Genomic DNA, 57,671 nt, shown 5'->3' with positions numbered 1-57,671 from the left:
CGTCGTCACCTTCGCTGTTCCGTCATTGGAACAAGTCGGGCGGGAAAGCTCTGTATCGCTGGTCCCCAAGGATGCGCCGTCGTTTCAGGCGATGCAGCGCATGGGGCAGGTGTTCGGCGAATCCGATTCCGACAGCGTGGCGATGATCGTCCTGGAGGGTGACAAACCCCTCGGCGAGGACGCGCACCGCTATTACGACGATCTGGTTCGTCAGCTGCGAGCCGATACGAAACACGTGCAGCACGTTCAGGATTACTGGGGGGACTCACTCACCGCATCGGGTGTTGAGAGTGCCGATGATCTGAGTGTCTATGTGCAGCTGAATCTCGCGGGCAACCAGGGACAGGCCCTCGCGAACGAATCGGTAGAAGCGGTCCGGGGCATCGTGGCGGGGACACCACCGCCGCCCGGGGTGAAGGCCTACGTCACGGGTCCCTCCCCGCTGATCACCGACATGAACCACGCCGGTGATACGTCGATCATGAAGATCACCCTGGTGACCCTGGTGGTGATCTGCACGGTGCTGCTTTTCGTGTACCGCTCGGTCATCACCGTCGTTCTCCTGCTGGCCATGGTCGGAATACAGGTACAGGCGGCGCGGGGAGTGGTCGCATTCCTCGGCGATCACCAGATTCTGGGCCTGTCGACATTTGCGGTGAATCTGCTGGTATCGCTCGGAATCGCGGTCGGTACCGATTACGGAATCTTCTTCATCGGGCGATATCACGAGGCACGTCAGGCCGGCGAAGACCGCGAAACCGCGTTCTACACCACCTATCGCAGCGTTGCCAAAGTGGTTGTGGCCTCAGGTTTGACGATTGCCGGAGCCATCTACTGTCTGAGCTTCACGCGGCTGCCGTACTTCGAGACGATGGGGATTCCTTCCGCTATCGGCATGGCGGTGGCCGTCGCGGTGGCCGTCACGCTGGTTCCGGCCGTCATCGCCGTCGGCGGCCGGTTCGGGCTGTTCGAACCGAAGCGGAAGCTCATGGTCCGCCGGTGGCGGGGGGTCGGGACGGCGGTGGTCCGATGGCCGGTGCCGATTCTTGCCGGGGCGTGTGCGGTTGCTTTCGTCGGACTGTTGGCCCTGCCCGGATATCAGACCAGCTACGACGACCGGCTGTATGTACCCCAGGACATCCCGGCCAATGTCGGGTACGCGGCCGCCGAGCGCCACTTCCCCGAGTCGCGGATGACGCCCGACATCCTGATGCTCGAAGCCGACCACGATATGCGCAATCCGACAGATTTTCTGGTCCTGCACAAGCTGGCCAAGAATATCTTCGCGGTTCCCGGAATCGCCACGGTGCAGAGTATTACCCGGCCTGAGGGCAGCCCGATCGAGCGCACGTCGATACCGTTTCAAATCAGCCTGCAGAGCGCCGGCCTCCGACAGATCGTGCCGTTCGCGAAAGACCGCATGAACGGCATGTTGAAGCAGGCGGATGACATGCAGAGAATGATCACCCAGATGGAGGGCACTCACAATCTGATGAAGTTGATCGGCTCGATCACCCACAACACGGTCGAAGTGACCGGGGAGACAGCCGAACTCACTGATGATCTGATGGCCACCGTTTCAAATTTCGACGACTTCTTCCGGCCGATTCGCAATTACTTGTACTGGGAAGGCCACTGCTACGACATTCCCATTTGCTTCGCCATTCGATCAGTGTTCGACGCGCTTGACAGCACCGACCAGCTCAGCCTTCAGATGCACAAACTTCTCAACAACTTGGTGAAAGTCGACGGGTTACAGGCGCAGCTTGTCACTCAATTGCCTCCGATGATCGAGATCATGAAGTCAATGCGGGCCATGATGCTGACAATGCACAGCACCATGTCCGGAATGATCGCCATCATGGATGAGACGACGTCGAACGCCAGCGCGATGGGCAAGATCTACGACGGCGCCCAGAACGACGACTCTTTCTATCTGCCCCCGGAAGTGTTCGAGAACAAGGACTTCCAACGGGCGATGAGCCTGTTCTTTTCGCCCGACGGGAAGGCCGTCCGGCTGATCCTCACGCACCGGGGTGATCCCGGAACTCCCGAGGGCATCTCACGGGTTGATGCTGTGCGGACGGCAGCCGAGGAAGCGATCAAGGTGACGCCGCTGCAGAACGCTTCCATCCACCTCGCCGGAACCGCTGCGACATACAAGGATCTGCGAGACGGTTCAAAATTCGACCTCTTGATCGCGGGTGTAGCGGCGCTCTGCCTGATCTTCGGGATCATGTTGGTGGTGACGCGGAGTTTTGTCGCCGCACTGGTCATCGTCGGTACGGTGGCGCTCTCGCTCGGAGCGGCGTTCGGGCTCTCCGTGCTGGTCTGGCAGCACATACTGGGCATCGAATTGCACTGGCTCGTCTTGGCGATGTCGGTGATCGTCCTGTTGGCGGTGGGTTCTGATTACAACCTGCTGTTGGTGTCGCGGATGAAGGAAGAGGTCGGCGCCGGGATCAACACGGGCATCATCCGGGCCATGGGCGGCACGGGCAAGGTGGTCACGACCGCAGGCCTGGTGTTCGCGTTCACGATGTTGTCGATGGTGGTCAGTGATCTGCGCATCATCGGGCAGGTGGGTTCCACCATCGGTTTGGGTTTGTTGTTCGACACCCTGGTGGTACGTGCATTCATGACACCGGCGATCGCCGCCCTGCTCGGGCGGTGGTTCTGGTGGCCGCTGCGGGTCCGTCAGCGGCCCTCCAGTGCGGTTCTGGGCCCGGTGACGGTGCCCGCTGCTCCACTGGTCAAGCAGGAAGCCTGATTTCGCGCTGTGGTCGAGCTGGAACAAAGTATGGGTGAGATCGGCCCAAGCCGATTACAGTCGGAATGGTCGGGAGCAATGGTAGGGAGGAAGTTTGAATATGTTCCGTCTGTCGTTGACCAGACTGGCCGTCGGACTCGGAGGGCTGGCACTGTCCGTGACCGCCGGAGCCGGTGTCGCATCGGCAGGGCCCAATTTGGACTCCGCGATCAACACGACATGCAGTTACCCGCAGTTGGTATCGGCACTCGATGCGCAGGATCCCCAAGTCCGTCAGGCATTCGACCAATCGCCGATTCTGCAGCGCGGCTTGCGTCAATTCATCGCCGACCCACCGGACAAGCGGGCGAGGACGGCCCAGGATGTGGCCAATGCTCCGATGTTTCAGCCATATCTCGGCACCATCGAGCAAGCTTTCAATACCTGCAACAACTTCTGATCCTGAGATGGGCGCCACCGTCTCGGGTTCCAGTTTGGGGTAGGCCCGCGGGGCCTAGCAGTTCGCTGTGCGTGTCTGGCACTCGGGTCTCGCCATATGAGAGCCTGGGGCAGCCAGGAGTTTGTGCGGCATATGGCAATTCGCTACGGGGCCACCGCATCTCCGAATATTCTGCCGTCATGAGTCAGAGCCGACGCAGCGCCGCGAAGCGCCACCAATTCGACGCAGCCACAGTCCTCACCGGATCATCGTCGAACGTTGCGCCGGCACATCGCGCTCCTGAGCTGTTGTCGGCGCCGCTCGCGGAGTTGTTCTCGTGAACCCCGCCGGACGCGTTGGGTCTGGGGCCCGCCCGGTCGCCTTGTTCGTACTGGGCGTGCCTCGATCCGGAACGTCGGCGGTCACACGGGTGCTGTCCCTGTGCGGTGCCACGCTCCCGACCGGGTTGTCGGGCGCCGACCCGCGCAACCCGCGTGGCTACTGGGAGCCGCGGGCGTCCCTTCATCTCAACAACACGATTCTGCGCAGCCATGGCAGCGCCGTGTTCGACGCGTCATTCCGCTTGCAGGAGGAGGGCGGATTCGATGAAGACCAGAAGGCCGCCTGCATCAACAAGATCGGACAGTTTCTTTCTACGCTGCCGTCCGCACCGCTCGTACTCATCAAGGATCTGCAGATAACACTGCTGTCCGGTTTGTGGTTCGAGGCCGCGCGGCAGGCCGGTTTCGACATCGCGGTCGTGAACATGGTGCGCCCCCCGCAGGAAGTCATCGCATCCGGTGCGGCCGACTTCCTGACGTTGCCCGAGCTCGGGAGCGCGCTGTGGTTGAAATTCAACTTGTTGGCCGAGAGAGACACCCGTGACGTACCGCGCGTGTTCGTCGAGTACGCCAACCTCCTCGATGACTGGCGTCGGGAGGTGAAACGGATTTCGCTGGCATTGGGGATCGATCTGGAGACGCGGGATGAGGCCGCCATCGAGGAGTTCCTCACACCGGACCTTCACCGCCAGCGGCACACCGGCCCGGTGAACGAAACCTTCGGCACCGACTGGATTTCTACCGTCTACGAGGCGTTGCACGCGGCGGCGCGCGACGAACCCTTGGATCAGTCTGCGCTGGACCGCGTCTACGCCGAATATCGAGCGAGCGAACAGGGTTTCCGGAAGGTGTTCGAGAACTCCGAGCGCCTTCACAAGCTCAACCGATACATCCGGCCGTCCATCCTGAAGTTTCGCTACGAGGTCGTTGCGATGGCTCACCGGCGCCGGGGAACTTGGGCCTGATGGGACCGCTCCGAAACTCCAAACGCTCTGTACGACCGGATAATCGGCTCGCATTGGCAGACGAAGCGCTGTTGGCAGAGCATCACGCTGCCGGCATGAACGTGGTCATTCAGGTCACGTGGCTCTATGACCGTGCTGTCGATCTCGACGGGTTACGTCGTTTCCATCATTTTCTCGGTCAGGGATTGTTGGGTCGTCGCATCGAACGCCCGGCGCTGTCGGTTGCCCGGCATCGGTGGGTCGCAGATGACGGACCGTCAGAGGTCGACATCGCTGAGTCCACCCGCCCGCGCACCGAATTCAGTGACTGGGTCGATGAACGTTCGCAGCTTCCGGTCAACGCGGAATCGGGTCCGGGCTGGCACATCGGTGTCCTTCCCCTCGATGACGGCTCGACCGCGATCAGCCTGGTACTTTCGCACAACCTGATCGACGGCCTCGGGCTCGCGCTCGTCATAGTCGAAGGGGCGGTGGGTAAGACCCGTGATCTCGGGTACCCCCCGCCACTGTCACGAACACGAATGCGTGCGTTGGGGCAAGATGCCCGACAGACGGCTCGGGACGTGCCGAATGCGGCGCGGGCGCTGGTCAGTGCGGTGAGATCGGCGCGAAAGCAGACTCGCGCCGCGGCTGAGGAACACCGTTCCTCGGTACCACGGCCCGTGCCGGCCAAGGCGGTCGGCGCCGATGAGGTTGTCCTCGTGCCCGCCCTCACGATCTACGTCGACCTGGATGACTGGGATGCGCGAGCGGAGGCTCTCGGCGGAGCGAGTCATACCCTGGCCGCGGCCTTCGCTGCCAAGTTCGGGGAACGCATCGGGCGCGTACGCGCAACGGATGGTGCCGTCACACTTCAGATTCCGATCAGCGACCGCACCGGTGAGGACGACACACGCGCGATGGCACTCTCATACGCCCGCGTCACCGTCGACCCGACACAGTCCGCGACCGATCTGCGTGAAATCCGGGCTGCCATCAAGCAGACGCTGCGGACGTTGAAGGAGACACCGGACGAGTCGAAGCAACTCCTGTGGCTGCCGTCATTTGTGCCGAAGCGAATGCTGAAACAGATGGTGGCCAAGGCACCGGCCGATCCCGACCAACCGGTGTTTGCTTCTCACCTAGGCGATTTGAGCTCTTTGATCAGTCAGGCCGACGGCACGGTAGCTGCCTTCGCCAACGCACGCACCACTGGGCAACATGAGTCGCGGCAGTTGCTCGAGCGAACAGGGGGCCGCACTGTCATCCTCTCCGGACGCATCAGCGGCAAGATCTTCATCAGCATCGGCGCTTATCAGCCCGGCGCGGAGAACACCACGTGCGCTTTACGTGAACTGGCCGCGAAAACACTGACTGATTTCGGCCTCACTGGCGAAATTCACTGACGTAGGCGTTAAACCGTGGGTACCCTTTGTATTTCGCCCCCGAACACCCGGTGCTGCAGCGTTGTTCGCAACAGGTCGGCCGAAGGTCTCATGTCGAAAGAAGCGCTATGAAGTTGGTGCTGGCGAGCTATGGAACTCGCGGCGATGTGGAGCCTTGCGTCGCGGTCGGGTGCGAGTTGCGGCGCCGCGGCCACGATGTCCGTTTGGCGGTCTCACCGGACCTGGTCGGCTTCGCTGAGGCGGCCGGCCTTCCGACGGTCCCATATGGGCCGGACACCGCGGTCTGGTCGGATGCGCATCGAGACTTCTGGATCCGATTCTTCGGCAATTTCTGGAAGGTCCGCGAACTGGCCAACCTGATGCGCGAGATGCGCGAGATCGGGGAGTCCGTCGTCCAATTCTGGGAGGAAATCTCTGGCACGCTGAAGTCGCTGGCCGACGGGGCCGACCTGCTCATCACGTTCCTGAATTTCGAGCCGCCGGCCGTGAATGTCGCAGAGTATTACGGTATTCCGTTGGCTACGGTGCACGTCTCACCGGTGCGCCCAAACGGCCGGATGCTCGGATTCCTGCCGCCGGCGTTGGGACGCTACGCACTGATGGTGTACGAGTGGGCGAACTGGCGCGGGGTGAAGAAGTTCGACGATGCACAGCGCCGTCAACTGGGGTTACGCAAGGCGACAGTCTCCTCGCCGCGGCGTATCACCGAACGCGGATCACTGGAAATTCAAGCCTACGACCAGGTTTGCTTTCCCGGACTGGCCACAGAATGGGCGAAGTGGAATGGCCAAAGACCCTTTGTCGGGGCACTGACGATGCAGCTGACGACGGCCGGCGATGACGAAGTCGCCGCATGGATCGCCGCGGGAACACCGCCGATTTTCTTCAGCTTCGGCAGTACCCCGGTCAAGTCTCCCTCCGACACGCTCGCCATGATCGAGAACGCTTGCGTGGAACTGGGTGAGCGGGCACTGGTGTGCGCCGGCTCGAGCGACTTCAGCCAGGCCCCTGATTCCGACCGAGTCAAGGTCGTGGACACGATGAACTTCGCGGCCGTGTTTCCAGCCTGTCGCGCGCTCGTGCACCACGGTGGCATGGGCACCATGTCCGCGGGGCTGCGTGCAGGAGTCCCCATGCTGGTGTACTGGACGGCCCTCGATCAGGCGATCTGGTCCTCTCGTGTCAAACAGCTGAAAGTTGGCCTAGGCCGGCGTATCTCGGCCGTCACCAGCGAATCACTTGTCGCCGACCTGCGCACGATTCTCGATCCCGAGTATGTCGCGCGGGCCCGTGGGGTCGCGACTCAGATGACCACACCGGACGAAAGTGTTGTCAACACGGCAGATCTCCTGGAACGTTTCGCCATTCAAGGCTTCCTGACCGACGTCGGCTAGCTCTTGTGCGGCCGGGTGAGCATCGGGGCTGAACTCAGACGATGCCCAAGCCCTTTACCACCTGCAGTAACCCGATCATGACGAAGATGCCGATCATTACCTGGCGGCGATTTGCCAGCGCCCAGTCGTGTACCGGTTGCAGCACCGCCTGGGTGCGCACCGGTGCGATCAGATGGCTGACAACGGCGACTTCGAAAACCGCGAACATCGCGACAACGAACAGGATGACGGCGATGATCTGTGTGGCCGTCGACGCCCCGGAGGACACGACGGTGGTCGTGACGAACAGGACCAACGGAAATCCGGGCAGGAATCCCATGCCGCAGACCAGCGCGACCCACAAAGCGCCACTGTCCCAAGCTCTTTGAAGACGTCCGAACAGCCGCCGGATTGCTGACTTACCCTCCGTCGCCTCCTCCATACCGGCAAAAGGCGACGAGATCGGGGCCGGCTTCTCGGACTCCAGCAGTTGGCCGGAGGCGTTGCCGCTCGGTGCCGGCACCTGCGCTCGCCGACGGACCCAGAAACGTACTGCGATGAGCGCGGCGACCGACAGCACGAGCACACCCATGCCGAGTTGTATGTGCCGGGTCGCGGCGTTGGCAGCAGGGGCCTGAGGGCTGAACATCGGCGCGCGGTGCAGCAACATCACCGGTATCACCAGGGCCGGAATATTCGTCGTGAGGGTGCCGATCCAGCACACCAGCAGGTTCTGCACAGGACGCGGACGGGAGATCACAAGGAGGATGAGGGCCAGCAGGGCGGGATTGAACGCCATCACAATCGCCATACCGAACAGTGAGCCCCACACGGCCCGGGACACTACCTGTTGTTTGTTTGTATTTTGTAGCTTTGGCGACCCTGGCGATCTTGATTGTTGTTTGCCCAGCGTAGGTGAGGGTCGGAGCACGGGCGGCGGACGCTTGCAGCGGGGGCCGAGAGTACTTGCCGTGGTGCCGGTTTGATCGCCGGACGGGTGCGTCCGACGGTGAGACCGATGGGCCGGCAACTGACTCGCCCTTCGGCAGTCCGGGAGCGGCCAGGCGTCCGGCCCGGGAATAGTGTGTCGATACCCATCGGCTGATGGATCCATCTGATCTCGGTCGAACCCTTGCGCAGGTTCGTCTCGAGCACCTGCTCAGTTTTGGACCCGAACCGACAAGCGATCGGGATAATGACCGATGTCTCTGGCACCCCACGGGTGCGACAAGTGAAAGGTTCGAGGTCTCCGCGATGAAATTTGTACTGGCTTTCTACGGGACTCGAGGTGACGTCGAGCCCGGTGTCGCGGTAGGCCGTGAGTTGTTGCGTCGCGGACACGACGTACGCATGGCGGTCTCGCCCGATCTTGTTGACTTCGTCGAGACGGCTGGTCCGACAGCCATAGCGTGCGGGCCCGATGTGCGTGTATGGCAGGACCTGAACCGCGACTTCTGGGCACGCTTCTTGCGCAAGTTCTGGAAGAACTTCTGGAGGGTTCGGGACCTGGCCGGGTTGTTGCGCGAGGAATGGCATCTCTTCGACCAGTACTGGCAGGAGGTCAGCAAGACGCTGACGTCGTTGGCGGATGGGGCGGATCTGCTGTTCACCGGTGTGATCGGCGAGGAGGCCGCGGGCAACGTCGCGGAGGCATGCGACATTCCGTTCGCCATGCTGCATGTGTTCCCGCTGCGGCCCAACGGCCAGCTTGTTCCCGCTCTACCGGCGCGGTTCGCCCGCACCATGATGAGGGCGTCGGAGTGGCTGAGTTGGCCCATGATGAAGCGTCTCGAAGATCCGCAGCGGAGGGAACTGGGGCTACCGAAGGCCACCGGCCCTTCCGCGTGGAGGGTGGCCGAGCGCGGTTCGCTGGAGATCCAGGCCTACGACGAGATCTACTTTCCCGGGCTGGCCGCCGAATGGGCCAAATGGGAGGGCCAAAGGCCCTTTGTCGGTGCACTGACAATGGAGTTGCCGACCGATACCGATGACGAGATCGCCACCTGGATCGCCGCGGGGACACCGCCGATCTGCTTCGGTTTCGGCAGCATGCCGGTCGATTCGGGCGCTGACACGCTGACGATGATCGGCGCCGCTTGTGCGGAGTTGGGCGAGCGGGCGGTGGTGTGCGCCGGCGCGAGTGACTTCAGCAACGTCCCGCATCCCGACCACGTCAAAGTGGTGGACACCATGAACTACGCGGCCGCCTTTCCCTCCTGCCGCGCGGTCGTGCACCACGGCGGCGCGGGCACCACCGCCGCAGGTCTACGCGCCGGCGTCCCCACGTTGGTCCTGTCGACCGACCTGGATCAGACGCTGTGGGGAGCCCGGATCAAGCGGTTGAAAGTGGGTACGGCCCGGCGACTTTCGGCCACGACGCAAAAGTCGTTGGTCGCAGACCTGCGTACGATCCTCGAGCCGCAATATGCGACTCGCGCCCGAGAAGTCGCAACCCAGATGACCAAACCCGCCGAGAGCGTTGCCGCCACCGCCGACCTGCTGGAGAAGTTCGCCCACCTCAGGAGGGTGGGCTGATCGTCTCGGTACGAGTCAGCGGCATCGACGTGGCAGCCTCTGCCCCCAAAGCTCTTGGATCTGTGGGTGATCGAGCGTTGGCCGCGACTCGAGGCGACCGCTACACCCATCACATTTTGCGACTTCTGATCGGATCATGACCGCGATGATCCATGATGGTCTACGTGGATAGCAGAACCCGCGACATTGCGAACATGCCCCGGGGCGGACCAGACGCTTCCTGGCTGGACCGGCGATTGCAGACCGATCGGCTGGAGTACCTGGATCGCGACGACGTCGACGATCTGAAGCGCAAGGTCATGGATTCACTCGACCGCGCCGGACGACGGCGGGGGATCGGCATTCACGAGAAGTGCGCCCGAATGGTCCTTCGCGAGGTGGCCGAGGTGCCGTCTCCGAAGATCCTCGAACTCGGTGCAGGCCTCGGCGGGCTGTCGCGCAAGCTACTGGACAGGCATCCCACTGCTCAGGTGACGGTCACTGACATCGAACCCGCGTTTGTCGCGGGTATGGCCGAAGGCGACCTCGGCAGTCACCCACGCGCCACGGTGCGGGAGATGGATGCCACCGAAATCGACGCGCCGGAAGGCTATTACGACCTGGCGGTGTTCGCTCTGTCTTTGCACCACCTGCCCCCTGAGCTCGCCACCCGAGTTTTCGCGGCAGGTACCCGGGCAGCAAAGAAGCTCCTGATAGTCGACCTTCCCAGGCCGCCGGCACCCGTGCACATCGCTTTGCTGGCGGTGGTGCTACCGCTCACCAGAATCTCTCCGTTGCAACACGACGGATTCATCAGCTCGCTCCGCGCCTACAGCCCGTCGGCTCTGCGTGCGCTGGGCCGTCACGCCGACCCGTCCATCACGGTCGAGTTCCGGACTCGGCGTGGACTCGGCCCGACGGTGGCGGTCGCCAGTCGCTCCTGACTCGGTGACAACCAGGGGAATCGGCTCTCACCTGCAGGTCAGATGCTGTTCAAACCCTTGGCGATGAGCATCGTGCCGGCCAGTACGCACATGGCCACCAGGATCTTTCGATGATGAGCCCACGCCCAATCGTGCAGTCGTTGCACGATGGCTTCAGTTTTCGCAGGTGCGGCCAGATAGCTGACGAGGACGACCTCGACAACGGCGAGCATCCCGACGACGAATGCGATGGTGGCGGTGATCTGCGTTCCGACCGCGGCTCCTGAGACCACGACGATCGCAAGCAGGAACAGGGCTACGTCGGGTGGCGCGCCGGCAAATGAGAAGCCGATCACGAACGAGACCCATAACGATCCGTCTTCCCACGCGTCGTGGCCGCGCCGCAACAACCGGCGGAATACCGAGCCGCCCTCCGCCGGGGCATCCTGGGCCCGGGCCAGGAGGCGCGAGACCGGTGTCGACGTGTTCGCGTCCGACACCAGGGTCGACGTGCCGCCCTCCGAGACCGGCACCGTCGCCCGCTGGCGCACCCAGAAGTGCACGGTGAGCACAGTGGCAGTAATCAGCGCGACCGACCCCATGCCGATTTGAATGTAACCGCCGGTGGAGCTCTTGGCCCAGGACTCCGCGGTGGACTTGAACATCGGCGTGAGGTGCAGCAGCGTCAGCGGAATCACCAACGTGGGAATGGTCGCTGTCACGCAGCCGGCGCCGAACATCAGCAGGTTCTGCACGGGCCGCGGCCGCGAGATCACGAGAAGGGTGATGCCCAGCCGCATGGGATCGAGCCCAACCAGAACACCTAGCGCCAGCACCGAACCCCACACCGCCGAAACACTACTAGGTTGCTCCGGGCTGTCGGCTCTTTTGAAGCCATCGTTGTGTGCAGCGATCACGGCGCACCAAAGTCGGCTTGCCAGAGCTAACTTCGCCCGCGCGCCGACCCCGGTGGCATCACGGTTCCGGCACGGGCAGCCCCCGCAAACGCTATGCTGCGCCGGTGGCGTCGAGTTCTCTGAGGTTGGACGGGTGAAAGTGGTTACCAGAGATTGCCGGCTGTGCGGATCGACCGGTCCCCATCAGGCAATTGAAGTTCGCGAGATGATGTTCGGCACTCGGGAACTGTTCGAATACTTCAGCTGCGCTACGTGCGACACGTTGCAGATTCACGACGCGCTCGAGGGCGAAGAGCTCATGCGCCACTACCCGCCAAACTACTACTCCCACAATGCGTCGGCTCAACCCAGCGCGTTCCGATGGCTGGTCACCCAACACGATGCGCACAAGCTGCGTGGCGGCGGAAACCGGATGCTCGGTGCCCTGATCTCGGCTCGGATATCCGAAGGAATCTTCCGCGTGCTTCTCGGAGGAGACGTCGTCAGGATGCTGGCTCAACTTGAAGTTGAGCGTGACGCTCGAATTCTGGACGTAGGTTGCGGTACCGGTGAACTGCTCGACCGGTTGAGCCGAATTGGATTCAACAATTTGCTCGGTGCGGATCCGTTCATCGCCGCCGATGGCGAGTCCGCTGAAGGCGTGCCACTGATGAAACGCGACTTGAGCACCGTCGACGGCAAATTCGATCTCCTGATGTTCAACCATTCCCTAGAGCACGTTCCCGACCCGGTCGCGACACTCAAAGTTGCGTACGAGAAGCTCGCTGTGGGCGGAATGTGCCTGGCTCGTGTGCCCACGACCTCGTCAGAAGCCTGGACCACCTACCAAGCGGACTGGGTGCAGGCTGATGCACCCCGGCACATGGTCATACCGTCGCGGCAGGGAATGGCGATGGCGGCGGAGAAGGCCGGACTGCGAGTGGTCAGGACGTTCGACGATTCGAATTTGGGCCAGTTCCTCGGCAGCGAAGCCTATCGACGTGACGTTGCGGTGACCGACCCCAAGATTCTCCGAATGTTCGGACCCAAGCAGCTGTGGGAGTGGGAGAAACGCGCGTTATCGCTCAACCTGCAGCAGCGCGGCGACCAAACCGGGTTTGTGCTGCAAGCGATGTGAGGCGCCGGACAGCTGGAAATCCGCTCTGCCGCAATCGAATCTAGCTGTCTGCGTTAGGTGACCCTTAATTGGTCTCGGTGCATCGACCGAGCGGAACCCGCCGAGTCAACGAATGAATCCGAATCACCCAAACCGCGCCGAGTCCATGCCCGTTCGAAGCTAGAGTCATCGAAACCATCTGGACATACAAGCTGGGGGCCCTTTTCACGTGACCGATCTCGACGTTCGATCTCTGTACCTCGACCTGATCCGAGGCAACCTCACCAGGTACGGGATGCACGAGCGAATGCCCGCGCAGTGGACACTGCGGCGACGTCTTTACTTCAAGACCCTCAATCGCATGATGGTTCGGGGCGGGGCGTATCGACTCGCCCGCGCCACTCCGAACGAGAACCGCAGCACGCTCGTTCAGCACAAGCGTGACCTGGGCATCGACTGGCCGGCCGAGGCCGAGACGATGATCGGAATGCAGCGGCTCACCAGTCTTCAGCATTGCGTCGAGACTGTGCTGGCGGAGGACATCCCGGGCGACCTGATCGAATGCGGAGTGTGGCGCGGCGGGGCCTGCATCCTGATGCGGGCCGTACTGGCTGCCTATGGTGATGAGACGCGAAGTGTCTGGGTGGCGGATTCGTTCGAGGGCCTGCCACCGGCAGATCCTGAGAACTACAAGGCGGACAAAGGTCTCAGGACACAGAGCCTTGCCGGGATCCTCGGTGTGTCCGAAACCGAGGTCAAGGCAAACTTCCAGCGCTACGGACTGCTGGACGACCAGGTCCGCTTTCTTCCCGGTTGGTTCAAGGACACGCTGCACGATGCGCCGATCGATCGCATCGCTGTGTTGCGGGTCGACGGTGACCTGTATGAATCCACGATCCAAGCGCTCGAGGCGCTCTACCCGCGGCTGTCCCCAGGGGGCTTCTGCGTCATCGACGACTACCACGATCTCAAGCCGTGCCGCGAAGCCGTCACCGACTACCGGGCGGAGCACGGGATCACCGCCGAGATCGTCGACATAGACGGGACCGCCGTGCTGTGGCGCAAGTAGTGCCGACACGGCTGTCGCGGCCATTGCGCAGGCGCGCAAGGTAAGTGAGAGGCCAGAGTCCACGATGAAATTCGTCCTCGCGAGCTACGGCACACGCGGTGACATCGAGCCTTTGGTTGCCGTCGGCCGCGAGCTGCTCGGCCGCGGACACGATGTGCAGATGGCTGTCCCGCCTGATCTGGTTTCCTTCGCCGAGGCCGCCGGGCCGACGGCGATCCCGTATGGGCCCGATCTGCAGGCTGTCCTGGATTCACACCGCGACTTCTGGACCCATTTCTTCCGCAATTTCTGGAAGGTCCGGGAATTGATCAGGTTGCGGCGCGAGGTCGTCGAGCCCTTTCATCAGTGCTGGAAGGACATCATCGCCACATTGACGGCACTGACCGACGGTGCCGACGTGCTGTTCACCGGCGTGAACTTCGAGGACGCCGCGGGCAACGTCGCCGAGTATTACGACATCCCGTTGGCCACGCTGCACCTGTTCCCGCTACGGGCCAACGGCCAGTTCGTACCGTATCTACCGGCACCGTTGGGCCGTTCTGCGATGAAGGCCTCTGAGTGGGTCGCGTGGCGCAACGCGAAGAAAGTCGAGGGCATTCAGCGCGGTGAGCTGGCGCTGCCGAAGGCCACATCACCCTCACCGTGGCGGCTCACCGAACGCGGATGTCTGGAGATCCAGGCCTACGACGAAGTCTGCTTTCCCGGCCTTGCCGCCGAATGGGCTCAATGGTCTGATCAACGGCCCTTTGTCGGTGCCTTGACGATGGATCTACCCGGCGATTCCGATGACGAGGTCGCTTCGTGGATTGCCGCGGGGACACCGCCGGTTTTCTTCGGCTTCGGCAGCTTGCCGATGGAATCCGGCGCCAAGACACTCGCGATGATCAGCTCGGTCTGCGCTGAGCTGGGCGAGCGGGCGTTGGTGTGTTCTGCCGGAACCGACCTGAGCGACGTCCCACAGTCCGATCACGTCAAGGTCGTCGGCGCGATGAACTACTCGGCCGCCTTCCCGGCCTGCCGCGCCGTTGTTCACCACGGGGGACTGGGCACCACGGCTGCGGGGCTGCGTGCCGGCGTTCCCACGCTGATCCTGTCGACAGACCTCGATCAGACGCTGTGGGGCAGGCGGGTGAAAGAGCTGAAAGTGGGTACCGCCCGCCGCTTTTCGGGAACCACCGAAAAGTCGTTGGCCGCAGACCTGCGCACCATCCTCGACCCGCAATGCGCCGACCGCGCCCGCGAGGTCGCCGCGCGGATGACCAAGCCTGCCGACAGCGTGATGGCTACCGCCGACCTCGTGGAGAAGCTCGCCGGCTCCGGCCGGCCATGATCGACGTCGAATCAGCTTCGCGGCGCGTTACTACTGCGAGTTGTGTGATCCGTGAGCGCTGGCGGGGCAGTGGGTCGGGGCCATCGGCACCTGTGATGGCGGTGTGGCGTCTCTGATCGCGCGAACATGGATCACCCCGCCGCGATGCGGCACGAACGTGACATGTTTCGGCCGCTGCTTCTCGTCGGCTGCGGTGGTGGTGCTCAACTCGACCCTGCGGAGGATCTCGCGTAGTACGAGCCGTATCTCGACCATGGCGAAGGTGGCACCGAGGCAGCGGCGGTTTCCGCCCCCGAACGGCAACCAGGTCGTCGGGCTCAGGGTGGTACCGAGCATGCGATCGGGGTCGAACCTGTCCGGATCCGGGTACACCGTGGGGCTGGCGTGCACGAGCCCGATCGCGGGGTCGACCATGATCCCCGCGGGAAGTCGATAGCCGCCCACCTCGACCGGCTCCTTCAGCACGCGGCCCGAGCTGAACAGCACCGGACGGATCCGCAGCGTCTCCTTGATCACCGCGTCGAGGTACTCGTCACCGGCAGGATCGCCCGCCGCGCTGGCATCGGCGGCCTGCACGGCCTTGGCCAATGCCACCGGGTGGCGGGTCAGCCGCTCCAGCGCCCAGGACAGGGCCGTCGCGGTGGTCTCGTGCCCGGCCGCGATCGCCGTCAGCAGCTGGTCCCGCAACTCGCTGTCGGACATCACGCGGCCGTCGTCGTCGGTGGCGCGGACCAGCATGGCCAGCACGTCGGTGCGTTCCGCGAGGTTGGGGTCGGCGCGACGGTCGGCGATCTCCGCATAGAGCAGGGCGTCGGCCTCCGCGAACCGTCGGCCCACTCCCCGCCACGGGTGGTGGCGCCGCAGGCTCGGCTTCGTAATCGCCGGTGTTTCCCACGATTTCATGTAGAGCAGTCTCGGCACGACCTTGCGCAACGCGGCCAGCCGCGCCGGGTCGCTGGCGCCGATGACAGTCCGCAGGATCACCTCGAGCGTGATATCCGTCGTCTTGGGTGCCACCGGAAAGCTCTTGCCGACCTGCCAGCCGGCGATGTTCGCGGCCGCGATCTCGGTCATCTGGGCGGCCTGGTTTGCGACGGCATCGCGATGGAACGCCGGCATGGTCAGGCGACGCAGGCTGTGGTGTGCGTCTTCGTCGAGCACGAACAGCGAGCTGTCGCCAAGAAGTCCACGAAAAAACCAATGTGCTTCGCCGGAATGAAAAACCTTGGGGTCACCGGCATATACGGTCTTGATGTCGGCGGGATCCGCGAGGTACACGACCGTACCCGACAGTGGAATCCGCAGCGTGAACATGTTGCCGTAGCGGCGTTTGCACCCCTTCAGGAAGCGCAGACCGTAGCCCGCCATCAATGCGGACTGCACCACCATGGGAAGCGGAGGTCCAGGCGGCAGTGCGGTTTTGGCGGTATTGCTCACTTCTACGCGATCCCTAGCTACTAGACGGTACGTATGCCGACATGACGACCTCGGGCTGTGACCGACGCTGATCGCCGGTCGCGGGGGAGCATGTGCTCCGGGTCGATCCACGGTCGCAGCTCTGGGTTCTACGGTAACTCCCAACCGTACGTTGTCGGGTTGGGTGCGGGGCTCTTTCGGCGGATACCGCCGCCCGCCGCAGCGGCCTCGGGTGAGTGGTGTGCGGGTTGTTCCGATGACTGCGGCCCGGATCGATCCGAATGGGCATCTGACGGGCCGTCTGCTCGTAAAACCCTGAGCGAATGCACAGCATGTTCACATCGAATGAATTTGTGTCGATGAGGGGTTGTAGGAGGCGGCTCGGCACATCCACGACTCTTCGCCGAAGCAAGACCTGCATCGCTCAGCAAATTTGGCACACTATGACACCATCGATGAAACAGCTGGTGTTGACTGCGCCGGTGGGTGGTCTACCAGGCGCAGGCCAACGCGTGGTGGCTAATTCGCCATGTTAACGGTGGTGCTGCCGCGACGCGCAGCAGCGCCCGACGCCCGTCGGAAGTGAGACAGCAAATATTGACGATTTCCCTAAAATCGCTTGCCAGTAGGACCGTCTGGGTTAGGTTTAGAACGTGTTCCATTTAACTCGCCCAGATGGTCTGGAGAACTGGTGAGTATCAATCCATTCGACGACGACAACGGCAGCTTCTTCGTCTTGATCAACGACGAGGAGCAACACAGCTTGTGGCCGGCCTTCGCGGATGTTCCAGCCGGATGGCGGGTGGTCTACGGCGAGGCGAACCGCGCCGCTTGCCTTGAGTACATCGAGCAACATTGGGCCGACATTCGGCCGAAGAGTCTGCGAGACAGGTTGGCACAGGGTCGGACTGTTGATCAGTAGTCGGCGGGCTGCGACCGATGGAATGTGATCACGACAGACTCCCGCTCACGCGCGGCCAGTTGGACATTTGGCTTTCGGAGGAAACTGGCCTCGCGGGTGTCAAGTGGCAGCTGGGCATGCTGGCGCGGATTGACGGGGTCATCGAACACGAACTGCTCGAACGAGCGATTCGCCACGTCGTGCGCGAAGCTGAACCTCTCAGAGCCACCTTCGGCGAAGTCGATGGCCAGGTTTTCCAGACGGTAGTTGACTGTCCGGATGTCGAGCTTGCCCACCATGACCTGACGGACGCATCTGATCCGGCACAGGACGCCTATCGGGTATCGTCAGCGATCCGGCAGACGCCGATGCCGCTCGACGGCCCGTTGTTCAAGTTCGCGCTGCTGCAGACGCGCGCCGACGAGTTCTACTTTTTTGTGTGCTGCCACCACATCGCGATCGACGGAATCGGGATGGCCCTGGTCTGCCACCAGATTGCCGCTGCCTACACAGCAATCGCTGATGCCGCACCTATGCCACCTGCGATCTTCGGCTCATTGAAGAGCCTGATCGATTGCGAGTCCGACTACGAGGCTACCGAGGATTACCTCGACGATCAGGCCTATTGGGCCAGGAACGTTCCGCCTGAGAGTGAACACCGCTCTGCGCCGGCTCTCGGAGTCGCAAACCCGCCCAACAGGTATGAGCCTTCTGCGCCGATCCAGCTGGCCTCCTCCGCTGTGGCCAGGGCCAGGGAACTGGCGAAAGCCCTGGGGGTGCGTCGCGCCTCGGTGATCACCGCGGCCTATGCGCTGCTGGTGCATGGCGAGATCGGGGGAACCGAGGTCGTACTCGATCTTCCGGTCAGCCGGCGGGTGCGCCCAGAGGCACTGATGGTGCCCGGGATGGTTTCCGGGGTTGTGCCGTTGATTCTGGACATGTCGCCGCAGTCCACGGTGGCGGCCCTATGTGAGCATGTCGACCAGCGATTCCGAGATGCGCTGCGCCATCAACGATTCCCGTTGCGCGCGATCGAGAACAAGTCACGATTCCAGGGCAGCGGACAGCCGTCGGCCCGGCCTGCCATCAATTTCATTCCGACCATTCCCGAGGATGCATTCGGTGGCGCTCCGGCATCGGGAACTGTCACGCACACCGGTCTGGTCGATCAGTTCGGTCTGGTCTTCCTCCAGAAGGACGAGGAGCTCCTTCTCAGCACCACGGGTGTGGGTGATTTGTTCGTCGGTTGCGACGCCCGCGATTTGGCGGACCGCTTCGAGCGGGTTCTGACGTCGATGACCGCCGCTCCGGGGCGGCCGCTTTCCGCGGTCACCGTCCGCGCAGCTGTCGAGGAAATCGACGAGTGGGGTAACCGGGCCGCTGTGAGTCGGGCAGTGCCCGAGTCGGTGTCGATCCCGATGCTGTTCGACGCGCAGGTGGCTCGTCATCCGGCGGCGGTCGCGGTCAGCTTCGGCGACAGTGCGATGTCCTACCGCGGGTTGGATGCCGCTTCGAATCGGTTGGCGCACCTGCTGATCGAGCAGGGCGTAGGGCCCGGGCACCGGGTGGCATTGTTGTTCCCGCGGTCGGTCGAGGCGGTCGTGGCGATCATGGCGGTGCTCAAGACCGGTGCGGCGTATGTGCCGATCGATCCTTCGGTACCCGACGCACGGCTGGATTTCGTGCTGGCCGACTCCGAGCCGGCGGTCGCGGTGACGACCGCTGATCTGGCCGATCGGCTGGGTGGGCGTGGGTTGACGGTGATCGATGTCAATGACCGGGCGGTCTACAGCCAGCCGGGTACGGCGCTGTCCGTAGGGCCGACACCTGACGACATCGCGTATTTGATCTACACGTCGGGGACGACTGGTGTGCCCAAGGGTGTGGCGATTCCGCATCGGAATGTGGCGCGGTTGCTGGATGCGATCGATCGTGATGTGGACCTGTCGGCGGGTCAGGTGTGGACGCAGTGTCATTCGTTGGCCTTCGATTTCTCGGTGTGGGAGGTTTTCGGCGCACTGCTGCACGGCGGTCGGTTGGTGGTGGTGCCCGAATCGGTGACGCGCTCGCCCGAGGAATTCCACTCCCTGCTCGTCGCCGAGCACGTGAGTGTGTTGAGCCAGACGCCGTCGGCGTTTTACGCGTTGCAGGCGGTGGATGCGGCCCAGCCAGAAAATCGGATGGCCCTGGAGGTCGTGGTGTTCGGCGGGGAGGCGCTGCAGCCGTCGCGCCTGAGCCCGTGGTTGGCCGAGCATCCGAGGCTGCCGCGGTTGATCAATATGTATGGGATCACCGAGACGACGGTGCATGCCTCGTTCCGTGAGATCACCGCCGCCGATGTGGACGCGGCAGTGAGCCCGATCGGTGTGCCGCTGGCGGATCTGGCCTTTTTTGTGCTGGACGGTTGGTTGCGTCCGGTGCCGGTCGGTGTCGTGGGCGAGTTGTATGTCGCCGGTGCGGGTTTGGGTTCCGGGTATGTCGGTCGGCCCGGGTTGAGTGCGTCGCGGTTCACAGCGTGTCCGTTCGGGTCGCCGGGAATGCGGATGTATCGCACCGGGGATCTGGTGTCGTGGGGCGCCGATGGGCAGTTGCAGTACCTGGGCCGGGCGGATGAGCAGGTCAAGATCCGCGGCTATCGGATCGAATTGGGCGAGATTCAGTCTGCGTTGATGGCTTTGGACGGTGTCGAGCAGGCGGTGGTGATCGCCCGGGAGGATCGGCCCGGGGACAAGCGGCTGGTCGGCTATGTCACCGGGACCGCCGATGTGTCCGTTGCGCGTGCTGCGCTGGGGGAGACACTGCCGCCGTATATGGTGCCCGCGGCGGTGGTCGGGATGCCGGCGTTGCCGTTGACGGTCAACGGCAAGCTCGACAAGAAGGCTTTGCCGGCACCGGAATACCAGCATGTCGATGGCTACCGGGCCCCGAGCACGCCCACCGAGGAGATCCTGGCCGGTATCTACGCCCAGATCCTCGGCCTGGACCGCGTCGGTGTGGACGCGTCGTTCTTCGAACTGGGTGGCGACAGCATCCTGTCGATGCAGGTGGCCTCCCGTGTCCGGGCCGCAGGCCTGACCTGTCGCCCACGAGACATCTTCGTCCAGCAGACCGTGGCCCGACTTGCCCAGGTGGTCGAGGCGACCGGTGTCACCGACCAGCCCGCTGACGAGGGTCTCGGTCCCGTGGTGGCGACCCCGATCATGCGGTGGCTGAAGGCCCTGGAGCGTGCCGACGGCCCGATCGACGAGTTCAATCAGACGGTAGTGCTGCAGGCACCCGCCGGTGCCTCCGAGGACGACGTCGTAATCCTGTTGCAGGCCTTGCTCGATCGGCACGGAATGCTCCGATTGCGTGCCGAGGACGACGGCGCAGGCGGATGGTCGCTGACGGTGCCCGACGCGGGGGCGGTCGACGCCGCTCAATGCTTACGCTCAGTGGACGTTCTGTCCGATGAGACGCTGGTGGCGGCGAGGTCAGCGTTGAACCCTGCTGCCGGGGCGATGCTCCGCGCGCTGTGGGTGACTTCCACGAGTCAGCTGGTGCTGATCGTTCACCATCTGACGATCGACGGTGTGTCATGGCGAATTCTGCTGGAGGACCTCAATATCGCCTGGGCCCAGCATCGCGGCGGCCGACCGGTGGCGCCGGCACCGACCGGCATGTCGTTCGCCCGATGGGCGGGCCTGCTGGCTCAGTTCGCGCAGAACCCGCAAGTGACGGAGCAGGCGCACGCATGGCGGCAGGTCGCGGCCACACCGCCGGCGCTGCCCGCACCGCAACCCGGGGTCGATACCTATCAGACCGCCGGGCGGCTGTCGATGACGCTGGACGGCGAGACCACCCACCTGCTGCTCGGTGAAGTGCCCGCGGCGTTTCACGCAGGCACTCAAGACATTCTGCTGATCGCGTTCGCGCTCGCGGTCGCCGAATTCTCACGTGGCGGCGGCGCCCAGATCACCATCGATGTCGAGGGCCACGGCCGCACCGAAGAACTCGGCGCCGATCGCGACATCGATCTGTCGCGCACGGTCGGCTGGTTCACCACCAAATACCCGGTAGCCCTGGCTGTTCGCGAATTGCGTTGGTCCCAGGTGGTCGCCGGTGAGGTGGCACTCGGGACCGTGATCAAAGACGTCAAGGAGCAGCTCCGCGCTCTGCCGGACGGCCTGACCTACGGTCTGCTGCGCTACCTGAACAGCGACGTGGACCTTTCCGGACCCGACCCGGCGATTGCGTTCAACTATCTGGGCCGCCTGGGTGGAACCCCCGGCGATGCGTCCGGCGATCGGTGGCAGATCCAGCCCGAGGGCTTGTCGTTGACTCGCGCCGCCGCGGCGGTGCCCACGTCACTCGGGCATACCGTCGAACTCAACGCAGCCACCCTCGACACGGACACGGGCCTGCAACTCAACGCCGACTGGACGTGGGCGCGCTCGGCGCTCGATGACGAGCAGATCAGTCGATTGAACCGGTTGTGGTTCGAGGCGCTGGTCGGCATCTGCGAGCATGTGCGAAGCGGTGGCGGCGGATTGACGCCATCGGATATCGCCCCTGCGGAGCTGAGCCAGGGCGAGCTCGACGAGCTCAGCCGGCAACACCGTATCGCCGACGTCCTGCCGCTGACCCCCTTGCAACAGGGACTGCTCTTCCACGCCGACACCGCACAGGGCTCCGCCGACGTCTACGCAATGCAGCTGGATGTCGCGCTGAGTGGCCGGCTCGACGCGCAGCGGCTGGGCGAAGCGGTGCAGACGGTGGTCCGCAGACACCCGCAACTTGCGGCTCGATTCCGCGGAGAGTTCGAGCAACCGGTGCAGGTCATCCCCGCTGATCCTGTGGTGCCCTGGCGGTGTATCGAGTTGGACGCCAACGGCATTGGCGTCGACGAGCAGATCGAGGAGATCTGCGTCGGCGAACGTGCCGCGGTCTGCGACCTCGAGAATCAGTCAGCGTTCCGGGCCGTGCTCATTCGCATCGCCGACGATCGGCATCGGTTTGTGCTGACCGCTCACCACATCGTGCTCGACGGCTGGTCGATGCCGATCTTGCTCCAGGAGATCTTCGCCGGCCTCAGCGGGCGACGACTGCCCGCCGCCGCGCCGTATCGCAGTTTTGTCGCCTGGCTCTGCGAACGTGATCGCGGCGGTGCCCACGAGGCGTGGCGCGAGATGCTGGCAGGATTTGAAACACCGACGTTGATCGGTGCGCCCGAGCGAGATCGACTGGGACAGCGTGGTGTTGAGTCGTTCCAGCTGTCCGAGCAGATCACGCGCGCGCTCGGCGATCTGGCACGCTCGCATCACACCACCCCCAGCATCGTGTTGCAGGGCGCGTGGGCGCTACTGCTCGGCTCACTGACCGGCAGGCAAGACATCGCCTTCGGTACGACGGTTTCCGGACGTCCCGCCGAGGTTCTCGGCTCGGATTCCATGGTGGGCCTGCTGATCAACACGGTGCCGGTGCGGGCGACGTTCCACCCGGACACCACCACCGCGGACCTGTTGCAACAATTGCAGGGCGCCCACAACGACACCCTCGAACACCAGCACGTGGCGCTGAGCGACATTCACCGGCTCACGGGCCAGGACAGACTGTTCGACACCCTTCTGGTCTTCGAGAACTACCCGGTTGACGTCACGGCACTGTCGAACAACGACGGCTTGGCGATCACCAAGTTCGATTTCCGCGAATCCAACCATTACCCGTTGGCGGTGCAAGCGCTGCCGGGCCGCGAACTGCAACTCCGCGTCGAATATGACACCGAGGTGTTCGACCTCGGCGCCATCGAGGCCCTGATCGAACAGCTGAATGCGGTTCTGTCAGCGATGACCGCAGATCCGCGGCGGCCGTTGTCGTCGGTGGATCTGCTCGACGAAGCTGCCCACGCGCGCCTCGACGCGTGGAGCCATCGGGCGGTATTGACCGCCCCGGTCCAAACCTGCACTCCCGCTTCGATTCCGACGTTGTTCGCCGAACAGGTGGCCCGCACCCCAGATGCGGTGGCGGTCACTTTCGATGGCCGGTCGATCACCTACCGGGAACTCGATGAGGCCGCCAACCGGCTCGCGCATGTGTTGTCTGCTCACGGTGCGGGCCCGGGCGAGGTAGTGGCGCTCCTGTTCTCCCGGTCGTCCGACGCCATCGTGGCGATTCTCGCCGTTCTGAAAACCGGTGCGGCCTACGTGCCGGTCGATCCGGCGCTACCGCTTGCGCGCATCGAGTTCATGGTGGCCGATGCCGCGCCGGTGGTGGCGGTCACCACGGCGGCGCGGCGGTCGCGCCTGGCCGGGTGCGACGTTCCGGTCATCGATATCAGCGATGTCGCGGCCGCCGCGGAGTCCGTTGCGGGAGCTCGTCCCGGCCCCACCCTGACGGGCCCGGGCCCCGATGACATCGCGTACATCATCTACACCTCGGGCACCACCGGCGTCCCGAAAGGTGTCGCCATCCCGCACCGTAACGTGCCGGGCCTGTTCGGATCCCTCGGCGCTCACGTGTCGTCGGGACCGGGGCAGGTATGGACGCAGTGGCACTCGTACAGCTTCGACGTCTCGGTCTGGGAGATCTTCGGTGCGTTGCTCCATGGGGCGCGCCTGGTGGTGGTGTCAGAGTCGGTCGCGGCATCGCCCGACGACTTCCACAATCTGCTGGTCGACGAACACGTCACCGTGTTGAGCCAGACCCCGTCCGCTGCGGGCATGATCGCGCCCCAGGGCCTGGAATCGGCGGCGTTGGTGGTGGCAGGCGAGGCGTGTCCGCCCGAGCTGGTGGAGCGCTGGGCGCCGGGCCGGGTGATGATCAACGCCTACGGTCCCACCGAGGCCACGGTGTACGCGTCGATCACCGCGCCCCTCGCAGCGGATTCGGTGGTGCCGATCGGCGCGCCGGTCGCCGGGGGAGCGTTGTTCGTCTTGGACGGCTGGCTGCGTCCGGTGCCGCCTGGAGTGGTCGGTGAGCTGTATATCGCCGGTCGCGGTGTGGGAACAGGATATTGGCGCCGGTCGGGGTTGACGTCTTCGCGGTTTGTGGCGTGCCCGTTCGGGAGTGCGGGAACCCGCATGTACCGCACCGGCGATCTGGTGCGGTGGGGCCTCGATGGTCAAGTGCAGTATCTGGGTCGCGCCGACGAGCAGGTCAAGATCCGCGGCTACCGCATCGAACTCGGTGAGGTCCAGGCCGCCCTGGCTGCACTCGACGGTGTCGTGCAGGCCGTGGTTATCGCTCGCGAAGACGGCCCCGGGGGCAAGCGCCTGGTCGGTTACATCACCGGCACCGCCGACCCGGGCCAGATCCGCGCCCGGCTGGCGGAGCGACTCCCGAGTTACATGGTCCCGTCCGCGGTGCTGGTCATCGATACGGTGCCGCTAACGGTCAATGGCAAGCTCGACCGACGCGCGCTGCCGGCACCGGACTACGTTGGCGGCGAGGGCTATCGGGCCCCGGCCAACCCGGTCGAGGAGATCCTGACCGACATCTACGCCCGTGTTCTCGGCGTGGACCGGGTGGGTGTCGACGATTCGTTCTTCGATCTGGGTGGGGATTCGTTGTCCGCCATGCGCCTGGTCGCCGCGATCAACAAATCGCTGGATGCCGGAATCGCTGTGCGCTCTTTGTTCGACGCGCCAACCATCGCGCACCTGGCCTCCCGTATCGGTGGGCACGACGCCCGGTTGGAGCCGGTGGTGGCCCGCGAGCGGCCCGCGGTGGTTCCGTTGTCGTTCGCTCAGTCCCGTTTGTGGTTCCTGGACCAATTGCAGGGTCCGTCAGCGGTTTACAACATGACAGCTGCGTTCCGGATCAGCGGCGTGCTGGACATCGACGCCATGAATGAGGCGTTGGCCGATGTGGTCGCTCGCCACGAAAGTCTGCGCACCCTGTTCGTCGCACCCGACGGCGTTCCACGTCAGGTGGTGATGGCCACCGGGCGCACGGAACTCGGCTGGGATGTCGTCGATGCCGGCGGGTGGACACCGGGGGAGCTGCAAGCGGCTCTCGAGGCCACGGCACGGCATACGTTCGATCTGTCCAGCGAGATTCCCCTGCGGGCACGACTTTTCCGCCTGTCCGACGACGAGCACGTGCTGGCCGCGGTGGTGCACCATATCGCCGCCGACGGCTGGTCGATCACCCCGCTGGTGGCTGATCTCGGCGTGTCTTACGCCCGCCGCTGCGCCGGGCAGGCTCCCGACTGGGAGCCGCTGGCGGTGCAGTACGCCGATTACACCTTGTGGCAGCACGCGCAGTTCGGCGACTTCGATGACAGCCAGAGTCGCATCGCCACCCAGCTGAGCTACTGGCAGGACGCGTTGGCCGGTATGCCCGAGCGCATCGCCCTGCCCACCGATCGGCCGTACCCGCTGACGACCGATCAGCGCGGAGCCACGATGGCGGTGGACTGGCCTGCGGAGTTGCAGCAGCAGGTTGCCCGCGTGGCGCGTGAGCACAACGCGACCAGCTTCATGGTGGTTCAAGCGGCGCTCCTGACCCTGCTCGCGAAACTCAGCGCGAGTTCGGATGTGGCAGTGGGTTTCCCGATCGCCGGACGTCGCGACCCCGCGCTGGACGAACTGGTCGGCTTCTTCGTCAACACCTTGATCCTGCGGGTCGACCTGGCCGGGGACCCGACGGTTACCGAGGTGCTGGCTCAGGTCCGCGCGCGCAGCCTGGCCGCCTTCGATCACCAAGATGTGCCGTTCGAAGTGCTCGTCGAGCGGCTGAACCCGACTCGATCCCTGGCCCACCACCCGCTGATCCAAGTAGCGCTGGCATGGCAGAACCTCGCCGGGCACGACATCAATGATTCAGCTGTCGGCCTGGAGCTGGGCGACTTACAGGTCACTCGGATGCCAGTGGACACCCACACCGCCCGAATGGATTTGAATTTCTCGCTGGCTGAACGCCGGACCGATTCCGGCGAGCCCGCCGGGATCGGCGGCACGGTGGAATTCCGCACCGACGTGTTCGACGCCGATACCATCGCCACGCTGATCGCCCGGCTGCAGCGGGTGCTGACGGTGATGACTGCCGACCCGACGGCGAGATTGTCGTCGGTCGACCTACTCGACGACGACGAACACGCCCGGCTCGCTGCGATGGGCAATCACGCAACGCTCACCCGTCCGTCTCCCAGGCCGGTCTCGGTCCCCGCGTTGTTCGCCGAGCATGTTGCACGCACCCCCGGGGCGGTCGCGGTCACCTGCGATGATCGTTCGTGGACCTATCGAGAACTCGATGACGCCGCGAACCGGTTGGCGCACTTGCTCACCCGCCGGGAAGCAGGCCCCGGCCAGTGTGTCGCGGTGCTGTTCAACCGATCCGCCGAGGCGATCATCGCCATCCTGGCTGTCCTCAAGACCGGCGCGGCGTATCTGCCGATCGATCCATCGGTGCCCGATGCGCGGTTGGAGTTCGTACTGACCGATGCGGCGCCGGTGGCGGTGGTCACCACCACCGATCTCGCCGATCGGGTGCGGGGACACGGTGTGGCGGTCGTCGACGTCAGCGAGGTCGATGCCACCGCATCCGCCGCTGGTGGGTTGCCGACGCCGGGCGCAGACGACATCGCCTATCTGATCTACACCTCGGGTACCACCGGTGTGCCCAAAGGCGTTGCGGTCACCCATCACAACGTGACCCAACTGCTGGAGTCCCTCGATGCCGGGCTGCCTCGCCCTGGAGTGTGGCCCCAGTGTCACTCACTGGCCTTCGATGTCTCGGTGTGGGAGATCTTCGGCGCCCTGCTCCGTGGTGGACGGGTGGTAGTCGTACCCGAGGACGTCGCGGTCTCACCGGACGACTTCCATGCGTTGCTGGTTGCCGAACGGGTCGACGTTCTCACTCAGACGCCCTCTGCGGTAATGGCGTTGCCGACCGAAGGCTTGGAGTCGGCGGCGTTGGTCGTGGTCGGCGAAGCCTGCTCACCCGAGGTCGTCGAGCAGTGGGCTCCCGGCCGCGTGATGATCAATGCCTACGGACCCACCGAGACCACGATGTGCGTGGCGATCAGTGCGCCCCTGAAAGTTGAATCAGGTAGCCCGGGCGTCGTTCCCATCGGCTCACCGGTTCCCGGAGCCGCGCTGTTGGTGCTCGACGAGTCGCTGCGTCCGGTACCTGCCGGAGTGATCGGTGAGCTGTACGTGGCAGGTGCGGGCCTGGCGTATGGCTACGTGGGCCGAACCGGGTTGACCGCCTCGCGGTTTGTCGCGTGCCCGTTCGGCGGCATCGGCACGCGCATGTATCGCACCGGAGACCTGGTGTGCTGGCGCCCGGACGGCCAGTTGCAGTACCTGGGCCGCGCCGACGAGCAGGTCAAGATCCGCGGCTATCGCATCGAACTCGGTGAAGTCCAGGCCGCTTTGGCAGCGCTCGATGGCGTGGAGCAGGCCGTGGTGGTCGCCCGCGAGGACCGCCCCGGGGACAAGCGGCTCGTCGGCTACATCACCGGCACGGCCGATCCGGCAGGGATCCGTGCTGCATTGTCGGACCGGCTGCCCGCCTACATGGTGCCCGTCGCCGTGATGGTGTTGGACGCGATTCCGTTGACGGTCAACGGAAAACTCGACACCCGTGCGCTTCCCGCTCCCGACTACGGCACCGGGGACGGATATCGCGCGCCGGCAGACGCGGTGGAAGAGGTCCTGACGGGTATCTACGCCCAGGTTCTCGGGCTGGACCGCGTCGGTGTCGACGACTCGTTCTTCGACCTTGGCGGCGACAGCATCTTGTCGATGCAGGTGGTTGCCCGGGCCCGCGCAGCTGGGCTGGTATGCCACCCGCGCGATGTCTTCGTCGAGCAGACGGTGGCCCGGTTGGCGCGCGTCGCCGCAACGGCCGCCGCATCGCGTGGCCCGGTCGACGAAGGAGTCGGACCGGTGCGGGCGACTCCCATCATTCGGTGGCTGAACGACGTGGAACGTGCCGACGGTCCCGTGGACCAGTTCAACCAGACGGTGCTGTTGCAGGCACCCGATGGGGTGGCCGAGGCCGATGTCGTCATCATGTTGCAGGCCTTGCTCGATCGGCATGGCATGCTGCGGCTGCGAACCGGGGGCTCCCCGGGCGGCTGGTCGTTGACCGTGCCCGAGGCAGGCACGGTGGACGCGCATGGATGCCTGCAATCGGTGGACACCCTGACGGATGAGGCACTGGCGGCGGCGCGGTCGCGGTTGAATCCGGCCACCGGGGCAATGCTGAGCGCGCTGTGGGTGACCTCGACGAGCGAGCTTGTGCTGATCGTCCACCACCTCGCTGTCGACGGGGTGTCGTGGCGAATTGTTCTGGAAGACCTCAATCTCGCGTGGGCACAGCGTCGCGGCGGACAACCGGTGGATCTGCCGCCTGCTGGGACGTCCTTCGCGCGGTGGGCCGAACTGCTGGAGACGCACGCCGGCCACTCGGACGTTGTGGCCCAGGCACCGGTGTGGCGGCAGGTGGCGGCCACCCCTGCGGTGTTGCCGCCGGTGCGGCCCGACGCGGATACCCATGAGACCGCCGGGCAGCTCGCGGTGTCCCTCGACTCGGGGACGACGCGCATGTTGCTCGGTGAAGTGCCGACGGCGTTCCACGCCGGGGTGCACGACATCCTGTTGATCGCGTTCGGGCTCGCGGTGGCCGAATTCTCCGGAACCCTGGGCACACCGGGCACGCCGATCGCCGTCGACGTCGAAGGGCACGGACGTCAGGAAGAACTGGGCGGAACCCTCGATCCGAACATCGATCTGTCGCGCACTGTCGGGTGGTTCACCACCAAGTACCCGGTGGCATTGAACTTCGCGGGCGGCTTCGGGGGACTGACCTGGTCCCAGGTGGTCGCGGGCGATGCGGCGCTGGGCTCGGTGGTCAAAGACGCGAAGGAGCAACTCCGTTCGCTCCCTGATCCGCTGACGTACGGCCTGCTGCGCTACCTCAACGGCGACGTCGATCTCGACGGGGCCGACCCGACCATCGGGTTCAACTACCTGGGTCGTCTGGGCGGTGGATCCACCGACGCAGCCGATGAGCTGTGGCGGATATCCGTGGATGGTCTGTCGGCCACCGGTGCGGCCGCGGCGATACCCATGCCGCTGACCCACACGGTGGCACTCAACGCGGGCACCCTCGATACCGATTCGGGTCCGCAGCTGCAAGCCAATTGGACCTGGGCGCGCTCGGGTGTCGACGACGCACAGATCAGCCGGCTCAGCAGGCTGTGGCTGGACGCACTGGCCGGCATCTGTGAACACGTCCGAAACGGCGGGGGTGGACTGACCCCGTCGGACATCGCACCGGCCCGGCTCAGCCAGTCCGAGATCGATGAGCTGGCAAGGCAGTACCGGATCGCCGACATCCTGCCGCTGACCGCGTTGCAGCAGGGACTCGTCTTTCACAGCAGCAGTGCGCAGAGTCGCGACGACGATCTCTACGTGGTGCAGTTGGACATCACCGTCGCCGGTGCGCTCGACGAGCACCGGCTGCGGGATGCCGTGCAGGCCGTGGCCACCCGCCATCCGCACCTGGCGGCCAGGTTCTGCGAACAGTTCGACGAGCCCGTGCAGATCATTCCGGCCGATCCCACCGCGGGGTGGCGATATGTCGAATTGGGTGCCACCGCAACCGAAGAGCAGATCCAGCAGGTGTGCGCGGACGAACGCGCCGCGGTCTGCGATCTGGCCCATCCGCCGGCCTTCCGGGTGGCGATGATCCGCACCGGGCACAACCGGCACCGGGTCGTGCTCACCAACCACCACATCGTGCTCGACGGGTGGTCGCTGCCCATCCTCCTGCAGGAGATCTTCGCCGGCTATCAGGGGCATCGACTGCCCGTGGCCACTCCGTACCGGAGCTTCATCAACTGGCTCGCCGATCGGGACCTCCCCGCTGCCCACGCCGCCTGGCGCGAGGTGCTGGAAGGTCTTGACACCCCAACCCTTGTCGGCCCGTCGCAGAAATCAGAGCTCGGGCAGCGGGGAGTGCTGGCCCATCGGGTGTCCTCGCGAACCACCCGCGCGCTCAACGAACTGGCGCGCTCGCATCGGACCACCGCCAACATCGTCTTGCAGGGTGCCTGGGCGCTACTGCTGAATTCGCTGACCGGCCAGCGCGACATCGTGTTCGGCACGGTCGTCTCGGGACGCCCGGCCGAGGTCGTCGGCGCGGAATCGATGGTGGGCCTGCTGATCAACACGGTGCCGGTGCGCGCCGACATCACCGGGGCGACCACCACCACCGGACTGCTCGACCGGCTGCAGCACGCGCAAACGAAGACCCTTGAGCACCAATATCTCTCGCTCAGTGAGATCCACCGCATCGCCGACCACGACCGACTGTTCGACACCCTGTTCGTGTTCGAGAACTACCCCGTGGACACGGGCGCGTTGTCAGGCGGCGACGGTGGGTTGGAGATCATCGAGGTCGCCAGCCACGAGTCCACCGACTACCCGCTGACGATGCAGGCCATACCGGGTGACGAACTACGCCTGCGTCTCGAATACGACACAGCCGTCTTCGACGTCGCCGACATCGAAGTCCTCGCGGCCCGGATCGAGGCCGTGCTGGAGGCGATGACGGCCGATCCGGGTCGCCCGCTGTCGACCGTGGACCTGCTCGACGAAGCCGAGCGCAGCCGTCTGGCGCGCTGGGGCAACCGGGCGGTGCTGTGCGACTTGGCGCAACCGGCTTCGGTACCGGAATTGTTTGCCGCGCAGGTGATGCGGGCACCGGAGTCGGTGGCGCTGGTTTGCGGGGATCATTCGCTCACGTATCGAGAACTCGACGAGTCCGCGAATCGGTTGGCGCACTTGCTCGTCGGTCACGGGGTGGGTCCCGGCGAGCGGGTGGCTGTGATGTTCCCACGTTCGGCCGAGGCCATCGTGGGGATCCTGGCGGTGCTCAAGGCCGGGGCGGCCTATCTGCCGATCGATCCGGCACTGCCGGAGTCCCGCGTGGAGTTCATGCTGACCGACTCCGCCCCGATCGCCGCGGTGACCACCACCGAGTTCGTCGACCGGTTCGACGGGCGCGGACTGATGATCTTCGACGTGACGGACCCCGTCGTCGCCGACCAGCCCAGCGCGGCACTGGCGCCCCCGGCTCCCGACGACATGGCCCACATCATCTACACCTCGGGGACCACCGGACAGCCCAAGGGTGTGGCGGTCACCCAGCGCAACGTGGCGCAGCTGTTCGACTCGCTCCAGATCGGGATACCGCTGGAGCCGGGACAGGTGTGGACGCAGTTCCACTCATATGCGTTCGACTTCTCGGTCTGGGAGATCTGGGGTGCACTGCTGCACGGCGGGCGGCTCGTGGTGGTGCCCGACACGGTGACCCGTTCCCCGGAAGACTTCCATGCCCTTCTGCTGCGCGAGCAGGTCACGGTGTTGACGCAGACCCCGTCGGCGGTGGGAGTGCTGCCGGTGCAGGGCCTGGACGCCGCGGCGTTGGTGATCGGCGCAGAGCCCTGCCCACCGGAATTGGTGGATCGCTGGGCCCCGGGACGGGTGATGGTCAACGTCTACGGTCCGACCGAGACCACCATGTGGTTGTGTGCGAGTGCGCCGCTGGCCGCCGGGACCGGAGCTCCGCCGATCGGTTCGCCGACGGCGTGGGCGGCGTTCTTCGTGCTGGACGAGTGGCTGCGTCCGGTGCCCGCCGGCGTGGTCGGTGAGTTGTACCTGGCCGGCGCGGGCGTCGGCATCGGGTACTGGCGCCGGTCGGGGCTGACCGCTTCCCGGTTCATGGCCTGCCCGTTCGGGGAACCCGGCACGCGCATGTATCGCACCGGAGACCTGGTGCGGTGGCGCGCCGACGGGCAGCTGGACTACTTCGGCCGCGCTGATGAACAGGTCAAGATTCGCGGGTACCGCATCGAACTCGGCGAGATCCAGTCGGCGCTCAACGCGCTGGACGGCGTGGATCAAGCGGCGGTGATCGCGCGCGAGGACCACCCGGGCGACAAGCGTCTGGTGGGTTACATCACCGGCACGGCCGACCCCGCGAAAGCGCGTGCCGCACTTGCCGAACGGCTGCCGGGCTACATGGTTCCCGCCTCGGTGGTGGCACTGGCCGCGCTGCCGGTGACGGTGAACGGCAAACTCGACACCCGGGCGCTACCGGCGCCGGACTATCGGGACGTCGACCACTACCGTGCGCCTGCCAGTCCCGACGAGGAGATCCTGGCCGGCATCTACGCGCGGGTCCTGGGTGTCGATCGGGTCGGCGCGGACGACTCGTTCTTCGATCTGGGCGGGGATTCCGTCTCGACGATGCGCCTGGTCTCCGCGATCAACGCCAGCATGGATACCGAGCTTTCGGTACGGACGGTGTTCGAAGCGCCCACGGTTGCCCAGCTCGCGCTGTGTATCGGTGACGGCGAACGGCGACTGGCACCGCTGGTGGCCGGTGAGCGCCCCGCGGTGGTCCCGCTGTCGTTCGCGCAGAACCGGTTGTGGTTCGTCGACCAGCTGCAGGGACCGTCGCCGGTCTACAACATGCCGGTCGGTCTGCGGCTTCATGGACGGCTCGACGCCGACGCGTTGGGTGCGGCACTGGGCGATGTCGTGGGTCGCCATGAGAGCCTGCGCACGCTGTTCGATGCGCCCGACGGAACTCCTTGTCAGGTGGTCACGTCCGCCGACCGGGCCGACTTTGGTTGGGCCGTCGTCGATGCCACCGGCTGGACCGAGAGCGCGCTCAACGAGGCCATCGACGCCGCGGTTCGGTACAGCTTTGACTTGGCTTCCGAAATCCCGTTGCAGGCGAAGGTTTTCCGCGTCGCCGACGAAGACCACGTGCTGGTGGCAGTGGTGCACCACATCGCCGCCGACGGCTGGTCACTCGCCCCGCTGGTGCGTGATCTCAGTGTGGCGTACGCCGGCCGCTGCGCCGGGGCGGCACCCGACTGGGAGCCGCTGGCGGTGCAGTACGTCGACTACACGTTGTGGCAGCGTGAGCAGTTGGGCGTTCTCGACGACTCCGACAGTCCCATCGCCGCGCAGTTGACCTACTGGGAAGACGCGCTGGCCGGGCTCCCCGAACGTATCGCGCTGCCCACCGACCGGCCCTACCCGCCGGTCGCCGATCAGCGCGGCGCCACCGTCGCGGTCGACTGGCCGGTCGAGCTGCAACAGCGGGTGTGCGCGGTGGCCGGCGAGCACGGCGCGACGAACTTCATGGTGATGCAGGCCTCGCTGGCGGTGTTGCTGTCGAAGATGAGTGCCAGTTCCGATGTAGCCGTTGGATTCCCGATCGCCGGGCGCAGTGACCGCGCCCTCGAGGAATTGGTGGGCTTCTTCGTCAACAACTTGGTGCTTCGCGTGGATCTGGCCGGGGACCCCACCGTGGCAGACGTGTTGTCCCAGGTGCGGGCGCGCAGCCTGGCCGCCTTCGAGCACCAGGACGTGCCGTTCGAGGTTCTGGTGGAGCGGCTCAACCCGACTCGCAGCCTGACCCATCACCCCCTGGTTCAGGTGGCGTTGGCGTGGCAGAACCTTCCCTGGCAGGACACCGGCCCGGCCGGTGGGCTGAGCCTGGGAGACCTTCAGGTCACCCCGTTGCCGGTCGACACACAGACCGCCCGCATGGATCTGACGTTCTCGCTCGGGGAACGCTGGACGCCCGGGGGCGATCCCGCCGGGATCGGCGGGGCAGTGGAGTTCCGCACCGACGTGTTCGACGCCGGCAGCATCGAGGCGTTGATCGCACGGTGGCGGCGGGTTCTGGCGGCGATGACCGCCGACACGTCCCAGCGGGTCTCGTCACTCGACCTTCTCGACGAGGCTGAGCGCGCGCGGCTGGACAGGTGGGGCAACCGGGCGGTACTGGCGATCACCGAGCCCACCTTGTCCGTTCCTGCACTGTTCGCCGCACAGGCGGCCCGTGTGCCCGAGGCCGTGGCGATCAGCTTCGACGGCAGCCGCATGACCTACCTGGAACTCGATGAGGCAGCAACTCGACTGGCGCACAGGCTGACCGCCCACGGCGTCGGTCCGGGTGCATGCGTGGCATTGCTGTCGGAACGTTCGGCGGAAGCGATCGTGGCGATGCTGGCGGTGCTCAAGGCGGGCGCAGCGTATCTGCCGATCGATCCCGTGTTGCCCGATGCGCGAATCGAATTCATGCTCGCCGACGCCGGGCCGACGGTCGCGATCGTCACCGCCGGCCTGGCCGACCGGCTGGCCGGATGCGACCTGCGGGTCATCCGGGTCGGCGATGTCGCGGACCCGGTTCTCGACGGCGTCCCCGGCACCGTGTTGCCGGTGCCGCACCCGGACGACGTCGCTTACATCATCTACACCTCGGGCACCACCGGCGTCCCCAAGGGCGTGGCGATCACCCATCGCAATGTGACCGCACTGTTGGGGTCGCACGACACGTTCCTGGCCGGACAGGCGTGGACGCAGTGGCATTCCTACGCTTTCGACGCCTCGGTGGAAGAGATCTGGGGCGCACTGTTGCACGGCGGGCGGCTGGTGGTCGTGCCCGAGTCGGTGGCCCGCTCACCGGAGGACCTGCAGACGTTGCTCGTCGCCGAACAGGTCGATGTCTTGAGCCAGACCCCGTCGGCGGTGGCGATGCTGTCCCCCGAGCGGCTGGGCGCGGTGTCCTTGCTGGTGGCCGGTGAGGCCTGCCCGGCCGAGGTGGTGGACCGTTGGGCCCCGGGCCGGGTGATGGTCAACGCCTACGGTCCGACCGAGACCACGATATGTGCCTCCAGGACCGCACCTTTGGCCGTAGGGACAGGGGCGCCGTCGATCGGTGCACCGGTGCCGGGCGCCGCGTTGTTCGTACTGGACGGGGCGTTGCGCCGGGTTCCGCCCGGGGTGGTCGGCGAGTTGTACGTTGCCGGCCGCGGTGTCGGCGTCGGCTATCTGGGCCGGGCGGATCTGACCGGTTCGCGATTTGTGGCCTGCCCGTTCGGATCTCCCGGACAGCGCATGTACCGCACCGGCGATCTGGTGTGCTGGGGCCCCGATGGGCAGCTGCGCTACGTCGGGCGCGCCGACGAGCAGGTCAAGATCCGCGGCTATCGCATCGAACTCGGTGAGATTCAGTCGGTCTTGGCCGGCTTGGACGGCGTCGAGCAAGCCGCGGTGATCGCCCGGACCGACCGTCCCGGCGATCAACGACTGGTGGGCTACGTGACCGGGACCGCGGACCCGGCGAAGCTGCGAACCCAGCTGGCCGAGCAGCTCCCGGCCTATATGGTTCCGGCCGCGGTGGTTTCGTTGCCGACGCTGCCGTTGACCACCAATGGCAAGCTCAACACCCGGGCCCTGCCCGCACCCGAGTATCAGGACATCGACCGCTACCGCGCGCCCAGCACCCTCACGGAGGAGATCCTGACCGGGATCTACGCCGCCGTGCTGGGAGTGGAGCGGGTCGGGGTCGACGATTCGTTCTTCGATCTGGGTGGAGATTCGCTGTCGGCGATGCGCCTGGTCGCCGCGATCAACGCCACACTCGACAGCGGTCTTGCGGTGCGGGTCCTGTTCGAGGCGCCTACGGTGGCGCAGTTGGCCCCGCGGATCGGCGGCGAAGAGGCCCGGCTGGATCCGCTGGTGGCCGGTCAGCGGCCCGCTACGATTCCGCTGTCGTTCGCGCAGTCCCGGCTGTGGTTCCTCGACCAACTGCAAGGCCCCTCACCGGTTTACAACATGGCCACCGCGCTGCGGATCAGTGGGGCGCTGGATGTCGACGCCCTGGGTGTCGCGCTGGCCGACGTGGTGGCCCGCCACGAAAGCCTGCGTACCGTCTTCCCCGCGGCCGAGGGAATCCCGCGGCAGTCGGTGGTGCCGATCGAGCACGCCCAGTTCGGTTGGGACGTCGTGGATGCCACCGGTTGGTCGGGGGAGCAACTGCACGAGGCGATCGGCGAAGCCGCCCGTCACACGTTCGATCTGTCTGGTGAAATCCCGTTGCGGGCGAAGCTCTTCCGGCTCGGCGGTGACGAACACGTGCTGGCGGCGGTGGTGCACCACATCGCGGCCGACGCCTGGTCTCTCACCCCGCTGGTGGCCGACCTCGGGGTGGCCTACGCCGGCCGCAGCGCCGGGCAGACGCCCGCCTGGGCTGATCTGGCCGTCCAGTACGTCGATTACACGCTCTGGCAGCGCGCCCAGTTCGGTGACTTCGACGACAGCCAGAGCCGTATCGCCATGCAGCTGAGCTACTGGCAGGATGTGCTGGCCGGGATGCCCGAACGGGTGGCACTGCCCACCGATCGGCCCTACCCGCCGGCCGCCGATCAGCGCGGCGCCGTCGTTTCGCTGGACTGGTCCGCCGAACTGCAGCAGCAGGTCGCCCGGGTCGCCCGCGAGCACAACGCGACCAGCTTCATGGTGATCCAGACAGCGCTGCTGACCCTTCTGTCCAGGCTCAGCGGAAGTTCTGATGTGGCAGTCGGTTTCCCCATCGCCGGACGCCGCGACCCCGCTCTCGACGACCTGATCGGGTTCTTCGTGAACACCTTGGTCCTGCGGGCCGATCTGGCCGGGGACCCGACGGTGGCAGAACTGTTGGCACAGGTGCGGTCCCGCAGCCTGGCCGCCTACGACCACCAGGATGTGCCGTTCGAGGTGCTCGTGGAGCGGCTCAATCCGACCCGGTCCCTGACTCATCACCCGCTGATCCAGGTGGCACTGGGATGGCAGAACGTTCCCGGCCAGTCCGGGAGCGCCCTGGCCCTCGGTGATCTGGAGGTCAGCCAGATGCCCGCGGACACCCACACCGCGCGCATGGATCTGAGCTTCTCGCTCGCCGAACGGCGGACCCAGACCGGAGCACCCGCCGGAATCGGTGGGACGGTGGAGTTCCGCACCGACGTGTTCGACACGGCGACCATCGAAACGATGATCAAGCGGTTCGAGCTCGTGTTGTCGGCGATGACCGCCGACACGGACCGGCAGCTGTCCTCGATCGACCTGCTCGATGCCGACGAACACGCCCACCTCGACGCGATCGGCAACCGGGCCGCGTTGGCGGGGCCGCTGCCGCCCTCGGATCCGGTATCGGTCCCGGGATTGTTCGCCGCGCAGGTCGCGCGGAACCCGGAAGCCGTCGCGGTCACCTTTGACGGCCGGTCACTGACCTACCGCGCACTCGACGAGGCAGCGAACCGGTTGGCGCACTTGCTCATCGGGCAAGGTGTCGGACCTGGTCGCTGTGTGGCCCTGCTACTGGAGCGCTCTGCGGACGCGATCGTCGCGATGCTGGCGGTGCTGAAGGCCGGGGCCGCCTACCTGGCCATCGACCCCGCGCTGCCCGCAGCCCGGATCGAGTTCATGCTGGCCGATGCCGACCCGGTCGCCGCGATCACCACCAACGGTCTGGCCGACCGGTTGGATGGCCATCGCCTGCGGGTGATCGACGTCGGCGATCCGGCGGTTACCCACCAGCCCAGCACCGCGCCCGCGGAACCGGCGCCGGACGGCATCGCCTACCTCATCTACACCTCGGGAACGACCGGGCTGCCCAAGGGGGTGGCCGTCAGCCACCACAACCTGACTCACCTCGCGCGGTCCACGCCTGCGCAGCTACCGGAGAATCAGGTTTGGACGCAATGTCATTCGTACGCCTTCGACTTCTCGGTATGGGAGATCTGGGCTGCGCTGCTGGCCGGGGCACGCCTGGTCGTGGTACCCGAGTCCGTCGTGAGTTCACCCGACGACTTCCATGCCCTCCTGGTCGGCGAGCGGGTCAACGTGCTCACCCAGACCCCGTCGGCGGCCGGTGCGCTGTCCCCGCAGGGGCTGGAGTCGGTCGCGTTGCTGCTCGGCGGTGAGGCCTGTCCGGGTGAGGTGGTCGATCGCTGGGCGCCCGGGCGTGTGGTGATCAACGCCTATGGCCCCACGGAGATCACGGTGTACGCGTCGATGAGCGCACCACTGAAAGCTGGGTCGGGGGCCGCGCCCATCGGGGCGCCCGTCCCGACATCGGCATTGTTCGTGCTGGACGAGTGGTTGCGCCCGGTGCCCCCTGGGGTGGTCGGCGAACTGTACGTGGCCGGCGACGGTGTGGCCTGCGGCTATCTGGGCCGCTCGGGTTTGACCGCAGCACGTTTCGTGGCGTGTCCGTTCGGTGAGCCGGGGCAGCCCGCAAGGCGGATGTATCGCACCGGAGACCTGGTGAGCTGGCGTGCCGACGGGCAACTGCAGTATCTGGGGCGCGCCGATGACCAGGTCAAGATTCGTGGCTATCGCATCGAACTCGGCGAGGTTCAGGCCGCGTTGAGTGGGCTGGCCGGAGTCGGACAGGCGGTGGTGATCGCCCGTGAGGACCAGCCGGGCATCAAGCGCCTGGTCGGCTACGTCATCCCAGACGAGGCCGGCTCGGTGGATCCGGCCGGGTTGCGCAGCGCACTGGCCGATCGGCTGCCGCCGTACATGGTCCCGGCGGCGATCGTGGTTCTCGACGCATTGCCGTTGACGGTCAACGGCAAACTCGACACCCGCGCCTTGCCTGCACCGGAATACCAGGACGCCGAGCAGTATCGCGCACCGCAGACCGCGGTCGAGGAGATCCTGGCCGGCATCTATGCCCAGGTGCTCGGGCTTGAGCGGGTGGGGATCGACGACTCGTTCTTCGACCTGGGCGGCGACAGCATCCTGTCCATGCAGGTGGTGGCCCGGGCCAGGGCATGCGGTGTGATGTGCAGGCCCCGTGACATTTTCGTCGAACAGACGGTGGCGCGACTGGCTCTGGTGGCAGGCCTCGATGCCGATGACACCGGCCCGGTCGACGAGGGCATCGGTCCGGTCGGGGCGACCCCGATCATGCGCTGGCTGGAAGAGGTCGACCGTGCCGGCGGTCCGGTCGACCAGTTCAACCAGACGGTGGTGGTCCAGGCCCCGCTGGGGGCCACCGTGTCCGACGTCGAGATGGTGTTGAACGCCCTGCTCGACCGGCATGCGATGCTGCGTTTGCGCGCTGAAGACGACGGGGCCGGGCGCTGGTCGCTCGCAGTGCCCGAGAAGGGTTCGGTGCGAGCACATCTGGAGTCCGTCGATGAGCTGTCCGACGACGCATTGATGCGGACCCGGTCGCGGCTGAACCCCGGTGCCGGGGAGATGGTCAGCGCGCTGTGGGTGGCCTCCACCGGCCAGTTGGTAATGACCGTCCACCACCTCGCGGTGGACGCGGTGTCGTGGCGGATTCTGCTCGAAGACCTCAACATCGCCTGGGCTCAGCATTGCCACGGTCAGGCGGTGGCACTCCCGACGACCGGGACCTCATTCGCGCAGTGGACGGAACTGCTCGGTGAGCACGCGCGCTCGGCGCCGGTGGTGGCTCTCGCCGACACCTGGCGGCGAGTGTCGGCGACCCCCTCCGCGCTGCCCACGGTCCGGCCCGAACTGGACACGTACGGCACGGCCGGGCACCTCACCGCATCGTTGGATGTCGAGACGACCCGCGTGCTGCTCGGTGAGGTTCCGGCAGCGTTTCACGCTGGGGTACAAGACATTCTGCTGATCGCCTACGGGCTGGCGCTGACCGAGTTCCTGGGCGTCACCTTGCCGGTCGGCATCGATGTCGAGGGCCACGGCCGTACCGAAGAATTGGGTGGAGCCTTCGACCGAAATCTCGACCTCTCGCGCACCGTGGGCTGGTTCACCACCAAGTACCCTGTGACACTCGATGTCCGAGGCCCCCTTGCCGGGCTGAAATGGGCTGAGGTGCGGGCCGGCGATCCGGCACTCGGCCGCGTGATCAAGGACGCCAAGGAACAACTGCGCGGCCTACCCGAGGGAATGACCTACGGACTCCTTCGCTACCTCAACCCCGACGTCGATCTGTCCGGAGCCGACCCGACCATCGGATTCAACTATCTCGGCAGGCTGGGCGCGACCGGCCCGGCACAGTCGGACGAACTTGCCGGGCTGTGGCTTGTCAGCCGCGATGGAGCGGCCGTCGCCGCGGCCGCCGCGGCCATACCGATGCCGCTGGGGCACACGGTCGAACTCAACGCGAGCACCGCCGAAACCGATGCCGGTCCAAGTCTGCACGCCGCCTGGACGTGGGCGCCCTCGGCTCTCGACGAGACCCAGATCAGCCGGCTGAGTCAGCTCTGGTTCGAGGCGCTCACCGGCATCTGTGCGCACATCTCCAGGGGCGGAGGCGGCCTGACACCGTCCGACATCGTCCCCGCCCGTCTCACCCAGCCCGAGATCGACGAACTGAGTGAGCACGACCGGATCGCCGATGTGCTGCCCCTGACGCCCCTGCAACAGGGACTTCTGTTCCAGGCCAACGCAACTCGAAGCAACGATGACGACGTCTACGCCATGCAACTCGACGTCACCATCACCGGCCCGCTGGATCCACACCGGCTGCGCGAGTCGGTGCGCACCGTGGTCAACCGCCACCCCAACCTGGCCGCGCGGTTCGACAAACGATTCGGCGAACCCGTCCAGATCATCCCGGCGGAACCCAGCGTGCCCTGGCAGTACCTCGACATGACCACGGACACAGATGCCACCGGTGTGGACGAGCAGATGCGGAGGTTGTGCGCCGACGAACGAGCGTCCGTCTGCGATCTGGCCCACCAATCAGCGTTCCGCGCGGCGCTGATCCGGTCCGCGCATGACGAGCACCGCTTCGTGATGACGTATCACCACATCGTGCTCGACGGCTGGTCACTGCCGATCCTGTTGCAGGAGATCTTCGCCGGCTATTACGGGCAGCGGCTTCCCGCCGCCGCGCCCTACCGCAGGTTCGTCACATGGCTGACCGATCGAGACGTCGACGCAGCTCACACCGCGTGGCGCGAAGTCATGGCGGGCTTCGCCACCCCGGCTCTGGTCGCCCCCAACCGGGCAACTCCAGGGCGACGGGCCACCGAGTCGTTCCGGTTGCCCGCCGAAACCACCCGGGCGGTCAATGAACTCGCGCGCTCACAGCACACAACTGCCAGCACCGTGCTCCAAGCGGCGTGGGCACAGGTGCTCATGTGGCTCACCGGCCGGAACGACGTCGCGTTCGGCGTCGCGGTCTCGGGCCGGTCGGCGGAGGTGGCCGGCGCGGATTCGATGGTGGGCCTGCTGATCAATACCGTGCCGGTGCGAGCCACCATCACACCGGATACCACCATCGCCGGACTGCTCGACGAACTGCAACGCCATCACGGCGACACCCTCGAGCATCAGCATCTGGCGCTCAGTGAAATCCACCGTGCCGTAGGCCATGACCAACTATTCGACACGCTTTTCGTCTACCAGAACTATCCGGTCGAGACGGTCGCGGCGACGATGGCCGACGGGTTGGCCATCACCGACGTCAACGGCCGCGAATACAACCACTACCCACTGACCCTGCAAGCCATGCCCGGCGCCGAACTGGTTCTGCGTGTCGAATTCGATACCGACGTATTCACTGCGAAGCGTGTGCAAAAAGTCGTCGGACGTTTCCAGCGCGTGCTGGAGGCCATGACCGGAGAGGTACAACCGTCGTGACTGCCGACGCCAACCGGCGATTGTTGTCGATGGATCTCGACGACGACGATGACGTCGAGGAGCTGGATGAGTGGGGCAACCGGGCAGCCTTGAATGCGGCGGTCCCGGTGTCGCTGTCGATCCCGGCCTTGTTCCACGAGCAGGTGGCTCGTCATGCGGACGCGGTGGCGGTCAGCCTCGGTGACAGTTCGTTGACCTATCGGGAAGTCGACACGGCCGCGAATCGGTTGGCGCACCTGCTGGTCGAGTGGGGAGCAGGTCCCGGGCTGCGGGTGGCGTTGTTGTTCCCGCGGTCGGTGGAGGCGGTCGTGGCGATCATGGCGGTACTGAAGACCGGTGCGGCGTATGTGCCGATCGATCCTTCGGTGCCGGATGCGCGCTTGGATTTCGTCCTGACCGACTCGGCTCCGATCGCTGTGGTCACCACCGCTGATCTGGTGAGTCGGTTGGACGGACGTGGGTTGACGGTGATCGATGTCAACGACTCCGCTGCGGCCGGCCGGCCGGGCAACCCACCGCCAGTCGAACCAACTGGCGAAGATGTTGCGTACCTGATCTACACGTCGGGGACGACTGGTGTGCCCAAGGGTGTGGCGATTCCGCATCGGAATGTGGCGCGGTTGCTGGATGCGATCGATCGTGATGTGGACCTGTCGGCGGGTCAGGTGTGGACGCAGTGTCATTCGTTGGCCTTCGACTTCTCGGTGTGGGAGGTTTTCGGCGCACTGCTGCACGGTGGCAGGTTGGTGGTGGTGCCCGAATCGGTGACGCGCTCGGCCGACGAGTTCCACGCGTTGTTGGTCGCCGAGCGGGTCAGTGTGCTCAGTCAGACACCGGCAGCGTTCTATGCGTTGGCCGCGGCCGACGACGCCCTGCCCGACCGCCGGCTCTCCCTCGAGGTCGTCGTGTTCGGCGGGGAGGCCTTGGAACCGCAGCGGCTTGCACCATGGTTGGACCGGCACGCGATGACGCCGCGGTTGATCAATATGTATGGGATCACCGAGACGACGGTGCATGCCTCGTTCCGTGAGATCACCGCCGCCGATGTGGACGCGGCTGTAAGCCCGATCGGTTTGCCGCTGGCGGATCTGGCGTTTTTCGTGCTGGACGGTTGGCTGCGTCCGGTGCCGGTCGGTGTGGTGGGCGAGTTGTATGTCGCCGGTGCGGGTTTGGGTTCCGGGTACGTCGGCCGGGCGCCGCTGACGTCGACGCGCTTTGTGGCCTGCCCGTTCGCCAGCCCAGGCACACCGGGAATCCGCATGTATCGCACCGGGGATCTGGTGTCGTGGGGCACCGACGGGCAGTTGCAGTACCTGGGGCGGGCGGATGAGCAGGTCAAGATCCGTGGTTATCGGATCGAGCTCGGTGAGATCCAGTCGGCGCTGACCGCGCTGGACGGTGTCGAGCAGGCGGTGGTGATCGCCCGGGAGGATCGGCCCGGGGACAAGCGGCTGGTCGGCTATGTCACCGGGACCGCCGATCCCGCTGCGTTACGTGTGGTGCTGGGGGAGACGCTGCCGCCGTATATGGTGCCCGCCGCGGTGGTGACCATCGATGCGATGCCTTTGACCGTCAACGGCAAGCTCGACAAAAAGGCTTTGCCGGCACCGGAATACCAGCATGTCGATGCCTACCGGGCCCCGAACACTCCCACCGAGGAGATCCTGGCCGGCATCTACGCCCAGATCCTCGGCCTGAACCGCGTCGGCGTCGACGATTCATTCTTCGATCTCGGTGGGGATTCCTTGCAGGCCATGCGCCTGGTGGCCGCCCTCAACCGGACGCTGGGCACCGGCCTCGAAGAGCGCGTCCTCTTCGAGGCCCCGACGGTCGCCCAGTTGATGCTCCACATCGGTGACGACGAAGGCCGGCATCAACCGCTGCTGGCAGGCGAGCGGCCTGCGGTGATGCCGCTGTCGTTTGCCCAGAGCCGGTTGTGGTTTGTCGACCAATTGAACGGTCCTTCACCGGTTTACAACCTGGCAGCGGGGTTGCGCCTTGCCGGACGACTCGATGTCGAGGCCCTGGGCGCCGCGTTCGCGGACCTCTTGGACCGCCACGAGAGCCTGCGCACGCTGTTCCCGACGGTTGACGGGACGCCTCGGCAGCTGATTGTGCCCGCTGAGCGCATCGAATTCGGCTGGGAGGTGATTGATGCCGTCGGATGGCCGGCCGGCAGGTTGGAGGGGGCCGTCGCGGATGCGGCGCGTCACACCTTCGACCTGGCTGCCGATATCCCGCTGCGGGCAAAGGTATTCCGGGTAGCCGAAGACGAGCATGTGCTGGTGGCGGTGGTTCACCACATCGCCGCCGACGGTTGGTCGATCACTCCGCTGGTGGCCGATCTGGGGGTGGCTTATGCGAGTCGGCGTGAAGGAAAGGCGCCGGGCTGGCTGCCGTTGGCGGTCCAGTACGCGGACTACACGTTGTGGCAGCGCGCCCAGCTCGGCGATCTGGAGGACAGCGACAGCCGCATCTCCCAGCAGCTGAGGTTCTGGGCAGACACGCTGGCCGGGATGCCCGAACGCCTGGCATTGCCGACCGATCGTCCCTATCCCTTGGTGGCTGACCAGAATGGCGACCGGGTCGATGTGGAATGGCCCGCTGATCTACAGCAACAGGTGGCTCGCCTGGCTCGTGACCACAACGCGACCAAATTCATGGTGATCCAAGCGGCACTGCTGACTCTGTTGTCGAAGCTCAGCTCGAGTTCCGATGTGGCGGTGGGCTTCCCGATCGCCGGGCGCCGTGATCCTGCCCTTGACGAGCTGATCGGGTTCTTCGTCAACACGTTGGTGCTGCGCGTCGACCTGGCCGGAGACCCGAGTGTTGCCGAGGTACTGGCTCAGGTTCGGGCACGCAGTCTCGGTGCGTTCGAACATCAGGACGTGCCGTTCGAGGTACTCGTAGAGCGGCTCAATCCGACCCGCTCCCTGACCCACCACCCACTGGTGCAGGTGATGTTGGCCTGGCAGAACCTTCCCGGGCAGATGGGCGCCGACGGTGGCGGGGTGTCGCTGGGGGATCTGCAGGTCACTCAACTGCCGCTGGACACCCACACCGCGCGGATGGACCTGTCGTTGTCGCTGGCCGAACGCTGGACGGAAACCGGTGAGGCCGCTGGGATTTCCGGCACCGTCGAGTTCCGTACCGATGTCTTCGACGCCGGCAGCATCGAAGCCCTCATCGATCGGTTGCAGCGTGTCCTCGAGGCGATGGCTACCGACCCCACCCTGCGTGTGTCGGCGATCGATGTGCTCGATGCCGACGAGCGGTCCCGGCTGGACACGGTGGGCAATCTGGCGACGCTGACCCGTCCGACTCCCGGTCCGGTGTCGATTCCGGTTCTGTTCGACGCTCAAGTGACCCGTGATCCCGGTGCGGTGGCCGTCAGTTTCGACGGAAGCCACATCACGTACGGGGATCTCGATCGGGCCGCGAATCGGTTGGCGCACCTGCTCGTCGAGCAGGGTGTTGGTCCGGGCCGGCGGGTGGCATTGCTGTTCTCGCGGTCAGTCGAGGCGATCGTCGCGATCTTCGCGGTGCTCAAGACCGGCGCGGCGTACGTACCTGTCGATCCTGCCGTGCCCGATTCCCGGTTGGAGTTCATCCTCACCGATTCCAGGCCGGTGGCGGCGGTCACCACCACGGATCTTGCCGACCGGCTGGCCGGGCACGAGTTGCGGGTGATCGCCGTCGACGATGCCGCGGTGGCCGGCCAACCCGATACAGCCCTGCCGGGTCCGGCCCCGGACGACATCGCGTATCTGATCTACACCTCGGGCACCACGGGTGTGCCGAAAGGTGTGGCGATCCCGCACCACAACGTGACTCGCTTGCTGCAGGCGCTCGACGCCGATCTGGAGTTGTCGACGGATCAAGTGTGGACGCAGAGTCATTCGCTGGCCTTCGACTTCTCGGTCTGGGAGATCTTCGGCGCACTGTTGCACGGGGGCCGACTGGTGGTGGTGTCCGATTCGGTGGCACGGTCACCCGAAGAGTTCCACGCCTTGCTGGTCGCCGAGCGCGTCAGTGTGTTGAGTCAGACGCCGTCGGCGTTCTATGCGCTGCAGGCCGCGGACGAGCTCTCATCGGGGGCGGGTTCTGAGCTCGAGCTTGAGCTGGTCGTATTCGGCGGTGAAGCACTGGACCCGACGCGGCTGGCCGAGTGGTTCCAGGACCATCCGGTGTTGCCGCGGTTGATCAACATGTACGGGATCACCGAGACCACGGTGCACGCCTCGTTCCGGGAGATCACCGAGCTCGATGCGGAGGTCGCGGTCAGCCCGATCGGTGTGCCGCTGAAGCACCTGGCCTTTGTCGTGCTCGATCGCTGGTTGCGTCCCGTGCCCGTTGGGGTGGTGGGCGAGTTGTATGTCGCCGGTGCGGGTTTGGGTTCCGGCTATGTGGGCCGGGCGCCGTTGACGTCGACGCGGTTTGTCGCGTGCCCGTTCGGGTCGCCGGGGATGCGGATGTATCGCACCGGGGATCTGGTGTGCTGGCGCGCGGACGGGGAACTGCAATATCTGGGCCGTGCCGATGAGCAGGTCAAGATCCGCGGGTATCGCATCGAATTGGGCGAGATCCAGTCCGCGCTGAAGGCTTTGGACGGTGTCGAGCAGGCCGTGGTGATCGCCCGTGAGGATCGGCCGGGGGACAAGCGGCTGGTCGGTTATGTCACCGGGACCGCCGATCCCGCTGCGTTGCGTGCTGCACTCATGGAGAAGCTGCCGCCGTACATGGTCCCGGCCGCCGTGGTGGAGATCGAGGCCCTGCCTTTGACGGTCAACGGAAAACTCGACATCCGTGCATTGCCTGCACCGGAGTACCAGGACGTCGATCGCTACCGTGCTCCGGCCACCGGCGTCGAGGAGCTACTGGCGGGCATCTTCGCCCAAGTCCTCGGTCTGGAACAGGTCGGGGTCGACGACTCGTTCTTCGACCTTGGCGGCGACAGTATTTCGGCCATTCAGGTGATCTGGCGCGCCCACGGTGCCGGCTTGACCGGGCGTCCACGTGACATCTTCGTCCAGCAGACGGTGGCCCGGTTGGCGCGGGTGGTCAGGATGGCCAACAACGCCGGCGACGTGATCGACGAGGGTCTCGGTCCGGTGGTGGCGACCCCGATCATGCGGTGGCTGAAGGGCCTCGAGCGTGCCGACGGCCCGATCGACGAGTTCAATCAGACGGTGGTGCTGCAGGCACCCGCCGGTGCGTCCGAGGGCGACGTCGTAATCCTGTTGCAGGCCTTGCTCGATCGGCATGGCATGCTCCGGTTGCGTGCCGAGGACGACGGCGCCGGTGGGTGGGCTTTGACGGTGCCCGAACCGGATGCGGTGGATGCGCGAGAGCATCTGCTCACCGTCGACGTGTTGACGGAAGACGCACTGGCAGCGGCGCGCTCGCGGTTGAATCCCGCCGCCGGGGTGATGTTGAGCGCGTTGTGGAGTTCGGCCACAGGGCAACTCGCGTTGGTCGCCCACCACATGGCTGTCGACGGAGTGTCGTGGCGAATTGTGTTGGAGGACCTCAATATCGCCTGGACCCAGCATCGCGGCGAGCAGCCGGTGCTGCTGCCGCCGACCGGGTCGTCGTTCAAACGGTGGGCAGACCTGCTGGCTGAGTACGCGCACCACCCCGACGTGGTCGGCCGGGCGGAGGCGTGGCGACAGGTGGCCTCGATCCCGCCCGCATTGCCGGCACCGCGGCCCGCGGAGGATACGTTCGCCACCGCCGGATACCTGTCGGAGTTCCTGGATGCCGAGACCACCCACATGCTGCTGGGTGACGTTCCGGCGGCGTTTCACGCCGGGGTGCAAGAGATCCTGTTGATCGCGTTCGCACTGGCGTGGGCCCAGTATTTGGGGACGGGCGGCGCTCCGATCGCCATCGATGTGGAGGGCCACGGGCGCCAGGAGGACTTGGCAGATCTGGGCGCACCCGACGATCCAGAGGTCGACCTGTCGCGCACGGTGGGGTGGTTCACCGCCAAGTACCCGGTATCGCTGGCGGTCGGTGGGCTGCGCTGGACGCAGGTGGTGGCAGGCGATGCGGCGCTCGGCGCGGTCATCAAGGACGCCAAAGAGCAGCTTCGAACCTTGCCCGACGGCCTGACCTACGGACTGCTGCGCTACCTCAACCCCGACGTGGACCTGGCCGGATCCGATCCGGTGATCGGGTTCAACTATCTCGGGCGGCTGGGCTCCCCGGCGGCGTACGCGTCCGGTGACGTGTGGCGTTTCAGTCAAGACGGCCTGTCGATGACCGGTGCGGCCGGCGCTATGCCGATTTCGCTGGCGCACTCCGTGGAACTCAATGCGGTCACCATCGACACCGACAGCGGCCCGCACCTGAATGCCACCTGGACGTGGGCGCCCACCGCACTGGATCGTACGGCTGTCACCCGGATCAGCCGGTTGTGGTTCGACGCCCTGGCGGGTATCTGTGCTCATGTCAGGCGGGGCGGTGGCGGATTGACGCCGTCGGACATTGCGCCGGCAAGGCTGAGCCAGCATCAGATCGATGCGCTGCACAGTGAATTCCCCATCGCCGACGTGCTTCTCCTGACGCCGTTGCAGCAGGGACTGCTGTACCACGCCGGCATCGCGAACTCCTCTGGCGACGACGTCTATGCGGTGCAGCTGGACCTGGCTTTGAGCGGTCCGCTCGACGTACACCGGCTGCGCGATGCCGTGCAGACCGTGGTGAGCCGGCATCCGCATCTGGCTGCCCGCTTCTGCCCGCAATTCGAGCAACCCGTGCAGGTGATCCCCGCTGATCCGGTGACACCCTGGCGGTATATCGAGTTGGACGCCAACGGCATTGGCGTCGACGAGCAGATCGAGGAGATCTGCGCCGCCGAACGTGGCGCGGTGTGCGACCTCGAGAACCAACCTGCCTTCCGGACCGCCCTCATCCGGATCGCGGAAGACCGGCACCGGTTCGTCCTGACCAACCATCACATCGTGCTCGACGGCTGGTCGATGCCGATCCTGATGCAGGAGATCTTCGCCGGCTACCAGGGGCTGCGGCTGCCTGCGGCCTCCCCGTACCGCAGCTTCGTGACGTGGCTGTCCGAACGCGATCACCATGCCGCCCATGCGGTGTGGCGTGAGGTGCTGGCCGGTTTCGACACTCCGATTCTCGTCGGACCGCCGCAGAAGCTGCGGTTCGGGCAGCGTTGTGTCGGCTCGTACCGGGTGCCCGCCAAGACCACGCGGGCCCTCACGAAACTGGCGCGCGCCCATCACACCACCGTGAACGTCGTCTTGCAGGGGGCTTGGGCACTCCTGCTCAGCTCGCTGACCGGCCATCACGACGTCGCCTTCGGAACCGTCGTCTCGGGTAGGCCACCGGAGGTGGACGGTGCGGATTCGATGGTCGGCCTGCTGATCAACACGGTCCCGGTGCGGGCCACCTTCACCCCGGACACCACCACGGCCGATCTGCTGGATCAGTTGCAGAGCGCCCACAACGACACACTCGATCATCAGCACGTGGCACTCAGCGACATTCACCGCATGACCGGCCAGGACAGCCTCTTCGACACCGTCTTCGTGTACGAGAACTATCCGACCGATACCGGGACACCGCCGGGCGGCGAGGGTTTGGCCGTCACCGGTTTCAGCAGCCGCGACTTCTATCACTACCCGATCGCGGTGCAAGCCGGGCCCGGTCGCGAGTTGGAGCTGCGGGTCCAATACGACACCGATGTTTTCGACGGCGAAACCATCGAAGCGCTGATGGAGCGGTTCAAGAAGGTGTTGGTGGGGATGACGGCCCATCCGGGTCGCCGCGTGTCATCCCTGGATCTCCTGACGAAGACCGCGCGCCTGGACCGGTGGGGGCGCAAAGCGGTATCGGCTCGGCCGGACACCGGCGCGGTACCGGCACCCGAAGTCGGTGCGGCCGACGGTGCCTATCGCCCCCCGGCGACCTTGGTCGAGCAGATCGTGGCCAGCATCTACGCCGAGGTGCTTGGCGTAGACCGGGTGGGAGTGGAGGAGTCGTTCTTCGATGCGGGGGGCGATTCGATTTCTGCGATGCGTGCGATCGCCGCCATCAATGGAGCTCTCGACGTCGAACTCACGATGCTCGCGCTGTTCGACGCGCCGTCCGTACGCAGCTTGGCTCAGCAGTTGGCAAGCGCCCCGGTGCAGTGAACGACTGCCGCGCCGGCCCCGTGCGGGCCGGTGCGGCAGTCACCACATATAGGGCACCAGGCGGTAGCGCGCTTTCTGCGCGTATTCGCGGTAGCCGTCCAGCTCTTGCACAAGCAGCTTTTCCTCATCCCGGATGCGGATGACGAGCACGATGAGGCCCGGTATGACGGGCAGGAGCCCCCAGTAGGAGCCGAGTGCGAGGGGGAAGCCGATGATCGTCAGCACGTTGCCGGTGTACATGGGGTGACGAACCAGCCCATAGAGGCCGGTGGAGGCGAGCTTTTGGCCTGACTCCACCTGCACCGTGGAGGCCGCGAAGCTGTTCTGGATGACCACCAGGCTCGTGACACCCAGCCCGACGGCCACCAGAACATCGCCGGCCACGCAGATCGCCGCCGGTACCGCCGACCAGTCGAAGCGGTGGTCCAGGGCGCTGACCACCACCATCGCCGCCAGCGACAGATACCAGCCGGCGATGAGGACCTTCTGCACGGTCCGGGTCTCCGCCGCCGGTCCGGCGTGCTTACGCCGTTGGTGTGCCTCGGGGTTTGTCTGTTGCAAGAAGATGCTGGGAATCCACGTCGACAGGGCGAACACGACGAGAAAAGCCCAGGCCTGCCAGAAGTCGAGGGTGCCGGCGAGTGAGAACAGCACCAAGCCGAACACGATGAGTTCAACAAGCCCGAACCCGACTACTCTCGCAACGGCTTTCACGATCCTCCTGTCGTCCGTCGCGGCACAGACTGCCGGCGGGCGCAACCCAGCGCACGGCTCAACCTACCGTCGGTGACCTGTGAGACGGGCGCGATTGACGGACAAGTCAAAGCCCTGAACGCAGGCCCCTTGAAGCGACAGCGGACCCGAAGCGTTCTGGCAGGGGTACGCCGAGTCTGCGGTGATAGTCCTGACTCATGAAGACGAAAGCACGTGTTGCGGCAATGACAGCGGTACTCACCGCAGGTATCGGTCTCGCGGGTCTGGGCGGAGCTGTCGCGCAGGCGGCGCCCACGGTGCCGCTGCCGGATTACCACTGGTGCCCGGGGGAGTTCTGGCACCCCGAATGGGGTTTCAACTGGGGTGGCGACCGGTGCCATGACGACTACTACTTCGACGGCGAGGCCCGTGACCGCGGGCACTGGCACGGACGCGGCGATTGGCGTCCGGGCTTCTGATCAGCCAGGGGCCGATCGGTGTGTGGTGGTGCCCTCGGTGAGATTCGAACTCACACTGTACGGGTTTTGAATCCGTTTCCTCTGCCAGTTGGGATACGAGGGCGTGCCGATCAGTACTGCGGCCTACCACCATAGAGGATGGCCCCGAGGTCGCCGAACGGCGGCCTCCACGACAGAATGTTCCCCATGACCGGGTCACCGAAAGACGCTGACAGTCCCCGCCGCGTGCTCATCGCCGAGGATGAGGCGCTCATCCGCCTCGACCTCGCGGAGATGCTCCGGGAGGAGGGCTACGAGGTCGTCGGTGAGGCCGGCGACGGGCAGGAGGCCGTCGAGCTCGCCGAGTCGCTGCGCCCGGACCTGGTGATCATGGACGTCAAGATGCCGCGACGCGACGGTATCGATGCGGCTTCCGAGATCGCCAGCAAGCGCATCGCCCCGATCGTCATCCTGACCGCGTTCAGCCAGCGGGAGCTGGTCGAGCGGGCCCGCGATGCAGGGGCGATGGCGTACCTGGTCAAGCCCTTCAGCATCACCGACCTGGTCCCGGCCATCGAGGTGGCGGTCAGCCGGTTCAGCGAGATCGCCGCGCTGGAAAACGAAGTGGCGACGCTGGGGGACCGTCTGGAGACCCGCAAGCTGGTCGAGCGGGCCAAGGGTTTGCTGCAGAGCAAACACCAGATGACCGAGCCCGAGGCGTTCAAGTGGATTCAGCGGGCCGCGATGGACCGCCGGACCACCATGAAACGGGTGGCCGAGGTGGTACTGGAAACCCTCGATGAATCCGAGGAATCACCCGTTCAGGAGAGCTGATCGGCGGGCCCGGTTGTTAATTGTGGGTTTCCGCCGGGCCGAAATTCCGCATTCAACCAGGACCCACGGACGAACCATTCACTCAACATCCCGCACTCGGGCCGGTCGTTGGCTATGTTCTACCCGAAGCTCCGGCGCCCAGCCCTCACACGGTCAGGGCGCCGGTGCCGCTGACAACTCTGACCCGGAGGTGAAGCGTGCGCGGTCGCGTGGCACGGAAAGCATTTGCTCTCGGAAGTGCGGGTGTGGTTGCCCTGGCGATTGCCGGCTGTAACCAGTCCTCGCCGGAAGGCGAGGCATCGCAGACCAATTTGAAGATCGTCGAGAAGGTGCAGATCGACGAGAACGGTGCTGAGGTCAAGGCCGCCGAGGGAGTCAGCCCGGCTGATCCCGCGGGCGACGGCAAGGCCACCTGCCCGCCCGTGATGATCGGCATGATGGGTGCGCTCAACGGTCCGGACGCCGCCCTGGGCATCAACATCAAGAACGGTGTGCAGCTCGCGATCGACAAGCACAACGCCGCCAACTCCGGCTGCCAGGTGCAGCTCAAGAGCTTTGACACCGAAGGCGATCCGCAGAAGGCGACCGGTGTGGCGCCGCAGATCGTCGACGAGGCGTTCATCATCGGCCTCATCGGGCCCGCGTTCTCCGGGGAGACCAAGGCCACCGGCGACGTGTTCAACCAGGCCGGTCTGGTCGCGGCCACCGCATCGGCCACCAACGTCACGTTGAGCGAGAACGGGTGGAAGACGTTCTTCCGCGGCCTGGCCAACGACGGCGTCCAGGGTCCCTCGGTGGCCAACTACCTCAAGAACACGCTCGGTAACAAGAAGGTGTGTGTGGTCGACGACAGCACCGACTATGGGCTGGGCCTGGCCCAGACGGTGCGCGAAACCCTTGGCCCGGTGGCCGATTCGTCGTGCAACATCTCGGTGAAGAAGGGCGACAAGGAGTTCTCGGCTGCCGTCACCCAGATCAAGGGAGCTGCTCCGGACTCGGTGTTCTACAGCGGCTACTACTCCGAGGCCGCACCGTTCGTGCAGCAGCTCAAGGACGGCGGCGTGACGGCGACCTTCGTCAGCGCCGACGGCACCAAGGACCCGCAGTTCGTCGACCAGGCGGGTGAGTCGTCGAAGGGCGCCTTGCTGTCCTGCCCGTGCGGTCCGGCCACCGGATCGTTCGCCGACGAGTACACCCAGAAGTTCGGCCAGGCACCGGGTACCTACAGCACCGAGGGGTACGACCTGGGCACCATCCTGCTCAAGGGCATCGACTCGGGTGCCATCACCCGGCCGGCACTGCTGGACTACGTCCGCAAGTACGAGGGCCAAGGCGTGGGCCGCAAGTACCAGTGGACGGACAAGGGTGAGCTCACCACCACCCTGATCTGGATGTACGAAGTCAAGTAGCCCACCAGACGAAACGCGTCCGAGACCGCCACCAGGACTCGGACGCGTTTCGTTACACAACACTTCAGTCAGGAGCCGCCACCGGATGATCTCCCAGTGCGTCGAGCAGTCCGCCTGCCTGGCATCCAACATCAGTTTCAACCTGGATGGCCTGCGAGACGGCTTCTGGCAGTTGACGATCGACGGCCTGTCCTGGGGTGCGATCTACGCGCTGGTAGCGGTGGGCTACACCCTGGTCTTCGGTGTGCTGCGCCTGATCAACTTCGCCCATTCCGAGATCTTCATGCTGGGCATGTTCGGCGCCTATTTCTGTCTGGACGTCATCCTCGGCTTCACCCCGAGCGGCAACGCCTACAACAAAGGTGTCGCGCTGACGGTGCTGTATCTCGGCATCGCCATGCTGTTCGCGATGTTGGTCTCGGGGTCGGCGGCGGTCGGCCTGGAGCTCATCGCCTACCGGCCGCTGCGAAAACGCAACGCCCGCGCGCTGACCTTCCTCATCACAGCCATCGGTATGTCGTTCGTGCTGCAGGAGTTCGTGCACTTCGTGTTGCCGAAGCTGTTGAAGGGCTACGGCGGAAGCAACGCTCAACAACCCATCGTCCTGGTGCAGCCCAAGACTCAGTTCACGATCTTCGGTGCCTCGGTGTCGAACGTGGCACTGGTGATCGTGGGTGCCGCGCTGGTGCTGGCCCTGCTGACCGACATCGCGATCAACCGCACCAAGTTCGGCCGCGGTATCCGGGCTGTCGCACAGGACCCGACCACCGCGACGCTGATGGGCGTCTCCCGGGAACGCATCATCATGCGGACCTTCCTGATCGGTGGTCTGCTGGCGGGTGCCGCGGCGCTGCTCTACACGCTGAAGGTTCCGCAGGGCATCATCTACTCGGGCGGATTCCTGCTCGGCATCAAGGCATTCTCGGCAGCGGTGCTCGGCGGCATCGGTAATCTTCGCGGTGCTCTGCTGGGCGGTCTGCTGCTGGGCATCATGGAGAACTACGGGCAGGCGGTGTTCGGAACGCAGTGGCGTGACGTCGTGGCCTTCGTTCTGCTGGTGCTGGTCCTGTTGTTCCGGCCGACCGGCATACTCGGTGAGAGCCTCGGGAAGGCGCGGGTATGAGCGAGCATCACGGTTCAGAGTCCGCCGGGTCGGTGACCAAGACCCTGCTGGCCCCCGGAGACGCGATTCGCGACTCGTGGTCCACCCTGCCGCGGATGGCCAAATGGTTTGTGGGCATTGTCGGTTTCGGCCTGCTGGCCCTGCTGCCGTTGTTCACGCCCAGCTTCCTCAACACCACCGGCATCAGTTTCGGCGGCACCATGGCCCAGTTCGCGATGGTCGCCATCATCGCGATCGGCCTCAACGTCGTCGTCGGGCAGGCCGGGCTCCTCGACCTCGGTTACGTGGGCTTCTACGCGGTCGGCGCCTACACGGTCGCGCTGCTGACCAGCCCCGACAGTCCGTGGAACAAGGTGGGCCCCGACGGGTTCTTCAGCAAGGACTGGGCCTGGCTCTCATGTGTGCCGCTGGCGATGGCGGTCACCGCGCTGGCCGGGCTGATCCTGGGAACGCCCACCCTGCGGTTGCGCGGAGACTATCTGGCCATCGTCACCCTCGGATTCGGCGAGATCATCCGTCTGCTCGCCGACAACCTGTCCGACGTCACCAACGGTTCGCGTGGACTCAACCAGGTCGCGTACCCACGGCTGGGGGAGAGCGAGAAGCTGCCCAACGGGGTGTTCTCCAGCGGCAACTCGGCCGGCGAGGCGAACTACGGCACCTGGTGGTTCTGGCTGGGCCTGATCCTGATGGTCGGCATCCTCCTGTTGGTGGGCAACCTGGAGCGCAGCCGGGTCGGGCGCGCCTGGGTGGCGGTCCGCGAGGACGAGGACGCCGCAGAGGTGATGGGCGTCAACACCTTCCGGTTCAAGCTGTGGGCGTTCGTGATCGGCGCCGCGATCGGCGGCCTCTCGGGCGCGCTCTACGCCGGCCAGGTTCAGTACGTGGCGCCGCCGACGTTCAACATCATCAACTCGATGTTGTTCCTGTGCGCGGTGGTGCTCGGCGGACAGGGCAACAAGCTCGGCGTCATCTTCGGTGCCTTCATCGTCGTGTATCTGCCCAACCGGCTCCTGGGAGTCGAGTTCCTCGGGATCAACCTCGGTGACCTCAAGTATCTCTTCTTCGGTTTGGCGCTGGTGGTGCTGATGATCTTCCGGCCGCAAGGCCTTTTCCCGGTACGCCAGCAGCTGTTGACGTACGGAAGATCGGCTCGACAGTTGTTGCGCGGCAACACGGACAAGGAGCCGGTGGGATGAGTGAGCCCATGCCCGGCGTGACCGAGAGCGTCGAGGAACTGGCCGGCGTGCACCGCGAGATCCAGGCAGCCGAGGGTGAGATCCTGCTGGAGACAAGGGATCTCACCGTCAAGTTCGGTGGCCTCGTCGCCCTGGACTCGGTCAGCTTCAACATCCGCCGCGGTGAGATCCTCGGTCTGATCGGGCCCAACGGTGCGGGCAAGACCACCTGCTTCAACGCGATCACCGGTGTTTACCGGCCCAGCTCGGGATCGGTCGTCTTCGACGGCGCGCCACTGGGCCGGATCAAGCGGCACCAGATCACGCGCCGTGGCATCGCCCGTACCTTCCAGAACATCCGGCTCTTCGGCGAGATGACCGCGCTGGAGAACGTCATGGTGGGCACCGATGCGCGGCACAAGACGTCGGTGCCCGGTGCCCTCGTGCGTTCCCCTCGGCACCGTCGTGAGGAACGGTCGGCGATCGAACGCGCCGCGGCATTGCTGCACTTTGTGGGGATCGCCCACCGCGGCGAGGAGAAGGCCAAGAATCTGCCCTACGGTGACCAGCGCCGCCTCGAGATCGCCCGCGCACTGGCCACCGAGCCCAAGCTGTTGTGCCTGGACGAGCCGGCCGCCGGGTTCAATCCCGCCGAGAAGGCGTCACTGATCGAGCTGATCCGCAAGATCCGCGACGACGGCTACACCGTGCTGTTGATCGAGCACGATATGCGTCTGGTGATGGGGGTGACCGACCGCATCGTGGTGCTGGAATTCGGCCGCAAGATCGCCGACGGACTGCCACACGAAATCCGCGAGGACCCGAAGGTCATCGCCGCCTATCTGGGGGTACCCGATGACGAGCTCGGCTGAGACCAGCCGCCCGGTGCTGCTCGAGGTGCGCGACGTGGTGGTGCACTACGGCCGGATCAAGGCGTTGCACGGGGTTTCGCTGGTGGTGCACGAGGGGGAGCTGGTCACGCTGCTGGGCTCCAACGGGGCCGGTAAGACCACGATGATGCGCGCGATCTCCGGTCTACGGCCGCTGACCTCGGGTTCGGTCTGGTTCGAGGGTCGTGACATCTCCCGGGTGAAAGCACACCAGCGCGTGATCGACGGGCTGATCCAGGCTCCCGAGGGTCGCGGGGTGTTCCCCGGCATGACGGTGCTGGAGAACCTCGAGATGGGTTGCTATGGGCGCAAATTCGCGTCCCGCGGGGAGCATGACGAGCGGTTGGACTGGGTGTTCACGACGTTCCCGAGGCTGGCCGAGCGGCGCACCCAGGTCGGCGGCACCCTCTCCGGCGGGGAACAGCAGATGCTGGCCATCGGCCGGGCACTGATGTCCCGGCCCAGGGTGTTGCTGCTCGACGAGCCGTCGATGGGATTGGCGCCGATGGTGATCTCGCAGATCTTCAAGATCATCTCCGAGATCAACACCCAGGGCACCACGGTGCTGCTGGTCGAACAGAATGCCCAACAGGCGCTGAGCCGGTCCGACCGCGCCTACATCCTGGAGACCGGCAATGTCACCCGCACCGGTGATGCGCGGGAACTGTTGGCAGACGACAGCATTCGCGCCGCCTACCTCGGTGTCGCGTCGCCCGGCCCGACATACCCGCGCACCGCGAGCGTGCGTGTCTGCCGGCGACACGCCGCGCAGAAGCCCACAATTGCGCACGCTCACGGCACTCTGAGGTGGTGATGGTAGGCAAATCGATCGCGCTGTTCGTCCTCGCTGCTGTGCTGGAGATCGGCGGCGCCTGGCTGGTATGGCAGGGCGTGCGCGAGCACCGCGGCTGGATGTGGATGGGCGCCGGGGTGATCGCGCTCGGCGCCTACGGCTTCGTCGCGGCATTCCAGCCCGACGCCCACTTCGGCCGGGTCCTGGCTGCCTACGGCGGCGTGTTCATCGCCGGTTCGTTGTTGTGGGGCATGGTGGCCGACGGCTTCCGGCCCGACCGCTGGGATG

Annotated in this window: 25 protein-coding genes, 1 tRNA gene and 1 pseudogene (2 of these 27 cut by a window edge); 22 read left to right on the top strand and 5 right to left on the bottom strand. The window is 65.6% G+C overall.

Features of this window, described 5'->3' with window-relative positions; genetic code table 11:
• The 6 genes from ACNQVK_RS20750 to ACNQVK_RS20725 form a co-directional block, all read left to right on the top strand.
• Nucleotides 1–2,770, top strand: the 3' portion of a protein-coding gene (locus ACNQVK_RS20750) for an RND family transporter (protein WP_418031010.1). It extends 35 nt beyond the left edge of the window; only the last 2,770 of its 2,805 coding nucleotides appear in the window; the start codon falls outside the window, past its left edge; it ends in the stop codon at nt 2,768–2,770.
• A gap of 100 nt (nt 2,771–2,870) precedes the next feature.
• Nucleotides 2,871–3,209, top strand: a complete 339-nt coding sequence (locus ACNQVK_RS20745; protein ID WP_418031009.1) for a hemophore-related protein — start codon at nt 2,871–2,873, stop codon at nt 3,207–3,209.
• A gap of 179 nt (nt 3,210–3,388) precedes the next feature.
• Complete coding sequence (locus tag ACNQVK_RS20740) at nt 3,389–3,529, top strand: hypothetical protein (protein ID WP_418031008.1); 141 nt, start codon at nt 3,389–3,391, stop codon at nt 3,527–3,529.
• Nucleotides 3,526–4,494, top strand: coding sequence for a sulfotransferase family protein (locus tag ACNQVK_RS20735; RefSeq protein WP_418031007.1), 969 nt, complete (start codon nt 3,526–3,528; stop codon nt 4,492–4,494). The genes ACNQVK_RS20740 and ACNQVK_RS20735 overlap by 4 nt, the downstream gene beginning before the upstream one ends.
• Entirely contained in the window at nt 4,494–5,879 is a 1,386-nt protein-coding gene (locus tag ACNQVK_RS20730; protein ID WP_418034239.1) for a hypothetical protein, read from the top strand. The genes ACNQVK_RS20735 and ACNQVK_RS20730 overlap by 1 nt, the downstream gene beginning before the upstream one ends.
• A 107-nt stretch (nt 5,880–5,986) precedes the next feature.
• The gene (locus tag ACNQVK_RS20725) at nt 5,987–7,273 is read left to right on the top strand and encodes a glycosyltransferase (RefSeq protein ID WP_418031006.1); all 1,287 of its coding nucleotides are present in this window, start codon (nt 5,987–5,989) and stop codon (nt 7,271–7,273) included.
• A 34-nt stretch (nt 7,274–7,307) separates the two neighbouring features.
• Here ACNQVK_RS20725 and ACNQVK_RS20720 read toward each other — a convergent pair whose 3' ends face one another.
• Nucleotides 7,308–8,084, bottom strand: coding sequence for a GAP family protein (locus tag ACNQVK_RS20720; protein ID WP_418031005.1), 777 nt, complete (start codon nt 8,082–8,084; stop codon nt 7,308–7,310).
• A 422-nt stretch (nt 8,085–8,506) separates the two neighbouring features.
• Between ACNQVK_RS20720 and ACNQVK_RS20715 the strand changes: the two genes are divergently transcribed.
• On the top strand, nt 8,507–9,787 hold the full coding sequence (locus ACNQVK_RS20715) for a glycosyltransferase (protein ID WP_418031004.1): 1,281 nt from the start codon (nt 8,507–8,509) through the stop codon (nt 9,785–9,787).
• 152 nt (nt 9,788–9,939) lie between these two features.
• Nucleotides 9,940–10,710, top strand: coding sequence for a class I SAM-dependent methyltransferase (locus ACNQVK_RS20710; RefSeq protein WP_418031003.1), 771 nt, complete (start codon nt 9,940–9,942; stop codon nt 10,708–10,710).
• Between the two features lie 38 nt (nt 10,711–10,748).
• On the opposite strand, the gene ACNQVK_RS20705 is transcribed toward ACNQVK_RS20710, so the two are convergent.
• Complete coding sequence (locus tag ACNQVK_RS20705; protein WP_418031002.1) at nt 10,749–11,537, bottom strand: GAP family protein; 789 nt, start codon at nt 11,535–11,537, stop codon at nt 10,749–10,751.
• 274 nt (nt 11,538–11,811) lie between these two features.
• On the opposite strand from ACNQVK_RS20705, the gene ACNQVK_RS20700 reads away from it, so the two are divergent.
• The 3 genes from ACNQVK_RS20700 (at nt 11,812) to ACNQVK_RS20690 (ending at nt 15,101) form a co-directional block, all read left to right on the top strand.
• Complete coding sequence (locus ACNQVK_RS20700; RefSeq protein ID WP_418034238.1) at nt 11,812–12,723, top strand: class I SAM-dependent methyltransferase; 912 nt, start codon at nt 11,812–11,814, stop codon at nt 12,721–12,723.
• 208 nt (nt 12,724–12,931) lie between these two features.
• Nucleotides 12,932–13,771 carry a TylF/MycF/NovP-related O-methyltransferase gene (locus ACNQVK_RS20695; RefSeq protein WP_418031001.1) on the top strand — a complete coding sequence of 280 codons (840 nt, stop codon included), beginning with the start codon at nt 12,932–12,934 and terminating at the stop codon, nt 13,769–13,771.
• 64 nt (nt 13,772–13,835) lie between these two features.
• Complete coding sequence (locus tag ACNQVK_RS20690; protein WP_418031000.1) at nt 13,836–15,101, top strand: glycosyltransferase; 1,266 nt, start codon at nt 13,836–13,838, stop codon at nt 15,099–15,101.
• 30 nt (nt 15,102–15,131) lie between these two features.
• Here the strand turns inward: ACNQVK_RS20690 and ACNQVK_RS20685 are convergent, their stop codons facing one another.
• A complete protein-coding gene (locus ACNQVK_RS20685; protein WP_418030999.1) occupies nt 15,132–16,538 on the bottom strand; it encodes a cytochrome P450 in 1,407 nt (468 codons plus the stop codon).
• A gap of 670 nt (nt 16,539–17,208) precedes the next feature.
• Between ACNQVK_RS20685 and ACNQVK_RS20680 the strand changes: the two genes are divergently transcribed.
• Genes ACNQVK_RS20680 through ACNQVK_RS20670 form a run of 3 tightly spaced genes read left to right on the top strand, consistent with a single transcriptional unit; the run spans nt 17,209 to nt 50,005 of the window.
• Nucleotides 17,209–17,439 carry an MbtH family protein gene (locus tag ACNQVK_RS20680; protein ID WP_124712060.1) on the top strand — a complete coding sequence of 77 codons (231 nt, stop codon included), beginning with the start codon at nt 17,209–17,211 and terminating at the stop codon, nt 17,437–17,439.
• Between the two features lie 17 nt (nt 17,440–17,456).
• Nucleotides 17,457–41,843 (top strand): non-ribosomal peptide synthase/polyketide synthase, encoded by a 24,387-nt coding sequence (locus ACNQVK_RS20675; protein WP_418030998.1) that lies wholly within the window; start codon nt 17,457–17,459, stop codon nt 41,841–41,843.
• The gene (locus tag ACNQVK_RS20670) at nt 41,840–50,005 is read left to right on the top strand and encodes an amino acid adenylation domain-containing protein (protein ID WP_418030997.1); all 8,166 of its coding nucleotides are present in this window, start codon (nt 41,840–41,842) and stop codon (nt 50,003–50,005) included. Before ACNQVK_RS20675 ends, ACNQVK_RS20670 begins: the two co-directional genes overlap by 4 nt.
• Before the next feature lie 39 nt (nt 50,006–50,044).
• Here ACNQVK_RS20670 and ACNQVK_RS20665 read toward each other — a convergent pair whose 3' ends face one another.
• The gene (locus ACNQVK_RS20665; RefSeq protein ID WP_418030996.1) at nt 50,045–50,719 is read right to left on the bottom strand and encodes a methyltransferase family protein; all 675 of its coding nucleotides are present in this window, start codon (nt 50,717–50,719) and stop codon (nt 50,045–50,047) included.
• Between the two features lie 197 nt (nt 50,720–50,916).
• Between ACNQVK_RS20665 and ACNQVK_RS20660 the strand changes: the two genes are divergently transcribed.
• Nucleotides 50,917–51,177 carry a hypothetical protein gene (locus ACNQVK_RS20660; RefSeq protein WP_418030995.1) on the top strand — a complete coding sequence of 87 codons (261 nt, stop codon included), beginning with the start codon at nt 50,917–50,919 and terminating at the stop codon, nt 51,175–51,177.
• Between the two features lie 26 nt (nt 51,178–51,203).
• On the opposite strand, the gene ACNQVK_RS20655 is transcribed toward ACNQVK_RS20660, so the two are convergent.
• A tRNA-Leu gene (locus ACNQVK_RS20655) sits at nt 51,204–51,280 on the bottom strand.
• A gap of 83 nt (nt 51,281–51,363) precedes the next feature.
• On the opposite strand from ACNQVK_RS20655, the gene ACNQVK_RS20650 reads away from it, so the two are divergent.
• From ACNQVK_RS20650 to ACNQVK_RS20620, 7 genes and pseudogenes are all read left to right on the top strand, one after another.
• Nucleotides 51,364–51,990 (top strand): ANTAR domain-containing response regulator, encoded by a 627-nt coding sequence (locus tag ACNQVK_RS20650; RefSeq protein ID WP_418030994.1) that lies wholly within the window; start codon nt 51,364–51,366, stop codon nt 51,988–51,990.
• A 197-nt stretch (nt 51,991–52,187) separates the two neighbouring features.
• Complete coding sequence (locus ACNQVK_RS20645) at nt 52,188–53,399, top strand: branched-chain amino acid ABC transporter substrate-binding protein (RefSeq protein WP_418030993.1); 1,212 nt, start codon at nt 52,188–52,190, stop codon at nt 53,397–53,399.
• Nucleotides 53,400–53,484: 85 nt separating this feature from the next.
• On the top strand, nt 53,485–54,522 hold the full coding sequence (locus ACNQVK_RS20640) for a branched-chain amino acid ABC transporter permease (RefSeq protein ID WP_418030992.1): 1,038 nt from the start codon (nt 53,485–53,487) through the stop codon (nt 54,520–54,522).
• Nucleotides 54,519–55,721, top strand: coding sequence for a branched-chain amino acid ABC transporter permease (locus tag ACNQVK_RS20635; RefSeq protein ID WP_418030991.1), 1,203 nt, complete (start codon nt 54,519–54,521; stop codon nt 55,719–55,721). Before ACNQVK_RS20640 ends, ACNQVK_RS20635 begins: the two co-directional genes overlap by 4 nt.
• Nucleotides 55,718–56,572 (top strand): ABC transporter ATP-binding protein, encoded by an 855-nt coding sequence (locus ACNQVK_RS20630; RefSeq protein WP_418030990.1) that lies wholly within the window; start codon nt 55,718–55,720, stop codon nt 56,570–56,572. The genes ACNQVK_RS20635 and ACNQVK_RS20630 overlap by 4 nt, the downstream gene beginning before the upstream one ends.
• Nucleotides 56,556–57,299 (top strand): annotated as a pseudogene (locus ACNQVK_RS20625) (ABC transporter ATP-binding protein); the annotation flags it as partial. The gene ACNQVK_RS20630 and the pseudogene ACNQVK_RS20625, both read left to right, overlap by 17 nt.
• 104 nt (nt 57,300–57,403) lie before the next feature.
• Nucleotides 57,404–57,671, top strand: the 5' portion of a protein-coding gene (locus ACNQVK_RS20620) for a YnfA family protein (protein WP_418030989.1). The gene runs 59 nt beyond the window's last position; the window shows 268 of its 327 coding nt (coding positions 1–268); the start codon lies at nt 57,404–57,406; the stop codon falls past the right edge of the window.

It is taken from the genome of Mycobacterium sp. 134, from assembly GCF_048282715.1.
GTDB lineage: Bacteria > Actinomycetota > Actinomycetes > Mycobacteriales > Mycobacteriaceae > Mycobacterium > Mycobacterium septicum.
This window is presented reverse-complemented; position numbering and strand designations above follow the sequence as displayed.

Bases quoted from the DNA above. Each gene is read 5' to 3' on its own strand.
- ACNQVK_RS20745 (WP_418031009.1), top strand. From the start codon at position 2,871: ATGTTCCGTCTGTCGTTGACCAGACTGGCCGTCGGACTCGGAGGGCTG.
- ACNQVK_RS20740 (WP_418031008.1), top strand. From the start codon at position 3,389: ATGAGTCAGAGCCGACGCAGCGCCGCGAAGCGCCACCAATTCGACGCA.
- ACNQVK_RS20730 (WP_418034239.1), top strand. From the start codon at position 4,494: ATGGGACCGCTCCGAAACTCCAAACGCTCTGTACGACCGGATAATCGG.
- ACNQVK_RS20725 (WP_418031006.1), top strand. From the start codon at position 5,987: ATGAAGTTGGTGCTGGCGAGCTATGGAACTCGCGGCGATGTGGAGCCT.
- ACNQVK_RS20715 (WP_418031004.1), top strand. From the start codon at position 8,507: ATGAAATTTGTACTGGCTTTCTACGGGACTCGAGGTGACGTCGAGCCC.
- ACNQVK_RS20710 (WP_418031003.1), top strand. From the start codon at position 9,940: ATGATGGTCTACGTGGATAGCAGAACCCGCGACATTGCGAACATGCCC.
- ACNQVK_RS20700 (WP_418034238.1), top strand. From the start codon at position 11,812: ATGATGTTCGGCACTCGGGAACTGTTCGAATACTTCAGCTGCGCTACG.
- ACNQVK_RS20690 (WP_418031000.1), top strand. From the start codon at position 13,836: ATGAAATTCGTCCTCGCGAGCTACGGCACACGCGGTGACATCGAGCCT.
- ACNQVK_RS20675 (WP_418030998.1), top strand. From the start codon at position 17,457: ATGGAATGTGATCACGACAGACTCCCGCTCACGCGCGGCCAGTTGGAC.
- ACNQVK_RS20660 (WP_418030995.1), top strand. From the start codon at position 50,917: ATGAAGACGAAAGCACGTGTTGCGGCAATGACAGCGGTACTCACCGCA.
- ACNQVK_RS20650 (WP_418030994.1), top strand. From the start codon at position 51,364: ATGACCGGGTCACCGAAAGACGCTGACAGTCCCCGCCGCGTGCTCATC.
- ACNQVK_RS20640 (WP_418030992.1), top strand. From the start codon at position 53,485: ATGATCTCCCAGTGCGTCGAGCAGTCCGCCTGCCTGGCATCCAACATC.
- ACNQVK_RS20635 (WP_418030991.1), top strand. From the start codon at position 54,519: ATGAGCGAGCATCACGGTTCAGAGTCCGCCGGGTCGGTGACCAAGACC.
- ACNQVK_RS20630 (WP_418030990.1), top strand. From the start codon at position 55,718: ATGAGTGAGCCCATGCCCGGCGTGACCGAGAGCGTCGAGGAACTGGCC.